The organism is Brevundimonas sp., assembly GCF_035627055.1.
Taxonomy (GTDB): domain Bacteria; phylum Pseudomonadota; class Alphaproteobacteria; order Caulobacterales; family Caulobacteraceae; genus Brevundimonas.
The window spans coordinates 223,549-280,741 of record NZ_DASPMM010000022.1 but is presented as its reverse complement, the minus strand read 5'-3'; the positions used below and the strand labels follow the sequence as shown (position 1 = coordinate 280,741).

54 protein-coding genes and 1 tRNA gene (2 of these 55 running past the window's edge) are annotated in these 57,193 nt (G+C 65.2%); 32 read left to right on the top strand and 23 right to left on the bottom strand.

Going from position 1 to position 57,193, the window contains the following annotated elements:
* The 6 genes from mmsB to VEA98_RS11955 all read right to left on the bottom strand — a co-directional run.
* Positions 1–164, bottom strand: partial view of a 3-hydroxyisobutyrate dehydrogenase gene (gene mmsB / locus VEA98_RS11980; RefSeq protein WP_324814646.1) — the 5' end (the start) only. The gene continues 1,030 nt to the left of window position 1, outside the view; 164 of the gene's 1,194 nt are visible here — the first part of the coding sequence; the start codon lies at positions 162–164; its stop codon lies beyond the left edge, outside the window.
* A gap of 267 nt (positions 165–431) precedes the next feature.
* Complete coding sequence (locus tag VEA98_RS11975; protein ID WP_324814643.1) at positions 432–1,190, bottom strand: methyltransferase; 759 nt, start codon at positions 1,188–1,190, stop codon at positions 432–434.
* A gap of 25 nt (positions 1,191–1,215) precedes the next feature.
* Positions 1,216–2,004 carry a hypothetical protein gene (locus tag VEA98_RS11970; RefSeq protein ID WP_324814639.1) on the bottom strand — a complete coding sequence of 263 codons (789 nt, stop codon included), beginning with the start codon at positions 2,002–2,004 and terminating at the stop codon, positions 1,216–1,218.
* A 232-nt stretch (positions 2,005–2,236) separates the two neighbouring features.
* The gene (locus VEA98_RS11965; protein ID WP_324814637.1) at positions 2,237–3,289 is read right to left on the bottom strand and encodes an enoyl-CoA hydratase/isomerase family protein; all 1,053 of its coding nucleotides are present in this window, start codon (positions 3,287–3,289) and stop codon (positions 2,237–2,239) included.
* A 58-nt stretch (positions 3,290–3,347) separates the two neighbouring features.
* The gene (locus VEA98_RS11960; protein WP_324814635.1) at positions 3,348–3,656 is read right to left on the bottom strand and encodes a DUF6968 family protein; all 309 of its coding nucleotides are present in this window, start codon (positions 3,654–3,656) and stop codon (positions 3,348–3,350) included.
* On the bottom strand, positions 3,653–4,792 hold the full coding sequence (locus VEA98_RS11955) for an isobutyryl-CoA dehydrogenase (RefSeq protein WP_324814632.1): 1,140 nt from the start codon (positions 4,790–4,792) through the stop codon (positions 3,653–3,655). The genes VEA98_RS11960 and VEA98_RS11955 overlap by 4 nt, the downstream gene beginning before the upstream one ends.
* A gap of 129 nt (positions 4,793–4,921) precedes the next feature.
* Here VEA98_RS11955 and VEA98_RS11950 point away from each other — a divergent pair, with 129 nt between their 5' ends.
* The 3 genes from VEA98_RS11950 to VEA98_RS11940 are packed head-to-tail and all read left to right on the top strand — an operon-like array spanning position 4,922 to position 7,423.
* On the top strand, positions 4,922–5,980 hold the full coding sequence (locus VEA98_RS11950; protein ID WP_324814631.1) for a M23 family metallopeptidase: 1,059 nt from the start codon (positions 4,922–4,924) through the stop codon (positions 5,978–5,980).
* A 55-nt stretch (positions 5,981–6,035) separates the two neighbouring features.
* Complete coding sequence (gene hemB, locus VEA98_RS11945) at positions 6,036–7,040, top strand: porphobilinogen synthase (RefSeq protein ID WP_324814628.1); 1,005 nt, start codon at positions 6,036–6,038, stop codon at positions 7,038–7,040.
* Positions 7,037–7,423 (top strand): hypothetical protein, encoded by a 387-nt coding sequence (locus VEA98_RS11940; RefSeq protein WP_324814625.1) that lies wholly within the window; start codon positions 7,037–7,039, stop codon positions 7,421–7,423. The genes hemB and VEA98_RS11940 overlap by 4 nt, the downstream gene beginning before the upstream one ends.
* On the opposite strand, the gene VEA98_RS11935 is transcribed toward VEA98_RS11940, so the two are convergent.
* Genes VEA98_RS11935 through VEA98_RS11915 form a run of 5 tightly spaced genes read right to left on the bottom strand, consistent with a single transcriptional unit; the run spans position 7,420 to position 11,516 of the window.
* Positions 7,420–8,232 (bottom strand): MBL fold metallo-hydrolase, encoded by an 813-nt coding sequence (locus VEA98_RS11935; protein WP_324814622.1) that lies wholly within the window; start codon positions 8,230–8,232, stop codon positions 7,420–7,422. The genes VEA98_RS11940 and VEA98_RS11935 overlap by 4 nt on opposite strands.
* Positions 8,229–9,011 carry a TatD family hydrolase gene (locus VEA98_RS11930; RefSeq protein ID WP_324814619.1) on the bottom strand — a complete coding sequence of 261 codons (783 nt, stop codon included), beginning with the start codon at positions 9,009–9,011 and terminating at the stop codon, positions 8,229–8,231. Before VEA98_RS11930 ends, VEA98_RS11935 begins: the two co-directional genes overlap by 4 nt.
* Positions 9,011–9,988 (bottom strand): DNA polymerase III subunit delta', encoded by a 978-nt coding sequence (locus VEA98_RS11925; protein ID WP_324814617.1) that lies wholly within the window; start codon positions 9,986–9,988, stop codon positions 9,011–9,013. The genes VEA98_RS11930 and VEA98_RS11925 overlap by 1 nt, the downstream gene beginning before the upstream one ends.
* Complete coding sequence (tmk, locus tag VEA98_RS11920; RefSeq protein ID WP_324814613.1) at positions 9,985–10,611, bottom strand: dTMP kinase; 627 nt, start codon at positions 10,609–10,611, stop codon at positions 9,985–9,987. Before tmk ends, VEA98_RS11925 begins: the two co-directional genes overlap by 4 nt.
* A gap of 38 nt (positions 10,612–10,649) precedes the next feature.
* Positions 10,650–11,516, bottom strand: coding sequence for a septal ring lytic transglycosylase RlpA family protein (locus VEA98_RS11915; protein WP_324814610.1), 867 nt, complete (start codon positions 11,514–11,516; stop codon positions 10,650–10,652).
* 96 nt (positions 11,517–11,612) lie between these two features.
* On the opposite strand from VEA98_RS11915, the gene VEA98_RS11910 reads away from it, so the two are divergent.
* Positions 11,613–11,702: transfer RNA gene (locus tag VEA98_RS11910), tRNA-Ser, on the top strand.
* A gap of 95 nt (positions 11,703–11,797) precedes the next feature.
* Here VEA98_RS11910 and VEA98_RS11905 read toward each other — a convergent pair.
* Genes VEA98_RS11905 through VEA98_RS11895 form a run of 3 tightly spaced genes read right to left on the bottom strand, consistent with a single transcriptional unit; the run spans position 11,798 to position 13,625 of the window.
* Complete coding sequence (locus tag VEA98_RS11905; protein WP_324814606.1) at positions 11,798–12,835, bottom strand: tyrosine-type recombinase/integrase; 1,038 nt, start codon at positions 12,833–12,835, stop codon at positions 11,798–11,800.
* Positions 12,832–13,098, bottom strand: coding sequence for an XRE family transcriptional regulator (locus VEA98_RS11900; protein ID WP_324814604.1), 267 nt, complete (start codon positions 13,096–13,098; stop codon positions 12,832–12,834). The genes VEA98_RS11905 and VEA98_RS11900 overlap by 4 nt, the downstream gene beginning before the upstream one ends.
* On the bottom strand, positions 13,095–13,625 hold the full coding sequence (locus VEA98_RS11895) for a hypothetical protein (protein WP_324814602.1): 531 nt from the start codon (positions 13,623–13,625) through the stop codon (positions 13,095–13,097). Before VEA98_RS11895 ends, VEA98_RS11900 begins: the two co-directional genes overlap by 4 nt.
* A 230-nt stretch (positions 13,626–13,855) precedes the next feature.
* On the opposite strand from VEA98_RS11895, the gene VEA98_RS11890 reads away from it, so the two are divergent.
* From VEA98_RS11890 to VEA98_RS11875, 4 genes are read left to right on the top strand one after another with little or no spacing between them, the layout of a single operon-like run.
* Positions 13,856–14,434, top strand: a complete 579-nt coding sequence (locus tag VEA98_RS11890) for a site-specific integrase (RefSeq protein WP_324814599.1) — start codon at positions 13,856–13,858, stop codon at positions 14,432–14,434.
* A 14-nt stretch (positions 14,435–14,448) separates the two neighbouring features.
* Complete coding sequence (locus tag VEA98_RS11885) at positions 14,449–14,667, top strand: hypothetical protein (protein ID WP_324814596.1); 219 nt, start codon at positions 14,449–14,451, stop codon at positions 14,665–14,667.
* 46 nt (positions 14,668–14,713) lie between these two features.
* A complete protein-coding gene (locus VEA98_RS11880; RefSeq protein ID WP_324814592.1) occupies positions 14,714–15,046 on the top strand; it encodes a DUF3768 domain-containing protein in 333 nt (110 codons plus the stop codon).
* Between the two features lie 4 nt (positions 15,047–15,050).
* Positions 15,051–15,620, top strand: a complete 570-nt coding sequence (locus VEA98_RS11875) for a hypothetical protein (protein ID WP_324814590.1) — start codon at positions 15,051–15,053, stop codon at positions 15,618–15,620.
* On the opposite strand, the gene VEA98_RS11870 is transcribed toward VEA98_RS11875, so the two are convergent.
* Entirely contained in the window at positions 15,585–15,842 is a 258-nt protein-coding gene (locus VEA98_RS11870; protein WP_324814588.1) for a helix-turn-helix transcriptional regulator, read from the bottom strand. The two genes, VEA98_RS11875 and VEA98_RS11870, sit on opposite strands and share 36 nt — an antisense overlap.
* 131 nt (positions 15,843–15,973) lie before the next feature.
* On the opposite strand from VEA98_RS11870, the gene VEA98_RS11865 reads away from it, so the two are divergent.
* Positions 15,974–16,765, top strand: coding sequence for a hypothetical protein (locus VEA98_RS11865; protein WP_324814586.1), 792 nt, complete (start codon positions 15,974–15,976; stop codon positions 16,763–16,765).
* A gap of 111 nt (positions 16,766–16,876) precedes the next feature.
* Here the strand turns inward: VEA98_RS11865 and VEA98_RS11860 are convergent, their stop codons facing one another.
* The gene (locus tag VEA98_RS11860) at positions 16,877–17,662 is read right to left on the bottom strand and encodes a hypothetical protein (protein WP_324814583.1); all 786 of its coding nucleotides are present in this window, start codon (positions 17,660–17,662) and stop codon (positions 16,877–16,879) included.
* A gap of 357 nt (positions 17,663–18,019) precedes the next feature.
* Here VEA98_RS11860 and VEA98_RS11855 point away from each other — a divergent pair, with 357 nt between their 5' ends.
* A complete protein-coding gene (locus VEA98_RS11855; protein ID WP_324814580.1) occupies positions 18,020–18,415 on the top strand; it encodes a hypothetical protein in 396 nt (131 codons plus the stop codon).
* Between the two features lie 570 nt (positions 18,416–18,985).
* On the opposite strand, the gene VEA98_RS11850 is transcribed toward VEA98_RS11855, so the two are convergent.
* The 6 genes from VEA98_RS11850 to VEA98_RS11825 form a co-directional block, all read right to left on the bottom strand.
* Positions 18,986–20,146, bottom strand: coding sequence for a hypothetical protein (locus VEA98_RS11850; RefSeq protein WP_324814577.1), 1,161 nt, complete (start codon positions 20,144–20,146; stop codon positions 18,986–18,988).
* Positions 20,147–20,158: 12 nt separating this feature from the next.
* Positions 20,159–21,031 (bottom strand): hypothetical protein, encoded by an 873-nt coding sequence (locus VEA98_RS11845; RefSeq protein WP_324814574.1) that lies wholly within the window; start codon positions 21,029–21,031, stop codon positions 20,159–20,161.
* Positions 21,032–21,034: 3 nt separating this feature from the next.
* The gene (locus VEA98_RS11840; protein ID WP_324814571.1) at positions 21,035–22,204 is read right to left on the bottom strand and encodes a hypothetical protein; all 1,170 of its coding nucleotides are present in this window, start codon (positions 22,202–22,204) and stop codon (positions 21,035–21,037) included.
* A complete protein-coding gene (locus tag VEA98_RS11835; RefSeq protein ID WP_324814568.1) occupies positions 22,182–23,579 on the bottom strand; it encodes a hypothetical protein in 1,398 nt (465 codons plus the stop codon). Before VEA98_RS11835 ends, VEA98_RS11840 begins: the two co-directional genes overlap by 23 nt.
* Positions 23,569–25,425, bottom strand: coding sequence for an ATP-binding cassette domain-containing protein (locus VEA98_RS11830; protein ID WP_324814565.1), 1,857 nt, complete (start codon positions 25,423–25,425; stop codon positions 23,569–23,571). The genes VEA98_RS11835 and VEA98_RS11830 overlap by 11 nt, the downstream gene beginning before the upstream one ends.
* Positions 25,426–26,053: 628 nt before the next feature.
* The gene (locus VEA98_RS11825; RefSeq protein ID WP_324814562.1) at positions 26,054–26,560 is read right to left on the bottom strand and encodes a DUF6650 family protein; all 507 of its coding nucleotides are present in this window, start codon (positions 26,558–26,560) and stop codon (positions 26,054–26,056) included.
* 179 nt (positions 26,561–26,739) lie between these two features.
* On the opposite strand from VEA98_RS11825, the gene VEA98_RS11820 reads away from it, so the two are divergent.
* A complete protein-coding gene (locus VEA98_RS11820; RefSeq protein WP_324814559.1) occupies positions 26,740–27,309 on the top strand; it encodes a hypothetical protein in 570 nt (189 codons plus the stop codon).
* Positions 27,310–27,636: 327 nt separating this feature from the next.
* The gene (locus VEA98_RS11815) at positions 27,637–28,125 is read left to right on the top strand and encodes a hypothetical protein (RefSeq protein WP_324814557.1); all 489 of its coding nucleotides are present in this window, start codon (positions 27,637–27,639) and stop codon (positions 28,123–28,125) included.
* Positions 28,126–28,459: 334 nt separating this feature from the next.
* Here the strand turns inward: VEA98_RS11815 and VEA98_RS11810 are convergent, their stop codons facing one another.
* Positions 28,460–29,587 carry a tetratricopeptide repeat protein gene (locus tag VEA98_RS11810; RefSeq protein WP_324814555.1) on the bottom strand — a complete coding sequence of 376 codons (1,128 nt, stop codon included), beginning with the start codon at positions 29,585–29,587 and terminating at the stop codon, positions 28,460–28,462.
* Positions 29,588–29,807: 220 nt separating this feature from the next.
* Here VEA98_RS11810 and VEA98_RS11805 point away from each other — a divergent pair, with 220 nt between their 5' ends.
* From VEA98_RS11805 to VEA98_RS11710, 20 genes are all read left to right on the top strand, one after another.
* Positions 29,808–42,746, top strand: a complete 12,939-nt coding sequence (locus tag VEA98_RS11805; protein ID WP_324814552.1) for a pesticin C-terminus-like muramidase — start codon at positions 29,808–29,810, stop codon at positions 42,744–42,746.
* A gap of 180 nt (positions 42,747–42,926) precedes the next feature.
* Positions 42,927–43,442: a hypothetical protein gene (locus tag VEA98_RS11800; protein ID WP_324814549.1), complete on the top strand. Its 516-nt coding sequence runs from the start codon at positions 42,927–42,929 to the stop codon at positions 43,440–43,442.
* A gap of 486 nt (positions 43,443–43,928) precedes the next feature.
* Positions 43,929–44,195 (top strand): flagellar biosynthetic protein FliQ, encoded by a 267-nt coding sequence (locus tag VEA98_RS11795; RefSeq protein ID WP_324814547.1) that lies wholly within the window; start codon positions 43,929–43,931, stop codon positions 44,193–44,195.
* Entirely contained in the window at positions 44,192–44,959 is a 768-nt protein-coding gene (locus VEA98_RS11790; protein ID WP_324814545.1) for a flagellar biosynthetic protein FliR, read from the top strand. The genes VEA98_RS11795 and VEA98_RS11790 overlap by 4 nt, the downstream gene beginning before the upstream one ends.
* Positions 44,956–46,035 (top strand): EscU/YscU/HrcU family type III secretion system export apparatus switch protein, encoded by a 1,080-nt coding sequence (locus tag VEA98_RS11785; RefSeq protein WP_324814543.1) that lies wholly within the window; start codon positions 44,956–44,958, stop codon positions 46,033–46,035. Before VEA98_RS11790 ends, VEA98_RS11785 begins: the two co-directional genes overlap by 4 nt.
* 4 nt (positions 46,036–46,039) lie before the next feature.
* Positions 46,040–48,052, top strand: a complete 2,013-nt coding sequence (locus tag VEA98_RS11780; RefSeq protein WP_324814540.1) for a flagellar biosynthesis protein FlhA — start codon at positions 46,040–46,042, stop codon at positions 48,050–48,052.
* 56 nt (positions 48,053–48,108) lie between these two features.
* Positions 48,109–48,804 (top strand): flagellar hook basal-body protein, encoded by a 696-nt coding sequence (locus VEA98_RS11775; protein ID WP_324814537.1) that lies wholly within the window; start codon positions 48,109–48,111, stop codon positions 48,802–48,804.
* The gene (locus VEA98_RS11770) at positions 48,801–49,565 is read left to right on the top strand and encodes a flagellar hook-basal body protein (protein WP_324814535.1); all 765 of its coding nucleotides are present in this window, start codon (positions 48,801–48,803) and stop codon (positions 49,563–49,565) included. The genes VEA98_RS11775 and VEA98_RS11770 overlap by 4 nt, the downstream gene beginning before the upstream one ends.
* On the top strand, positions 49,566–50,075 hold the full coding sequence (locus tag VEA98_RS11765) for a hypothetical protein (protein ID WP_324814532.1): 510 nt from the start codon (positions 49,566–49,568) through the stop codon (positions 50,073–50,075).
* A gap of 89 nt (positions 50,076–50,164) precedes the next feature.
* Positions 50,165–50,647, top strand: coding sequence for a flagellar basal body L-ring protein FlgH (locus VEA98_RS11760; protein WP_324814529.1), 483 nt, complete (start codon positions 50,165–50,167; stop codon positions 50,645–50,647).
* A 5-nt stretch (positions 50,648–50,652) separates the two neighbouring features.
* Complete coding sequence (gene flgI / locus VEA98_RS11755; protein WP_324814527.1) at positions 50,653–51,756, top strand: flagellar basal body P-ring protein FlgI; 1,104 nt, start codon at positions 50,653–50,655, stop codon at positions 51,754–51,756.
* Between the two features lie 9 nt (positions 51,757–51,765).
* Positions 51,766–52,110: a hypothetical protein gene (locus VEA98_RS11750; RefSeq protein ID WP_324814525.1), complete on the top strand. Its 345-nt coding sequence runs from the start codon at positions 51,766–51,768 to the stop codon at positions 52,108–52,110.
* On the top strand, positions 52,110–52,526 hold the full coding sequence (gene flgC / locus VEA98_RS11745) for a flagellar basal body rod protein FlgC (RefSeq protein WP_324814523.1): 417 nt from the start codon (positions 52,110–52,112) through the stop codon (positions 52,524–52,526). Before VEA98_RS11750 ends, flgC begins: the two co-directional genes overlap by 1 nt.
* An 11-nt stretch (positions 52,527–52,537) precedes the next feature.
* A complete protein-coding gene (gene fliE / locus VEA98_RS11740; RefSeq protein WP_324814522.1) occupies positions 52,538–52,828 on the top strand; it encodes a flagellar hook-basal body complex protein FliE in 291 nt (96 codons plus the stop codon).
* Between the two features lie 14 nt (positions 52,829–52,842).
* Complete coding sequence (gene fliF, locus VEA98_RS11735; protein WP_324814519.1) at positions 52,843–54,096, top strand: flagellar basal-body MS-ring/collar protein FliF; 1,254 nt, start codon at positions 52,843–52,845, stop codon at positions 54,094–54,096.
* Positions 54,086–54,442, top strand: a complete 357-nt coding sequence (locus tag VEA98_RS11730; protein WP_324814517.1) for a hypothetical protein — start codon at positions 54,086–54,088, stop codon at positions 54,440–54,442. The genes fliF and VEA98_RS11730 overlap by 11 nt, the downstream gene beginning before the upstream one ends.
* Complete coding sequence (locus VEA98_RS11725; RefSeq protein WP_324814514.1) at positions 54,439–55,107, top strand: hypothetical protein; 669 nt, start codon at positions 54,439–54,441, stop codon at positions 55,105–55,107. Before VEA98_RS11730 ends, VEA98_RS11725 begins: the two co-directional genes overlap by 4 nt.
* A complete protein-coding gene (locus VEA98_RS11720; RefSeq protein ID WP_324814511.1) occupies positions 55,104–56,402 on the top strand; it encodes a FliI/YscN family ATPase in 1,299 nt (432 codons plus the stop codon). Before VEA98_RS11725 ends, VEA98_RS11720 begins: the two co-directional genes overlap by 4 nt.
* Before the next feature lies 1 nt (position 56,403).
* Entirely contained in the window at positions 56,404–56,847 is a 444-nt protein-coding gene (locus VEA98_RS11715) for a hypothetical protein (RefSeq protein ID WP_324814509.1), read from the top strand.
* Positions 56,844–57,193, top strand: partial view of a hypothetical protein gene (locus VEA98_RS11710; RefSeq protein ID WP_324814506.1) — the 5' portion only. 343 nt of this gene lie beyond the right edge of the window; only the first 350 of its 693 coding nucleotides appear in the window; it begins with the start codon at positions 56,844–56,846; the stop codon falls past the right edge of the window. Before VEA98_RS11715 ends, VEA98_RS11710 begins: the two co-directional genes overlap by 4 nt.

Here is a 57,193-nt window from a genome sequence, read left to right as displayed (position 1 = left end):
AGTCCGTAGAGTCCGTAGAGTCCGTAGAGTGCAAAGCGTCCGTAGAGTCCGTTAAGTGCGTAGAGTCCGCAGAGGCCGGATATTCGGCGGGCGCCTCCGGCGGCGCAGGCGGCGAGTTCGATTGTCAAAGATCCGGTGGCGGCGCGATGAACCGCGAGAGGCATTATGCGCCCACCGGTTCCTCAGGCGGGAAGATCGGCCCGAGAAATGCGGATGTGGCTGTAAAGGCTGGAGATAATCCGTCGAACCCGACTATAGATTCGCGCATTGCCAGCACAGCGTCACGCCCTTTCTTTCGTCATCCCGGCGGCGCGAAGCGAACCCCGGGACAGGGCGGCGCCGAAGGCCTGTTCAGGCAGGCTGTGTCCGACAGTGTGACGAAGGGAAGGGAAGCGGCGGCCCGGCGAATCTGAACCTCTGCCCCGCTCCTGTCAGGCGGGCTTCCTGAACCGCAGCATGAATTGGCTGGTCTTGCCCCGGATGGAGGGGTCGAAGACGCTGGCCGTACGCGGGTCGGCGCCGTCGGCGAGGAGGTCGCTCTCGGCCTCGAGCACGAAGCCGGCGGCGGTCACCTCGCGCTTGACCGCCTCGATGTCGATGCGGTGCAGGGTGTCGGCGGCGGACACGCCGGAACCGGCAGCGGCGTGGTGGTCGATGATGACGTAGAGGCCGCCCGGCTTCAGGGCCCGGAACACCGCGGCGTTCACCCTGGAGGCCGTGTCGGCGGAGGCCATGGCGAGGTGCAGGTCGTGGTAATTCTGGGCGGTGAAGACCAGATCCTGACCGCCGGGCAGGTCGGGGGCGGCGAGGGAGACACGGACGGCGTCGACGTTCGGCAGGGCGTCGACGGCGGTCAGGCTCTCGCCATAGCTGGCCTGGAAGCCGATGAACTCGGCCGGTTGCCAGGCGGTGACGCGGCCCTCGGGGCCTACGGCGGCGGAGAAGATGCGCGTGAAATAGCCGCCGCCAATGATCATGTCGGTGACGTTCTGACCCGGTCCGACGCGAGCGAAGGCGAGGGTTTCGGCGGTGTGGCGGGACTCATCGCGGGCACGGTCCTCGGCGGAGCGCACCGGATCGGCCAGGGCGGCCGCGTAGCCAGCGGGATCGGGCGCGACCTCCCCGCCCATGCAGGCGGCGGACGACAGGACCAGCAGGGCCGAGGCGGCCAGAATCAGCGAACGACGCATCACTCTTCTCCTGACGGGAACGGGCTCAGCCCGGCTTGCGGAAACGATAGACGAACTGGTCGGTGCGGCCGCGGATCGCTTCGTCGAAGACGTTGGTCGTGCGGTCGTCGGCCGGGTTGGCCAGGGCGGTGGATTCGCCGTCGAAGATGAAGCCCGCCGCCTCGACCTCGGCGCGGAGCGAGGCGCCCTCGATGCGGTGCAGGGTCTGGACCTCGTCATGGCCCGTGCCGGCCCGGCCGGAGTGGTCGACGACGACGAAATAGCCGCCCGGCTTCAGGGCCGCGAAGATGGCGCGGTTCATCCGGGTCACGTCTGTGTTGAAGGCCGGGATGTGGAAGTCGTGGTATTCCTGGCTCATCCAGATGACGTCGAGCGGCTCGGGGAAGCTCATGCTGTCGAGGTCGCCGTTGACGCGCAGCACGTTCGGATAGGCGGTCACCAGGGCGTCGGCGCGGGCGTTCTCGCGTTCGGCGGTGCGGTTGGGCACGAAGGCGTAGACCTTGCCGGTCTCGCCGACGGTGCGGGCGAACAGGCGGGTGAAATAGCCGGCCCCGGGGCGGATGTCGGCGACCTTGTCGCCGGGCTCTAGCAGGGCGAAGGCCAGCATCCGGTCGGGATGGCGGAACTGGTCACGGGCGACTTCGTCGGCGGGGCGCAGCGGGTCGGCGATGGCGGCGTGGTGGATGTCGGCCAGCCGCATCCCCTCATAGGTGCGCTCGGCCATGCGGTCCTCGCGGCCGGCCCAGGGGTCGGAGCCGCAGGCGGCGAGCGTTGTGACGGCGGCGAGGATGGCGAGAACGGACGGCTTGAGCATGATCGTCTCCTGAACCAGCGGCGACAGCCAAGCTCCGGTTTGGGGCCCATGGCAAGTCCCTGCCGTTGCTGATCCCCTCCCCGTCATCCTCGGGCTTGACCCGAGGATCAGAGGTTGGGCCGGGCTGTGCGCCTGCGAAGGCCCGGGAAGCGGCGCCGCATCGGCTTCGACGGAGCACCGGAGGGTCTGATCCTCGGGTCAAGCCCGAGGATGACGACGGTAGTGGGACCGTTCAGGGAAGCGGCGTCCACTCCTCGCCCGCCGGCAGCGGGGCGAACAGGCGGTCGAGGTCGGCTTCGGTGACGCCGGAAAGGTCGGCGGGCGACCACTGCGGGGCGTTGTCCTTGTCGACGATGACGGCGCGGACGCCTTCCTGGAAGTCGTGGGTGCGGACGACGCGGCCGCCGAGGCGGTACTCCATGGCCATGTTGTCCGCGAAGGACTCCATCGCCGCGCCGGTGCGCAGCTGGCGCAGGGTGACCTTGAGGGACTGTGGCGACTTGGTCTTCAGGACAGCCAGCTGGGCCAGCGCCCACTCCGAACCGTCGGCCTCGAGGGCGGCGAAGATGGCCTCGACCGTGTCGAAGGCGAACAGGCGGTCGATGGCGGGCAGGTGCGGTTCGATCGGCGGCTCGCCGGCGCCGGTCTCGAGCCCATCGGCGACGTCGATCGGATGGGCCGGATCGGCGGCGAGGATGGCGCGGAAGGCCTCCAGCGCATCGGATGGGAGATAGTGGGTGTGGATGCCGAGGAAGACGGTGTCGGCGGCCTTGAGCCGGGCCCCGGTGAGGGCCAGCCAGACGCCGGTCTGGCCCGGCAGGCGCGGCAGGAACCAGCCGCCGCCGACGTCGGGGAACAGGCCGATGCCGGTCTCGGGCATGGCGTAGGTGGTGCGTTCGGTGGCGACGCGGACGTCGGCCGGCTCGGAAATGCCGACGCCGCCGCCCATGACGACGCCGTCGACGAGGGCCGTGACGGGCTTGGGATAGTCGAACAGCAGGTGGTTGAGCCTGTATTCCGCAGCGAAGAAGGCCTTGGCCTCGGACGCGTCCCCTGCCCCGCTCCCGGCGATCATGCGGATGTCGCCGCCGGCGCAGAAGCCGCGCTCGCCGGCGTGGTCGATCAGTATGGATTTGACGGCGTCGTCGTCGCGCCAGGCCAGCAGCGCCTCGATCATCGCGTCGCACATGGCGCGGTTCAGGGCGTGCAGCGCCTTGGGGCGGTTGAGGGTCAGGCGGCCGAGGCCGGACTGGACGCGGGCGAGGACTTCGGGTTCGGGAGTCATGCGGGCGCTGATACGGCCACGCGGAGCAGCGGTCCAGCCTCGGACACGGTGGCGGAAGTCAGGAGGCGGGCGACGGGGCGACGGGAAGGGGCGGCAGACCGAGGCCGCTGTCGCCGTCCAGCCAGCGCGCCGACGGGGCGTCGTGCTCGATCCGCCCGCGAATCATCCCGAATGCCAGCAGAAGCGCCTGCGTCGAATCCACGCCCATGGAGAAGCCCCGCGCCTCCGGGCGGTCGAGCCAGTGAATGATCCAGTCGCAGCGCCAGTCGCCGCGGTCGCGGACAGGCTTCATCCATTCGACGACGATCCGTCCTTCGACGCCCTCGATCTCGACGGTGAATTCGCGGTCGCAGACGAGGTCGGTCATTGGCGCATCATCTCACGCGCCGTGATCACGCGCATGATCTCGTTGGTGCCCTCGAGGATGCGGTGGACGCGGAGGTCGCGGACGATGCGCTCCAGCGGGTAATCCTTGAGGTAGCCGTAGCCGCCGTGCAGCTGCAGGGCCTCGTCGGCGATCTGGAAGCAGGCGTCGGTGGCCATGCGCTTGGCCATGGCGCACCATTTGGTCTTCTCGGGATGGTTCGTGTCCATCGCCCAGGCGCCGCGCAGGACCATCAGGCGGCAGGCGTCGAGCTGGGTCGCCATGTCGGCGAGCTTGAACTGGGTGTTCTGGAAATCGGCGATCGGCTTGCCGAACTGTTTGCGGCTGTTGACGTAGTCCAGCGTGGTTTCCAGCGCGAGGCGGGCGCCGCCCAGCGAACAGGCGGCGATGTTCAGACGGCCGCCGTCGAGGCCCATCATGGCGTAGCGGAAACCGTCGCCCTCCTTGCCGAGCAGGTTGGCGGCGGGGATGCGGCAGTCGTCGAAGCTGACGATGGCCGTGGGCTGGGAGTTCCAGCCCATCTTCTTCTCCTGGGCGCCGAAGCTGAGGCCGGACGCGTCCTTGTCGACCACGAAGGTGGAGATGCCCTTGGGGCCGTCGGCGCCGGTGCGGGCCATGACGACATAGACGTCGGAGGTTCCGGCGCCGGAGATGAAGGCCTTGGAGCCGTTCAGAACGTAGTGGTCGCCGTCGAGGCGGGCCGTGGTGCGCAGGGCGGCGGCGTCGGAGCCGGAGCCGGGCTCGGTCAGGCAGTAGGAGGCGATCCGCTCCATCGACACCAGCGACGGGACGTAGCGGGCGCGGAGGTCGTCGGAGCCGAATTTGTCGATCATCCACGTGGCCATGTTGTGGATGCTGATGAAGGCGGCGGTGGAGACGTCGCCGCGCGACAGCTCCTCGAAGATCACCGCGGCCTCGACCCGGCCGAGCGCCATCCCGCCGTGCTCCTCGCCGGTGTAGATGCCGCAGAAGCCCATCTCGGCGGCGTGTTTCATGACGTCGACGGGGAAATGCTTGGTCTCGTCCCATTCGGCGCTGTGCGGGGCCAGTTCGGCGTCGGCGAAGGCGCGGGCGGCGTCCTGGATGGCGCGCTGGTCGTCGGTGAGGGCGAAGTCCATGGTGTCGTTCCGGAAGCGTGTCGGTTGGGGCGGCTTCTAGCCGAGGCGGGCCGGGCCCGTCGAGGCGGTTGCGTGCATCCAAACAGGGCGGCGGCGGCCTCATGACGGGACAGCGGGGGAGCACGACGAATGATGCGGATCGGCATACTGGCCCTGGCGGCGGTTCTGGCGGGGCCGGCGGCGGCGCAGACGGTGGAGGGGCGCATCCTGCCGGAGCGGCCGTGGGTGGAGCAGACGCGTTACGGCCAGGCGCTGAATTTCGACCTGGCGCTGACGAACCGCGCCGATCATGCGGTCGAGGTGACGGAGCTGGAGGTGACCTTCGTCGGAACGGACGGACGCGACATGCTGATCCGGCGGCTGGACGGCAACGGCTCGGCGCCGTCGATCCTGACCCTTCCCGACCGGACGCTGGAGCCGGGCGAGGAGCAACTGATCTTCAACCCCTTCGAATATGCGCCGCCGGGACGGCCGGTGGGGTCGGTACGGGTCAAGGCGGTGCTGTCGGCCGAGGGGCAGGCGGACGAGACGGTGGAAGCCTCGGCCACGGTGCGGGACGAGGTCGCCGAACGCGGCCTGTCGCCGGTGACCGGGCGGGTGCTGGTCTGGGACGGGCACGACGCCCTCTCGCACCATCGGCGCTGGGACTATCTGCTGCCGCCGCTGAAGGCGTTCGGCTTCGTCAGCAATGCGATGCGCTACAGCTACGACTTCGTTCCGGTCGACTACGAGGGGCGGATGCACACGGGAGACGGCGCGCGCAACGAGGACTGGTACGGCTTCGGCCAGCCGGTGCGGTCGCCGGTGGGGGGACTGGTGGTGCAGGTGCGGGACGATCGGCCGGACGACCGCAGTTTCGATCCGTCCGAGCTGGCGGAAGACATCAATCTGGTGTTCGGAAACCTGGTGGTGATCGACCATCGCGACGGCACCTTCAGCATGCTGGGGCATATCAAACAGGGCAGCGCCACCGTGCGTGTCGGCCAGTGGGTCGAGGCGGGCCAGGACGTGGCGGCGATCGGAGCCTCGGGCAGTTCGCTGTTCCCCCACCTGCACTACCAGCGGGTCGACTCGGCGGACATGCGGGGCGAAGGCGTGCCGTCGGCCTTCCGCGAGCTGAAGCTGGCAGACGGCTCGACGCCGATCAACGGCCATGTCGACAGCGGCGAGACCTTCGACGCCCGGTGAGCGGTCGCAGCCGCGCGGCTTTGCGGGGCCGGAGGTTGGTCCTATACCGCCGCGCATGACCCAGCCGTTCGCGCCCGCCGCCTTTCCCTACGCCCGTCCCCGCCGGCTGCGCAGCCAGCCCTGGGTGCGGAGGCTGACAGCCGAGACGACGCTGACGCCGGCGGATCTGGTCTGGCCGCTGATCGTGCATGACGGGGCCGACGATCGGGTGGCTGTGGCGTCCATGCCGGGGGTGTTCCGGCTGAGCCCGAAGGCGGCGGCGTCGGCGGCGGTCGAGGCGCGCGATCTGGGTATTCCGGCGGTGGCGCTGTTCCCGAACGTGGACGGCGCGATCAAGGACGGGGTGGGCACGGGCGCGACCGATCCGGACGGGCTGATTCCGGAGTGCATCAAGGCGATCAAGGACGCGGCGCCGGAGATCGGGGTCATGACCGACGTGGCGCTGGACTGCTATACCGACCACGGCCACGACGGGGTGCTGGAGGACGGCCGGATCGTCAACGACGCGACGCTGGAGCGGCTGGCGGAGCAGGCCTTCATCCACGCCCACGCCGGGGCGGACATCGTGGCGCCGTCGGACATGATGGACGGGCGGGTGCAGGCCATCCGCGAGGCGCTGGAGGCCAATGGCCTGTCGGACGTGATGATCCTCTCCTACGCGGCCAAATACGCCTCGGCCTTCTACGGGCCCTATCGCGACGCGGTGGGCTCGGCCAAGGCGCTGACGGGCGACAAGAAGACCTATCAGATGGACTACGCCAACTCCGACGAGGCGCTGCGCGAGGTGGCGATGGACATCTCCGAGGGCGCGGACGCGGTGATGGTCAAGCCGGGGATGCTCTACCTGGATATCGTCCGGCGGGTGTCGGAGACCTTCCGGGTGCCGACCTTCGCCTATCAGGTGTCGGGCGAGTATTCGATGATGCGGGCGGCGATGGCCAACGGCTGGCTGGACGAGGAGCGGGCCATTCTGGAGAGCCTGCACGCGTTCAAGCGGGCGGGTTGCGCGGGAGTGCTGAGCTATTTTGCGGCTGACGCCGCACGGCTGCTGAACAGGTGAAGTTCGGCGTCCTCCAGAGCGCGCTCCACAACGCCGCCGACTCTCTCGGTAGCGGGATCGGGCTGATGGTCGGCGTCTATGAGATGGACATCTACGGCGAGGCCGGTCGGTCGCCGGACGGCGTGATCTCCGTCGACTTCCTTACCGGCAAGGTGATTGAAGGCGAGGCGTCTCCCAGCCTTCGAAAGGCGGTCGAGCTCTACAGGACTGCATTCGATGAGCTTTGCATTCGGCACGGCGTCGAGCCGTGGTCCTTCAGGGTCGCAACAGCGCGGTTCGGAACAGACGCAGCCTTGGGGCCGCCCTTCACGGTTCACGTCGAGGATCGTGAAGGGCGGATCGCGACGGACCGCTTCATCGGCAGCCCGGGCCGACGCCTCTAGAGCGGCAGTCGAGCCGTCCAGCCGTCGAACGCCACCTCCACATTCGCTGGAACGGCCGCCGACAAGGCGTTGTAATCGAGATCGATGTGCAGGTTGGTGAGCACCGCCTTCTTCACGCCGGCGCGGGCGATCCAGTCGAGGGTGCGTTCGACGTGGGCGTGGGTGGGGTGGGGCGTCCAGCGCAGGGCGTCGACGATCCACAGGTCGCAGCCGCGCACCGCCCCGAGGGCGGCGTCGTCGAGGTCCGAGACGTCGCTGGAGTAGGCGACGGGGCCGATCCTGTAGCCGACCGAGCGGATCGGGCCGTGGGCCTGGTCGAAAGTGACGACGGGGATGGGGCCCCCAGGGCCGTCGACGGACCAGCTCTGGCCGTGGGGCGGCAGCGGCTGGGCCTCGAGGATGGCCGGATAGCCCTCGACGCTTTCGAAGATGTAGCGGAACCGTTCGCGCATCGCCGCATGGGTCGGCAGGTCCATGAACGCGGGGATGCGGCGGCGGGCGCGCATGGCGAAGACGCGCAGGTCGTCGACGCCATGGGTCTGGTCGGCGTGATCGTGGGTGTAGAGAACGGCGTCGATGTGTTTCACGCCCGCCGCCAGCATCTGCTGGCACAGGTCGGGCGAGGTGTCGATCAGGACGCTGGTGACGCCCTCGGGGCCGTGGCGACGGACCAGCAGCGAGCAGCGGGTGCGGCGGTTCTTCGGCTCGGCCGGATCGCAGTCGCCCCAGTCGCCGTCCCCGCGCGGCACGCCGCCGGACGAGCCGCAGCCGAGAATGACGACTTCCAGTTCGCCCGCCGCGGTGCTCATGCCGGTCTCGGGATGCGGTCGAACAGGGCGAAGAAGGCGTCCGTCGTTTGGGCCTCGGCCTCGTCGCGGGACCAGCCGCGGATTTCGGCCAGCTTGTCGAGGACGTGGCCGACATAGGCCGGCTCGTTGCGGCGGCCGCGGTGCGGCACGGGCGCAAGATAGGGGCAGTCGGTCTCGACGATGATGCGGTCGGCGGGCATGGCGGCGATGATCTCACGGACGTCGGCGGCCGCCTTGAAGGTAGCGATGCCGGAAACCGAGAACCATGCCCCCAGTTCCGCCGCCTTTTCCGCCAGTTCGGGGCCGCTGGTGTAGCAGTGCATCAGGAACCGGAACGGTCCCCTCGCCTGCTCTTCCGTCAGGATGTCGGCCATGACGTCGTCCGCCTCGCGGGTGTGGACGACCAGCGGCAGGCCGGTGCGGCGGCCGGCCTCGATATGCTGGCGGAAGACCGCCGCCTGCGCATCACGCGGGCTGAGGTCGTAGTGGAAATCCAGCCCGCATTCGCCGATGCCGATTATGCGGGGCCGGGCGGCGAGCTCGACCAGCCGGTCGGCGGTGAGGTCGGCGTAGTCCTTCGCCTCGTGCGGATGGACGCCGACGGTGGCCCAGATGTCGTCGTGGGCCATGGCCAGGGCGTGGGTGGCCTCGAAGGTCGACAGCTTGTCGGAAATCTCGACCATCAGGCCGACGCCGGCCGCGCGGGCGCGGGCGATGACGGCGTCGCGATCCTCGTCGAACTGGGGGGCGTGCAGGTTGACGTGGCTGTCGATCAGCATCAGGCGCGGGCCTTGGTCCGCTGCAGGTCGGCGAGCGCGCCGGCGAGGACGTCGGCCCGGTCGAGATTGATGGCGGCGGCGCGGTCGGGCAGTTCCGACAGTCGTTCCCACAGTTCGGCCCAGCGGGCGCCGGACCTGCCTTCCTCGAGCGCGCGCAGCTTCACCGCGGCGATGAGGCGGTCCATCAGGGTCTCGAACCGCTCCTGCCCCTCGGCGCCGCGGAATTTGTCGGCGATGGCCATGACTTCGGCGCGGTCGAGGTCGGGGGCGGCGACCCATGACTGGGCCAACTGGTCGGCCTCCAGCGTGGCGCCGGAGGCCAGGGCGAGGGCCTGGCCGGGCGAACCCGCCGCCATGCCGGCGATGCGGGCGGCCTCCGCGGAGGGCACGCCGGTGCGGTTCCGGACCAGTTCCTCCAGCGCGTGCTGCGGCCAGACCGGGAAGGCCAGCCGGCGGCAGCGCGAGCGGATGGTGGCCAGCAGCCGGCCCGGCGCATGGGTGACGAGGAACAGCACGCCGCGCTCGGGCGGTTCCTCAAGAACCTTCAGCAAGGCATTGGCGGCGTTGAGGTTCAGGTCGTCGGCGGCATCGATGATGGCGACGCGGTATTTCGCCTGCGACGGGCTCTTTGAGAAGAATTCGGGCAGGTCGCGGGCCTGGTCGACCGAGATGGATTTCTTCGTCTTGCCGCCCTCGACGGCGCGTTCGAGAATCAGCAGGTCGGGGTGCGACTGGGCCGTGATCAGGCGGGTCACGGAATCGTCGGGGCGGGTTCCGAGCAGGCCGCGCGACGGATCGGGCGCGGCCCCCAGCAGGCGGCGGGCGGCGCGGTAGGCGAAGGTCGCCTTGCCCGACCCCTCCACCCCGCAGAGCAACCAGGCGTGGTGCAGCCGGCCCTTGTCGAAGGCGTCGAGGAAGGCGGCCTCGGCGGCGGCGTCGGGGATCAGGTCGAAGCGGTCGCGCGGGTGTTCGCTCACAGCAGTCGGCCCTCGACGGCGGCCCAGACGCGGGCCTCGACCGTTTCGAGGTCCCCCTCGGCGTCGATGATGACGCAGCGTTCGGGATGGGCGGCGGCGATGTCGCGGAAGCCGCGGCGCAGCCGCTCGTGGAACTCCAGCCCCTTGGATTCGAAGCGAGTCTCGAACAGGCCGCGGCCGAAGGCGCGCTCCAGCCCGACCTCGACGGGCAGGTCGAACACCAGGGTCAGGTCCGGCTGGGTGATTCCGACGATGGCGGCGTCCAGCCTCTCGATGAATTCCGCCGGCGTGCCGCCGCCGGCGCCCTGATAGGCGCGGCTCGAATCGGCGAAGCGGTCGCAGACCACCCAGCGGCCGGCGTCCAGGGCCGGACGGATGGTGCGCTCCAGATGATCCGAGCGGGCGGCGAACATGAGCAGGGTCTCAGTCATGGCCGACCAGCGGCCGGCGTCGCCGTTGAGGGCGAGGTTGCGGATCTCCTCGGCGCCATCGGAGCCGCCTGGCTCCCGCGTCTGCAGCACCTCCAGATCCCGCGCGCGCAGGCGGTCGACGAGCCGGGCGACCTGGGTCGACTTGCCGGTCCCCTCCCCGCCTTCAAAGGTGATGAATCTGCCGTGGGTCACGGGGGCACAATGGCGGCCCGGGACGGGTTCGCAAGAGTCTAGACGCCGGAAATCGTCGTGGCTTCGGGATAACCCCGCGACATCACGGCGCGGCGGGAACGCTCGGCCGCGCCGGCGTCCGGCCACGGCCCGACCAGCACCCGGTAACGGCCGGGACCGGCCACATCGACAGTGGCGCCGCCGCCCAGATGGTCGGCGGCGCGGCGGGCCTGGCGGGCGTCGGACCAGGTCCCGGCCTGGACCCAGACGCCGGCGGGCGTGGGCGCGGCGGGCGGCGACCACGCGACGGGCTCCGGGACGGGCTGCGGCGGCGTCGGCGGGGCGGCGGCCGGGACATAGGGGACCGGCCCGCGATCCGGCTCCGGACGGGCTTCGGCGTACTGGAGAACCTGACCGCCGCCCAGACGCGGCGCGCGGCCGAGATAGCGCACCCGCACCTCGCCCACGCCGGCGCGACGCAGGTCGAGAGCGTCGGCGGCGCCGCGGGACAGGTCGATGATGCGGCCGTCGACGAAGGGCCCGCGGTCGTTGACGCGGACGACGATGCGGCGACCGTTGGCGAGATTGGTGACCTCGACCAGCCCCGGCAGCGGCAGGGTCTTGTGGGCCGCGGTCAGGGCGTTCATGTCGAAGCGCTCGCCGGTGGCGGTGGGGCGGCCGTGGAATTGGTCGCCGTACCAGGAGGCCATGCCGGTTTCGTCGTAGTTCGGCTGCTCTTCAGGGCGGTACCAGCGGCCGCGGATCTGGTAGGGCCGCATGGTTCCGGAGACGATCGGGGCCGGATCGGTGACCACGGGGACGGCGCCCGGAACCGGTCGGCCCCCGGAGCTCGCCCCGCTCGCGCAGGCGGCCAGAAGCGACAACAGGCCGGCGACCAGAACACCCTTGAGAAGTTTCGCAGCCATGGCCCCGCCCTCGATGGCGGCGAGTATGGCGCACAAGATTTCCGCTTTGGTTAACGGGACGTTTGGCGGTATGCGGCGGGTCCGCTCGCGGGACACGGACAGGTGGCCGAGTGGTTTAAGGCAGCGGTCTTGAAAACCGCCGTAGGTGTGAGCCTACCGTGGGTTCGAATCCCACCCTGTCCGCCATGCGGGCGACTTTATCGTTACGATACAAGTCGTTGCAATCACATTTGTCTAACTTTTCGAGAGCGTTCGACAGAGTTAGACAACAGATGTGCTGGTTACGTTCTCGCGATGCGCTGCATCGCTGAGGTCGCGAGCAACCGTTGGCCGGCGGCTCGGGTGTAGCGCTCGACCTCTTTGAGACTGCGGTGACCAGTCACCGACATGATCATGTGCGCCGAACATCCCGCCTCCGCGAGACGGCGCGCCGCCGCCTTCCGCAACCCATGGGCAGAAGCGCCTCTCGGCAGACCCGCGAGGTTCGCGGCCTCGCTCACCCACTGACTGAACCCCTTCGCGGTGTACGGCTGCCCATGCTTGGTGACCACGAACGTCAGATGAGCGGTGGGCGCGGCGTCTAGTGAAGCCTGGAGTCGGGCGTGAACCGGCAGTTCGAGCACCTCACCGGTCTTCTCCTGCACGACGCGAATATACCTATCCCTCACATGCTGCGGGCCCATCCGCCTCACGTCGCCTGAACGCTGCGCCGTATACAGCAGCAGATCGAAGGCCAGCCGCTCCTTGGTTCCGAGCGGCCACCGCGCTTCGAACTTGGCGATGTCATCTTCAGTCCATGTGAGGAAGCCGTCGGTCCGACGTTTGAGCGGTTTGATGTGGATCGCGGGGTTGTCGTCGCGCCAACCCCGATCCGCCCCGAACGCCAACACCACGCGAATGACCTTCAGCAGATTGTTCGCCGCGGCCGACCGATCCGCCATTCCGTCGATGATTCGTCGAATATGCTTCGGCTGAAGCTGGGCCACCGGCAGCGATCCGCAGCGCATTGCGCCGAGCTTGAGATCGCGAAACCGGTCCAAAATCCCCTTGTAGGTACGGCGCGTCGTCGGCCGCAGGGACTGCCATTCTGCGGAGGCGTAGAACTCGACCGCGAGCGCGTCGATCGAACCAGGTTTGGTGCGCGAGGATCCAATCGGGGGGAGCAGGTTCTTCTGTGCGCTCTCATACCAGGCCCACCACGCTTGGCTGTCGAAGAGCGCCGTGGTTTGGCTCTCCCGGCACCCCTTCTTGCGGAAGCGCCAGCGCACCACACCATGACGGTCGCGGTAGTAGCTCGCATACGGGGGCCGGCGGTTCACAAGATCGCATCCCAAGGGTTCTCTGGGGCCTCTGACGGCAAGGCGGAGAAGGCCTCATCAAGCTCATGCCGGTCCCAGATCTTTCGCCGATCAACCCCCTTCGCCGGCGGCATGCGCCCATCGGCCACCAGTTCATCGAATTTGCTGACGCTCAGGCCGATGTATTCGGCCGCAGCGGATCGGCTCAGACCACGGGGCGGGCAGCTCTGCGGTAAGACCGAAACGCGCCTGCGGCGCGCAGTTTCAAGACCGGTTGCGGTCATAGCGCCCTCACTCTTTGGGCGAGCTCCGTGAGCCGCTCATCGACGAGACCGAGAGCGACAGCGCGCTCGTAGAGGCGCTTCATGATCTCGGTCGCATTGACGACTGTCAGTGCGAGCACGACGTCGTCAGCCGCGACCAGCTGCTTCACACGCGCGAGCTCATCGAAGAGCGACGTATGCGGCGCGATGAGCGGCAATATGAGGGTCACGGAATCTTCGCCTGGTTCGGTTTGGGTGATGAAACCGCCGTACATGAGGTCCCCAGGCTGTGAAGCTTCAAGCTCGACCAGGTCGTTGAATTCCGCCCGAACCGCTCGACCAGCGTCCTCATAGCTCCTCCCAAGCCTGATGAAGGCGTGCGCGAGCGCGACGCGGTAGGCATCCTCGGTCGAGAACTCGCCCCAGCTCCGCCCAGCTTCTCGCTGAGGCCAAGGCGCGTGACCGCGCATCAACATCGCGTCAAAACGACGAGCCGTCATGTCGGTCAGGCGGATCATATCCGCGCGGCGGAGCTTCAGATTACTCATGAATGGAAATCTAGCAGGGGTCGCTGGATTGCGCAAGCCGTGAAATCTAAGTTCCGGCCATCCGTAAGTCTTTCAAACTACGTATCTTTCTGCTTGACCAACTGAGCAGTTCCTGCTAACATATTGATACTGCGCGCATTCTCACCGCAGCTTTCCCCCAACAATCTAACGCGATCGAGCGACGCAATCCTGCGATCGTTTGCGCGCGCCTGCGTGAAAGGAGACCGCCTATGCCAGGTCGGCAAGCCAAACTGCTGTCTGACTCCGTCATCCGTAAAGCTCTCAACCGCATCGAGCGACGGCCCACCGCCGCTCGAGATCGCGTCATCTTCTTGCTCTCGGTCAGAGCAGGTCTGCGGGCGTGCGAGATCGCGGGCCTTGATTGGTCGATGGTTACGGATCCGAGCGGCCGGATCGCCAACCTGATGACGGTGCAAGACAGCATCGCCAAGAAGGGTGGCGGTCGGCGGATACCGATGCATGACGAGCTGAAGCGCGCGCTGCAGGCGTACGGAAGAAGCGTACACCGAACAGGCCCGCTGCTCCCCTCCGCGCGTGGCGGGGATCACCTGCGCGCCAACAGCGTCGTGAACTGGTTCGTGGAACTCTTCTCAGAGATCGGGGCGACCGGCTGTTCGTCGCACTCAGGTAGGCGGACCTTCATCACGATGTCGGCGCGCCGAGCTCACCGAGCGGGAGCGTCGCTGCGCGACGTTCAACTGCTCGCGGGGCACCGGTCGATCGAGGTGACGCAGGGGTATATTGATGGCGATAGCGACGCACAGCGCCGCCTCGTCGCTTCGCTGTAGCGGAGTGCGAAGCCATGACCTCAACCACTCCCCTGCCCTTCAAGCCGATCGCAGTCGCGCTAGAGACGATCAAGCTCGAGAAGCGGTCTGACGACGTCAAATTATCGGGGATTGATCTCGAGAGCGGCCGCCGCGTGAAGATCAAGGTTCACTTCGTCGATGACGTCAGAACCTCGACGGATCCCATCTCCGACCTGGTGATCCTGCTTAGCCTCGAACGCCTGCTTCCCTGACGCCAAGCGTCAGCACCTCAGACTTCAAACTCATCAGGAGACTTCAATGACCGTCGAAAGACGCGAGCGCATTCGTGCGCTCAACGACCAGCTGCGCCGAACTCACACCGGCGGGCGCATCTTCATCACACAGGGTATCGTCGGCCTAGGCGCCGATATGGTGCGGGCCGCCCTGCGGGCGACGCAGGAGTTCGACCAGTTCGACGAACGAAACGACCCCTACGGCGAGCACGACTTCGGAGCGGTGACGCTCGGCCAGCACCGGGTGTTCTGGAAGATCGACTACTACGACCAATCCCTGACCTCCGCCGCCGTCGATCCAAGCAAGGAAGACGGCTGCGTTCGCGTGCTGACGCTCATGCTGGCTGAGGAGTACTGACGGCATGAGGGCGGTGAAACAGGGAGAGCTGGATGCTCTTTGCGGGATCTATGCTCTGATCAACGCGCTTGAGGTCGCTGGCGTCACCGGGCCGCGCTCTCCGATGCACAAGCAGCTGTTTCGGCGACTGACGCTCGGGCTGCCGGCAGAGCGCTTACAAGCGGCGATGTTTGACGGATTGGACAGCGAAGACCTTCTTGAGACGGGCAAGAGGGCCTTTCGATGGTTGGGCCGCAGACACAGAATCCGCGTCTCCCTCGAGCGGCCTTGGCATGACGTGGACTTCCCGACCCTCGACGCATTTCTCGCGAGCTTGCGTGAGACTGCTCGCTCACCGACAGCCGCGGTGATCGTGAACGTCCACTTGCCTGGTTTCTCACACTGGTCAGTCGTCCGGCGCTTCGACAGTCGGCGCGCCTTGCTGAGGGATTCCGGGAACCTGCGTCAGCTTGAACTCGATCGGTTCTCGCTCGATCGCGGGCGTTATCGGTTCAGCGCGATCGACACCCTGCTCGTGACCCGATCCAGTCGCACCAGATCAACGCTTCGGCCAAACCCTCGCCAGCAAATCTGATGGATTGGCTTCCAAGGCCGCGATGATGCGCATGAACTCGACCACGTCGAGCCGTCGCCGCCCCGTCTCGTATTTGGAGACATAGGTCTGATCGACCCCGAGCCGCTTGCCCAGCTCTTCTTGGGTGAGCTTGGCCTCGACCCGCACAGCCGCCAACGCCGCCATGAGCGCGCGGTGCTCATCGGTGTGCAGCCCAGAAAGCCCTCTGCGATCGCCAGCCATGAAGCGGGGCTAGGCGGCGCGGTTGGCCATGCTAAACAAGCATAATAGGAGATTGAGAGATGAATTCCGGAGAGCCCGTCGCCGCGGTCGGGGCGTCACGCATTTGGAAGTTAGGAGCCTTGGCGATCGCAATGACCGCCGCGACGGCATGTGACGGCGAGCCGAATGGTTCACAAGCCGCCGCCGCCGACACAGCCCTGCGAATGCTGGAGACTGGCGACGGTCGAGCGTGTGCGGCTCCAGCGACCACGCAAACCGTCCTGCAGCTCGCGCGCCAAGCCTTTCGACCCTATCGGTGGAGCGAGGGCGAAACGCGGGCCTATCTCGACGCGGTCGGACTGGAAGCGGTCGAAATAACCGTCGCTGAGACAGACACATCGGCGCCGTGGATGGAGTGCGAGGCGACGTTGCGCGCTTCGGAGGGGCCGCAGTCTTGGGAGCAGCGGATTGGCTATAGGCTCGCCAAGCAGGTCGACGACGCGTCGCTGAGAGTCGAGCTACACGACGCACGCTCGACTTCAGCCCTGTTGAACCGGGCGTCCGAAAGCTACGTCAGGGACGTCATCACCCCTGCCCGCCAACAGAACGCCGACGCCGCTGCAGCCCCCCTCTGCGCCACGTTCCGACAGTATCGCCAAACCTTGAGCTTCCAAGAGATCTCGGACCTGAAGCACGAACTCCACCAGGCCGCAGAGCGTCAGAACCTCGTCGGACTCGGGCCGCTCGGCTCCACCTGCCTGAGCGAGATGGAGACCGAGCTTCGCGCGCCTCGACACCGAGGCGAAGCATCGAAGGACAACCGTGTGGCGCCCGCGGGGCCCCAAGCCATTACAGCCCCGCAGCAAGGCCCGTCTGCACCGGCCAAGGCCAATCGGATTGCGTCGACGATGCCGCCTGGGACCACGGGTCAGGACCACGACTGAGCGAACCGCGACTTTGAGAGCTCTGAACACGGCCATCTGAGAGGGCCTCGCAGAGTCCGCTATATCCCGCGGGCGTTGACGGTCATCCAACCCCCGCAAGATGGCCGGAGCTCAGCCGTTGGCTTGGATCTCCCCAAACTTTCGACGGAGCCCCGACAATATCCAAAAACGCTTCGGCCCCAGCCTGTGAACAACGGCGGCCAGCTCCACGGCCTGCGTGACCGTCAGCTTGGTATCGCGAGTTTGGGCGACGCCGTTCCTGTCCCGGTAGCTGCGTCTGCGCTGATGGTGCTCTAGGAGGAGGGCTCTGGAGTTGTAACGACCGACACGGAAGACATCGAGGTCGGTGCTCAGGGTTTTGGCGACGATGGGTTTCAGCACCCGATCTCCATCGCCGTCGCAGCTGAAGGCGGAGCGGCAGAGCTGACGAGCGCCTTCCCGCACCCCCTCGACCACAAGCAGGACGTGGGCGTGCACCGACCAATGACTGACCTCGCCGACAGCGGATCGGTCATTCCAGGCGACATCCACAAACCCCATCATGCGCTGCTGACCGTACCGAGCGAGGTTGCGCGCACGCCGAGACATCCAGCCTCGAACATCGCAAATAAGCCTCGTGCTCAGCTCCCCCTCCGCGCATGTCCATTCCGGCCGGCACACGGTGAGAAAGATGACCTCATCCCCTCGCTCCAGCGCGTCGATGAATCGGTAGACTTGAGCGACCGCAAGACGGCGCTCCGCCGCGACGAGACGTTGGCAGAGATTGGGCGGAAGCTCTTCCGTTCCAAAGCGTCTGGCTGGTTTCGGAGATAGGCCGAGGCGCCAAGCGATACGCTGAGCTTCGCGATTTCGGCGGGTGAGCTCGTGCGGCAGTTCGTCGTGCAGGAGGTGAAACATCGGATTATCCCTTCGCCGCGTGATTGCGGTGAAAGGAATTGCGATCGCCGAAACTCAGCGGGCCGACCGGAGACGCACACGTGAATCGGAAGTTATTCCGCCTTAGAGCGGAACAGATTCCGTCGTCGGCGATGCGCGGAATGTCGCGACGCGCACCTGTCGGGCGTGGACTGCGGGGCTGGTGATTTATCGGGGCTAGGACGCCGTTGAAGCCGGCTAAAGGGCTAGTTTAGCGGATTAGCGGATCGGGAGCCTGAAGGCATGCTGTGTAGCTATTACTCAGTACAGCTATACCCCACATACCTAGTATAGCCCGCCTAGAGCCCTCCCCGCGGACCAGCGAGTGAGCCCCGGAAAATGGCAAACAACGATGTCTACGCACCGCAGTTGACGGCGCTCATGCGCGGCACGCCTGGTCGCGCCAAGTCTGCGGCCGAGCGCGCTGCGTTCATCGTCAACCTCGTCGACGGGTGGGACAGAGACGGGTTGGGGGACTGGCGGGACGCGGTTGCGGTCGCCGCTCGGCGGCAGAAGGTGCACTCGCGAAGCTCTACGGTGCTTCTCGCCAAAATCTTATGGGGTGTGGACTCGAAGCGGGCGGCTGAAATCGGCCGGATCGCGGAAAAGTTCCGGACCCGTGACGGTTCTCAGCTGATCAAGGACGTAGAATCTTATGGGGGCGTCAAGAAGGTTTCCAGGTCCGACTTCAAACCGCCGAAGCGGCCTCGGATCAGACGAGCGCCTAGCACCTGAGGTGACTCGCGCGGCAAACTGGCGAGCGCGAAAATGAGGGGCTAATTTAGCCTGCCAAACCCCTTAGCGCCGCGAACTAAGCCTCCAAACCGCTTTATTTTCGGACGAGGATTCAAAGCGCGCAGATTCAGTCTGCGAGCTCGAAAATCCAGGCCAACGCACCTTCCCCCACCCTCCGACTGCGCCCGCCCTGCCCTACAGTCTGTCTGCCCCACCAACGCCTGCCCAAACCGTCGCTTAGTGCGAAACCCGAGCTTCAGTGCAGAATGTGTCTAACGCACTGAGCAGAGAGTGCCGGCGCTCGCCGATGCGGGCCGCCGCCTTGGTCTGGGCCGCTTTGCGCCAGAAGCGGACGTTATCTCTCTGCCCGAGAGTGGACCTTCGGCTCGCTGACTTCGCTAGGTCCGCCTAGACCCTTAGTTGGAGCTCGGGGGGCAGGGCTCGCAGGCCAATCCAGCACATATATGTTCGTATGCCGTCCGCGCCTTGATCCGACTGGCGTCCGACCTCAGGGGCCAGTCCTCCAGGACAAGGCTATCGGGCCGTTTTTTCGAGCGCCCGATAGTCTTGTCAGCGGTTGTCGCCGAAGATGCTGTCGACGATGCCGTTGTCGTCCAAATCCTGGATGGTGATCGGGTTCACGCTCGGGTCCAGATCGACGAGCCGCGCTTCCTCGATGGCCTGCTGCATCGAGTTCACGACCTTCCGAGGCGTGCGGAAGGAGATCTGCCCCACCAGTCCGTCGATCGCTTCGGGCGTGAAAGGGAAGGCGCCGGTCTGATCCTCAAGAGTGGCGTCGACGCGCCATTCATCCATGATCTTGATGGCAAAACTGGCGGCGGCCGCCTTGTCGAGCACCGCGAACTCGATCTGACGATTGACCCGGCCAAGGACGTACTCGGTCAGGATCATCGGCACGACCTCTTGAACCACGGACATGGCGACCACTAGGCCGAAGCAGTTCGGGCAGCCATCATAAATGTGGCGCAGGAGATCGTTGACGTCCAAGACCTCCTTGGAGGGTGCCGCTCGCAGGACATCAACTTCGTCGATCAGCAGATGGACCGATTGCCGGAACCGCATCGTCTCATTTTTGAAGCGCATCTCGTGAACGAACAGATTTACGATGCGCGTAAACGCCGTCATGGCTTGGTAGTCCGAAAGATCCTTGGGCGCGAGGAGCGCCAGGATTTCGGGCTTTCCTTTGCACGCGTAGAGCTTCTTGGCGAAATTATAGAGCTCTACCGACGGCAGTAGCTTCTCGATGACCTCTTCATTGTTGGCGTCAGCGCCAAGGGCGTGCTCGTGAATGTATTGAATGATGCATCGCATCAGAAACTGCTGATAGGCGATGACGTCGTCGGCGAGCGTCGTCTTAGCTAAGAGATCGTCTTTGAACGCGCCCGCGAAGGTCAGCCGCCCGCGATCCTTTTTCAGCGTGGGAATGAGGTAGGCGGCCGACTTCAGGTCCGGGCTATAGTTCCGTAGCCAGTGCGCGGCCCACAGCAGCGCATGAGATTTCCCCGTGCCGAAGTCGCCGTACAAAAGCAGGAAGTTGGTATTGCCGACCTGCTCGGCCCGAGACCGCGCGAGAAACCGTTCGAGCAGGCCGCGCTCTTTCTCATAGCCGGCCCAAATGGACAGGCGAGGATCGTCATCGAAGGTGGCGTTCGACCGGAACGGATTGTCCACCAGATTGCATTTCGCATAGAAGGTCGCGTGGTCGATCATCGAAGGCTCCATCTAGGAATGCAAACGGCGGTAGGTGACGATATCGGTGGCCTCGTCCACGAGCCGTAGACAATATTCAAAGGCGTCATCGTAGTCCGGACTTGGCACCTCGTAGCACAGTTCGTCTGTGGTCCCGTGACTGCCCAGCGCGAACGCGGGTTCCAGGAGTTCCGCCGACCCTATGATCGCGATGTTGGCGGCGGAGCTTCCCCCCTCGAGCGCGAGCTCGGGATTGACCTCCATCAGACTGAGGCGCGCATTGATCGACCTATGGAACAGGACATCGATCTTCCGCCTAGCCAGTTCTTCGAACTCCCAGAGCTTGTTGTTCTCTGGCGGCCGCGTCACGAGGGTGACCGACCCGTTCCGCCACAACACTCGGTCGATCAACTCACCCACAAGGCCGGTCGGACCCAACAGGGCGCTCGATATGGAGGGCGAGATGAGGATCAAACTGCGGTGTGGGACAAGAGCCCTTTCAGCATAGACCTGAGCCAGCTTTCTCGGATGAACCGAGCCCAAGAAGCGGGTGTCGCCGAGGCGTGAATCGCCGAGATCGATCTCATTATCCGGCGCCTCAACGACCTGGGCGGTCTCGGCCAGTTTTTTTGGCGCCTTGAGGTGATCGGAAATCTTATGCTCGCCCGCGCGGTAGGCGTAGACGTCGTCGTCCTTGCGCAAGAAGATCAGCCGATAGGCGCTATTGCCTGTGCTGATGTATCGGATCCAGGCGTCATCCACGCCGTCGTGCCGATGGTCGTCGTCCATGATGGATAGAAAGTCGCCCTTCCGATCCACCAACTTCTTCAGAGCGCGCTTGGCGAACGCCGGCTCAGGATGAGCGATCAGATCAGCCAAGAATTCGCGGCAGATGAACAGAGCCATGGATTAGCGAAGCGCGATCGCGAGTTCAGCCTCTCTGGACCGCCGCGCGGTCAGCCGAGGGCTGTCGGCCTCCATCTCCCGGTCAAACACCGCCGGCAGAGGCAGCGGCGCTCGGCCCAGGCTTTTGGCGATCTCCAATCGGTACAACACCCGCCCCAGCATCTGATTGCGAACCATCCGTTTGGACTGATTGATCGACCAATACAGGGAGAACCAGCGCTCGACGTCGCGGATCGCCTGCTCATGGACGCCCGGCCCCCAGGGCACGGGCTCGCCGATCAAGCCTAGCCCCCTCGCAATCACTACCATGAACGACCAGGAATCCAACCTGGGATAGTAATTTCCTGATCCGATCCCGGTCGCATCGACCTCATGGTCCAGAGGCCACATCGCGATGCACGAGGGTCCGCCGAAGCCGGCGTCGCTGACAGCGTCCAACAGCTGGCGTCCCTGGTTCGTCGGGTTGCCCGCCACATCCGCGAGTCCCAGCGCGAGCGCCCAGGCGCGACGAGTGACAAGTGTCTTCCTGAGGTAGTCGGCGCTGAGCTGAATGGCCGGACGAGAGACTGGCCCAGACAGCGGCCCCTGACCGAGCGGCGCGCCCACGGGCGGCAGCCCAAGACCGCGGCCCTGACCGCCGCGGCTGCCGCTGTTGTTGGACTGAAGCTCGATGTTCACGGCCTTGTAGAACCTCTTGCGTAAGTCCGCCGTGGCGAAGCGGTCCTCGAGGATGCTCCACTTGTGCTCGATCATCCGTTCGATGCTTTCCCGAAACCCCTCTTCGTCAAAGCCGGACGCCAAGGCGTTCAAAAAGATGTCGCCATCGGCCGAAACGATCGCGTGGGTGAGGTAGAAGGCCGAAGCGCCCTCGTAATCGATAGCGTCCCTATCGCGCCAAGCCACCCCGAGCGCATCGCCGACTTCAAGGACCGCGACCTCTCCGTTCTTCACCGAGACGACGCCTAGGCTTCGCAGAACGTCGAGCACATTGAGAGTCCTGAGGTGCCAGTCCTTTTGGACGAGGCGAACGACGTCGCCGTAACCGAAGACCTCGGCCTCGCCATAGGCTACGCCGAAGGCTCTGACGCGATCGAGCAAGAACTCCAGCCCGACCGAATAGCCGATCTTGCGTATAAAGGGCGTAAAGTCGCTAGAGGGGGCTGTAGCCAGCATGGGCTGTGATCCTGGGACGCATTTGGAGCAACACCACGCGGCTCGTGCCTTGATCGCCGATGAAGCACTGACCGGCATCAAGCAACCGCACCATGTCCCCGAAATCTGTGAGCTTGGTGGCGCTGACCCGCATGCCGGAAAGCGTCTTGGTCGGGATGCGACTAATGGAGGCCGCGATGTCGCTGGAGAAACTGAGTCTGTGGGCCAGCGAGATGTTGACTTGGCTGAGGACACGATCGTCCACGGCCGAGGGCTGTTGGGTCGCCAGAACCAGCGACAAACCGGCGTCTCGCCCGCGCTTCACATATTCAACCAGCGCCGCCCGCCCCGGCGACGAGCCCTGGCTCGGGCAGACCACATGGGCCTCATCGATGAGAAGCCACACGCGGCTCGGGAAGTTCTCAGCCTGCTCTCCGGTCGAGAAGAACTCATCCACCCGCCGCTTTTGATGATAGCGCCCCATGGTCGTGAACAGCTGGCGCGCGAGGATGGCGGTCACCAGCGCCTTGTCCTCATCCCTTAGCTCTCTGAGCATGAAGACATTGCAACGCCCTCCGACTAGAAGCGCTGAGATGTCGAGCCCATCCTTCGAAAACAGGCCGGTCCGCTGATAGTCTTCGAGCCGATACTGAAGGACTTTCCTTGACCCCTCCGCGACGCCCGGCCAGTTGGCGGCCGAAGCGATGTAGGTGATCATCTCCTCGACCGAATAGTCCGAGCCGGCGAACCGCTCGAGCGTCTTGGCGAGAATATGGCCCTGCGGGCCATAGATCTCCTGGCCCAGGAGGCTGCACCACTCCTCATGAAGAACATCCTTCGGGCGGATCTGCAGCGGCTCTTCATCACCGAGGAACCGGGTCGCTCCGGGCGGAACGAAGAACTTCACGTCAGCGAGCTCAGACGGGGAGAGATTCCATTCATCCAAGGTCGCCTTTTGAGCGGCATGGATGGGCAGGTCGTCTTTCGGCGAAAAGCGCAGGGTCCAGAATTGGCTCTGGGTATCGATCAGAAATGAGGCGATCGGCGTGACGTCTCGCTGCACGGGCGAGGCGGTCTTCAGCCTGGATAGGCCCTCGATCAGGATGCCGAGGTCCACGCTCTTTCCGCTGCCCCGCGTACCGGTGATGTAGACCACATGCGGAAAACTGGTGTCGAGCCAGGCGTCGGATCCGAGATAGCTGGTCCCTGTCCCGGACTCGAGCACCTTGCCGAGGTAGAGGAGATCGCTGGCCTCGGCGTTGATGGTCTGGCGTCCGAAGATGATGTTACGCCCCTTGGACACATAGGTCTGCTTCACCAGGGGATCGAGCGTGACGTAGGGGCTCGTGTCGATCGTCCGCCCGAACGTCTCTGAAATCTTAGTGCTAAACGGCATCCAGCTGCTCCCGCCATGTCCTGCGGGTTCCACTGCCGCTGGTCGACAGATAGATCACTTGGGACGGTTTCAACGCCTGGAGAAAATGACCGTGGTTTGCGGCCGCCACAATGGCGATCCGGCCTTCCTTCTTGACCGTTTCATGCAGGCGCTGGGCCACAATCCGCGCCGAGATGGGGTCAAGGTCAGAGCAGAACTCGTCGATTAGCCAGACCGGATCGTCCTGCAGCATAAGGTTCGCCAGCATGGCGCGGTAGCGCTGTCCCCGGCTCAGCATCCAATAGGGTTTCAAGAACAACAGGGCCTCGCTCAGTCCTACTCTCGCCAGGGCGTGGAAAGTGCGCTCCGGCCCGAAGCGCTCGGCCAAGACTTCGAAGATCGGCAGATCTTCCGGGAGGGGACGCAACCATCCCGCGCGGTAATCCGTCGGCGATACCTCTCCCGTCATCTTGGCGGTGTCCTGCCGCCAGGATGGGTCGAGCGCGCTCAGCAGCATGCTCTTGCCGCAGCCGCTGGCGCCGGCGACGAAGGTGACGGAGCCTGGCGCGGCGCTGAAATCGATCGGGCCGATGAGCTTGAGGGACACAGTGTCATCGACGATGCCGAAGCCGTCCATGATCATTCGGGTCTGGGGGGTGATGGGAACCTGATAGTTCGACCAGACCTCAAGCGCCCGCACCTGCAGATCGACGCGAGCCACATCGCGTTTGGATCGAGCCCGGTTCGGGAGGTCGACGCGGGCCTTCTTCACATAGGCGTTGGAATAGTCATCGAGGCCGATCATGTAATAGGGGATCGGCGAACGCACGATCGGCCTGAGCGCCAGCCATTCCGACACGTCCATGCTGGCCCAGGAATCATCGGACTTCACCACATCACCGATCTTGGCGATGAGGGAAACCGGATCCTCGCCCGACGCCGCCCGATATTTGTTGAAAATACCGTGGTACTTCCGCTGCAGGCTCATAATGCCAGAGACACCGGACGCGCCGTTTTCCATGCTGGTGAGATCTTTGGCCAGCCGCGCCCGATTGCCTTCGGTCTCGCCAAGGTAGGTGAACCCTGAAGACGATACGAAATCGATGTGCTTCAGCATCTCCGCAGAGATCTCGAGGAACAGACATTTCTGACCGGCGATGTGCCAGCGGTCCCGCGCGAAGCGGATCGCGTTGCGAACGAGCGGACCGGCCAGGGCGGCGCCCCTATACTCGGGATGCACCACGACTCGCGCGATCCGCGCGATGCGGTTGACGAGCGACTGCCCGCCTTTTCTCCAGGTCTCCCAGGAGACGTCCAAGGTAGGGTGGTCAAACTGGCTGGAGAAGGCGCGGTGCCGCGGCTTAGCCATCATCAACGGCATCTGCAGCTCGATATAGCCGATGGTTCGCCAGTCGGATCCGAGCCTCAACTGCAGCACCAGAACCGCGCGCCGGCCGCCGAGCCGCTTCTTCTCCTTCGGCGCTCCAGGACCGCCGGAGAGGTTCGTGCCGCGGTAATGGAAGCCCTCTAGGTAGGCGAAATCGGCCATCTCCGCGGTGGTCGTGATCTCAGAGACGCGCGCCTCAACCTTGTCGCCGGCGAAATCGATCGTTTCAACGGTCTCGAAAGCGGGCGTCAGCACAATGCTTTTCGCGCCGCTCTCGACCCGGCAGGCGATCAGTCGCTCAACGCCCTGTCTCATCTCAATGACGTCGCCCGGGCCGACCATGGCAAACCGATGCAGGTCGATCTGAACTGTCGAGCCATCCCGCGCTGTTAGCGACACGCGCTTGATTGCGCCGCGTGGGGTCGTCGACCGAACCACGAAGCCTAGCGTCTTGTCTTCCGAGACCACTGGTTTGGTCAACTGACCGTCCGCCACGTCTTACACACCGTCGTTAGATCAAGGCGCCGCCAAGAGAGACAGGCGTTCAACCGAAAAGCCAACTCGTCGATCTCCTCGGTCCCCAGACCGCGCCCCCTGCATTGGACTGTAGGAGAAGGCCAAGCAAGTCGCCCACAACCTGTGAACGTCGCGGCCGCAATCGTTCGGTCGAGCCTCGCGCCGTAGTCGCGATCCTCGATGGCGACAAGAGCCAAACTTGTGAAGGGAGCGTCGGTGTCGTCCATAAGGGACCTTCACGACGGTCGCTATGAGCCAGATGTGGACGACCTTCCCTACCCTCACGGACGTCCGGCCTTGGCCGCGAAGCGGAACTCCCGTGAGTCTGCAAAGAGTCAGAATCGGACCTCGCGAATTGAGCACCGCGCGCCCTCGGTGTCTTTCTCCACATCTGCACTGACGCTGTTGCCGGGCCATACGCCCACGAAAGCTTTCAGCCATCGGGCTCAGCCTTACGGAAGAGAGACCCGCGTGACACTGCGCGCTATCGCTACCTCGCAGGAAGCTCGGTTCTCCTCCGCGTCGAAAGAATGTGCTCGCGCGCGGTCTCCATCACAAGGCTCTCGACGTCGCGTTGCAAGTTGCCTGGCTGTCACTCGTCCGGTCTAGGCAGAATGCTAGCAAGCTCCCCCTCAACGTCGAGATCATATTGCGCCGCCAGTCGCGCCACCTCTTGCCCTACCGTGGCGCGGAAGGCTCCCAGCGCAAGAAATGCCCCGGCTGACAAACCATTTGGTTCCGTATCCCATTGAGCGAAGCGAAACTCGATCTGGGTGTCATCCAGGTACCGACGACACGCCGCTCGAATGACGCGAAGGGCTTGAGTTGCGTAGTCTCGAGGCGAGAACCGTTTGAGCGCCTCTGTGCAAATCCCCCGAATCTCGTTGATCGACTCGTCGACCTGCGATCGAACTTCGAGCCAATCAGGGTTGTACAGAACCCGCCTGTCCTCCAACTCGATGAGAAGCTCTCGCACCCGGTCACGATCTGATGGGCCCGGATCCGCCCATTGAACTCCCCCCAATGGGGTGGAGATGCCGGTGATGCGTCTCGCGGTCTCCGCCGAAACACGGGCGACGGGTCTGAACGGATTTCTCATCACTCTCCTCAACGAGCAAGCACGCACGGAAGGCGGCTGCAGCCCCCCCGCATAGCAGACATCCTCCGATCGAGCTTACACAGACCCACTTGCGCGCCCTTCCGATGCAGGCCTCCCACGGCTACGCTTCGAGTGCTTAAGGAGATAGTTCGAACATGTGCGGATTGGATTGGAACGCGGTGAGCGCCATCGCCACACTGTTCGCCGGCTTTGTGGCCCTCGCGGTGCCGTTCGTTCTTGAGATGGTGCAAGCTCATGGACGACGAAGGGCTGCGGAGGAGGCCCTGACGGGCTCGGTCGCGGAAATTGTGAGAGCCGTCAAGGAAGCCCTGACCTCATATTCGAGCGTCCATGTTGAGCTGTCCAAAAGCCATCTCGTCGGCGACTACAGCCTGCGCTTTCAGGATTTTGGAGAGCGTGGCCAGCGCGCAGCGGAAGTGATCAGTCTTCTGGTCGCTCGGCCCGGGCTGACAGATGGCGCCATTCGCTGTGGAGTGGAAGGAGCGGAACTCGGTCGTCAAGTCAATCAAGCAGCTCTCGAGGCCGCTGCAGATCTGAAGGCCAACAAGCAGGTCGCGCTCTCCAGACTTCTCCGGAATGCAGTTCGCGCGAGGCGACTAACGCGACAGATCGATCGGCTCATTTCCTATCATAGAGTGCCAAACGAGGTCTCGGAGACATGGCCGGAGATCGAAAGGGCCTACCTCGCCGCGATGAACACAGGCGCTTTTCCGGATGACGCCCCCTGAGCTTATCCGCAGAACCCCAGAGGCGGCGGGCGTCGGTCTCAATTCGCGGCAGACCCGAATGCCAGCACTCCGCAGTGCGCCGCTTCGTCGTTCCGATTCCGGCCTTAGCAGGCTTCTCGCTCCTCCGATTACACGCGGCGAGTTATTGACTTGCATACATGAGTGGGATAGTTTGGCATTCTGGTGATGCGGCGCTGCGGCGCTGACGTCCGCCTACGCGGTCTGGCTTTAAGGCGTCAGATCCGTCGGCTGATCGTATCTGCGGATACGACGATCAGATCTCCCTGAATTTCAACATCGACCCTTCCTGCGTCAGGAGATCGAACCATGCCGACCTCTCACTCAAGAACTCTTCAGCAACAAGGCCGTCGCCCGGTTTTCCGAAAGGCGACAGCACCAGCGGCGACCGAGGCCCCACGAAAGACCGAGGGATCGCAGCGGCGCCGATCAACACCCGCTTCAGCCAGCGCAAAGCATCGCTTTCGGCCCGAAACGCCGCTGCCAACCGATCGAACCTACCCTGAGATCGACGAACACATTCGAGGCACGATGGAGGGTTCGTTGGATTATGGGGAAAACGAAGGCCAGTTCACAGAAACGCACCAACAAACCCTTTGGAGAGTGATCGACGATCTGCGGGATGAGGGGGTCGCGACGAGCTACATCGTGATGGCGCTGCTCGACAATGCAGTGGATCTGACGGCGACGCAGCTGGTTGCGGAGGGCGACGCATACCTCCCCTTCGTGGAAGCGACCGCTGCGATCTTCAACCACTACGCCACTCTCGGCGTCGCCGATTGCAATCAGACTTGGTGAAGCCCCAGGGGGGCCATCTGAAGAGTGCGTTTGTCTGGATGTGCACTGAGCACAGGAAAGTCGGCTACGCGGCCACAGCTGCCCGCTCGTCGATGGAGGATGCGTTGGCCGTAGGGCCGAGCGCAGGCCAAGCGGAGGCGGCCGTGTTTCGCCCATCCTCGACTCCGTTTGTCGTCGGCTCGTCTCAAAGCGTCGCTTAGCTGTCGAACGCGTTGTGGGGTGAGAATGTGCAGGTCCGGCGCAAGGCGGCGCCCACCTTGTATTCGCACCACGTCTGCAAAATGCGCAAAGCGCGGTTCTGGGAAGATCCGCTCAGTACACGGAAGTCCAACGCTTACGGTGCGATTCGGCCCATCGCCGCTCTGGTCGCCAGCACCTCGGCGATGGATTGCCCGCCGGGACCGATAGGGGCTGTCAAAGCTCGCTGGACGATGGCCGCCGCCGCCTCAGCTTTGCCGGCCTGTTCAAGGAGCAGGCTGCTCACCAGCGTACCGCCCAGGCTGTGGCGGTCCAGCCGCAGCGCAATCTCCGCTCGCCGTCGGGCGTCATCCGGACGACCTTCCTGGAAATCGAGCAACGCGAGCCCGCCGTGCGCCTCGCTAAAGGTGTCATCGAGAGCGATGACCCGTTCGAAGCGCTCTCGCGCCATTTCAGCGTCGCCCGCAATCAGCCATGCCCAACCAGCGGCTATCCAGGAGCCGAGGTGATCGCCGAAGGTTTCGGCGGCCTGATCGAACCGTCTGGCGGCGTCAGTCGGCATGTCTCCCGAGAGGAGCACCGCTCCCATGCCCAAGTGACCGCGGGCGAGGTCGGACCGTAAGGCCAATGCCTGCTCGAAGTGTTCGCGCGCCTGCGCCGACCGACCCTCAGCCATGGCCAGCATGCCGATGGCGGCTTGGCCCTCCGCCGTCGTGTCGGCCCGCCCAGCCCAGCGAGCCGCCCGTTCCAAATCCTCGTGATCCAGCGCGGCGGTCGCCAGAGCTGACCACAAATCTGGGTCGTCGCTGCGCCCCTCCCAGGCGTCGCCGACCACCAGCGCTTCCTCGAGGCGACCGAGATGATGCAGGGACCGCACCTGTAGGGCGGCGGCCTGCGAATTTTCGGTCGCCTGCGCGAGCGCCTCCAGCACGCCGGCGTGGTCATTCAGGCGGCTGCGGGCCCAGGCGAGGTTGAAGCGCAAACCCGGATCAGCCGGGCGGTCGGCCAGCAGGCTGGAGAAGATGCTGGCGGCATCGGCGAAGCGATCGTCGGCGAGGGCGCACAGGCCGAGCAGATTGATCAGGGACGGCGGCGGCGGCGCTACCGCAGCGTGGCGCTCGATCAAAGCCGTCGCCTCCGCTGGCTCGCCTGCGAGCCAGGCGGCGTCGGCGGCTTCGGCGATCAGGCGCAGGTTGTCGCTGTCCGCCGACAAATAGTCCTTTAGCCGCTCGTATCTCGCCGACGCCCCAGCCGCATCGTCCATGGTGCGTTCCGTCCCCTGCTTCCGTCGCAGACTAGGGCGTCCGGCTCCGGGGGCGCAATCGGCGGAGGCCGGAAATATGTTTCTCTTGCAAATCCGAAGCTTGCGGGAATTCGGACCCCGATACTGAAAATATCCGTAAACTCTCGCCGCATCCTCCCGATGAAGAACTGTCGGGGAAGTGTGCGGCCGCACGCGTCCTCTAGTCGGGGAGTACGGACGCATGGTGGCGACGGTCATCGGATCCCGTTTGGGACTGGAGCAGACTTCGGGGTGGGTTCTTGGCTCGCGAGGGCAGCTCGGCTCCTCCGCCCTCGGCCGCGCCGGCGAAGGCGTCACCGTCAACGCCATGACCGGCAATCTGGTGGTGACCAATCAGGACGAGTTTCTGGTCGGCCTGGGTCCGGACAACGCGATCTCGCGCGCCTACAACAGCCAAGGGGCGTTTGACGGCGACAACAACGACGGCTGGCGGATCGGCTCGCGCCGCGTGACGGTCTCCGGCGGCGTCCCGAGCCGCACTGACTGGGACGGGTCGGTCGTCACCTATGTCTCGACCGGGACCAACCCCTGGCGGACCACCGAAGGCGGAGGGGCCTACGACACGCTGGCGCTGGACACGGTGTCTGGAAAATGGACCTGGACCGACGGCGACAGCCGCATCACCGAGACCTACGAGACGTATGACGGCGGGACCAATTTCCGCATCACCAAACAGTCCGACACCGACGGCAACAGCCTGACGTTCACCTATACCGGCGCGGGCCTGATCTCGCGGATCACCACCCAGGACGGGGCTTACACTGATTTCACCTGGTCCGGAAACAACCTAACCCAACTGGTCTCGACCTATCGCGATCCCCAGACTCCGGTGAACTGGCTGACGCAGACGCGGACGCGCTACGCCTACGACGCCCTCAACCGCCTGACGTCGGTGACGGTGGACCTCAGCCCGACGGACAATGCCGTCACCGACGGCAAGACTTACATCACCACCTACACCTACGACGGAACCTCGAACCGGGTGGCCTCGATCAGCCAGACCGACGGGTCGCGGGTGGACATCGGCTATGAGGCGAGCGGCGCCTATCGCGTCACCTCGATCACCCAGAGCGTGGCGGCCGGCGTCAGCCGCACGACGAGCTATACCTACGTCAGCGCGACCCGGACCGACGTCACCGATCCGGCCGGCCTGATCACGTCGCTGGAGTATGAGACCGCCACGGGGCGGCTGACGAAGATCACCGAACCTGCCGCGACTCAGGGCGGCACGGCGCAGGTGCGCGAGTTCACCTACGACACGCACGGCAATTTGCTGCGGGTCAAGACCTCGCCGACCAGCTGGACCGACTATGTCTATGACGACGCCAACGGCGACGGAACCGGCGGCGATCACAACGGCCTGTGGACCCACCAGTACCAGCGCACCGCCGCCAACAGCTATCTGGCCGCCCGCCGTACCTATAACGCCGCCAACGCGGTTCTCACCGACACCCGCTACCAGTCGCCGGACGCCAACAACACCGACGCCGTCATGCCGGGGGATCCGCTGACCACCCGCTACGCCTATGACAGCGAGAACCATCTCCGCTTCATGGTGGCGGCCAACGGCGATGTCACCCGTTACGACTACCGGCCCGACGGGATGCTGATCCGCACAACGGCGTTCACCGGCGATGGCTACAATCTGACCGGTCTGGCGTGGACCCAGTCGATCACCGAGGTGGCGCTCCAGAACTGGGCGGCCAACCTTACGGACAAGACGCAGGCCCAAATCACCGAGGTGATCTACGACAGCGTCCGGCCCACGATCGTCCAGACCGTGGCCTACTCCACCGTGCTTTCCAGCGGCGGCGCGGACGGCGGCTCGGCCGCCACCCGCACCAACTACGTCTACGACCAATCCGGCCGGCTTCTCTCCCGCATCGTCACGGGCGTGAGCGGCGCCGAGACATTCGTCTACGACGGTCTGGGCCGGATGGTCAGCTCGGTGGACTTCACCGGCTCGACCACTTCGAGCATCTTCCTGGACGCACTCGGCACGACCGTGATCCGGCGCGCCGACGGCCTGAACGAGATCTCGGTCTACAACCGCGCGGGGGAGCGGGTTAGCCGCACCGAAACCGACCGAGGCGAGAACCTCGTCAACCTGACCGGCTGGCCGCAAGGCGCGGCGCCAAGCGGCACGGCGACCGTGCCGGGCTGGCCCAACCCGGCCGCCTACGCCAACGAGACGCAGTGGGCGGTGATCGCCGGCCCGGCTGGTCGGGAGGTCGTGGCCATTCAATCCGGGCAGACCGTCAATAACGCCAATGGCGGCGGCAACTTCACCAATCCAGTTCCAGTCGACCCGACCAGGGCGATGGAGTTCGTCTTCTATTTCCGCAAGTCTGACCTGACCCGCCACTCGATCTATTTCGGCCTCGAAGGGGTGAGCGGCACCGTCGAAAACGGCACGACGGGCGTCGACAACAACAATCCGTACTTCTTCAGCGCTTCGGCGGCGGCCCAAGCCAACCTCTTCCAGAGCGATCGATGGTACAAGGTCGTCGGCTACGTGCTTCCTCAGGGAGCGGGCCTCGTCGCCGCCGGGTCGTTGGGTGGGGTTTACGACACCACGACGGGCGCGAAGGTGGCGTCGACCACGACCTACCGCTGGAATGACACCCTGCCAGGAAACCCGCAGGTCCAGGCGCGCTTCTTCGACTACTACGACGAGACCAACCTCGGGTTCTCGACCTATTTCTATCAGCCTGAGATTCGCGAGTTCTCAGCCGAACTGATCAATGAGCTACTGCCGGCCACGGGGACGCAATACCGCTACGACAACCAGGGACGGCTGCGCGTCCAGGTCGATCCGACGGGCCTCGCCACCCATCACCTCTACGACCGCGTCGGGCGTAAGGTCGCCGAGATCGACGGCGATGGCTCGCTGATCGAGTACAAATACGACGCCGCCGACCGGCTGGTCGCCACGGTGCGGTACGCGACGCGCCTGACTCCGGCGCAGATCGCCAGCCTGACCGACGCTGCCGGAAATCCGACGGGCGTGGAGCTGGCCGCCGTTCGTCCGGCGGGCGGGGCCGACGATAGCTGGACCTGGACGGTCTACGACGACGCTGGCCGCGTACTGCAGACCATCGACGGCACAGGCGCGACCACGTCCTACGCCTATGACGGCGCCTCACGGCTGCTGTCGGAGATCCGCTACGCCGCCCGCCTGACCGCAGGTCAACTCACCGGATTCAAATCGACCTTGCCGACCGCCCTCGTCCTTCCGGGAGCGACCGCAGGCCAGGACCGCATTACGCGCTACTTCTACGACGCCGCAGGCCGACGGATCGGAGCGCTGGACGCAGAGGGATTCTTCAGCCGCGTCGTCTACGACCGGGCCGGCAGGGTGATCGGCACCGACGCCTTCGCCGAGAAGGTGACCAACGCGACCCTGCTGCAGACCGGAACCTACGCCGCCCTGCTCGCCGAGGTGCAGTCGCCGGCCAATCCGGGGAACATCTCGACTTGGTCAGTCTATGACGGCCGTGGCTTCCTGCGCGGAACGGTCAACGGCGAAGGCGAGGTCACACTTTACGACTACAGCCCGCTCGGCCACCTCACCCAGGTGGTCACCGGCCGCAAGCTCGCCGCTGTCCCGACCAGTCAGCCGACCTTGGCCCAACTGGCGGCCGCGCCCCCCTCGCCGGTGATCGAGACGGTCAACTACACCCGCAACGGCTACGGCCAAGTGCTCACCGAGAGTCGCGCAGTGACCGGCGGGACCGAAACCATCACCTATGGTTATGACGCGCTGCGCCGGCTCGTCAGCGTCACGACGGACGTGGTATCCGGCGACGACCGAACGACCCTGCAACGCTACGACCGGCGCGGCCGCCTGATCGGGCAGTTGACCGCCCAGGGCGCCGTCGCGCTGGCGGCCTTGGGTGGCAGCCCGACCAAGGCTGACGTCGACCAGATTTACCGGCGTTGGGGAACCACCTACACCTACGACGATGCAGACCGGTTGATCGCGCAGACCGACCGCGACGGCACCTACGCCGCCGCCGGCGCCAAGACGCTATTCTTCTACGACGCCGACGGTCGCCTGACCCATGAGGTCAACGCGCTCGGCGAGGTCGTCCAACACAGCTATGACGCGCTCGGCCGGCTGATCGAAACCCGCGAGCATATCGGCCGCATTTCGACCGCCGGGCTGACCGGCGGGCCAGCGGTCGCGGCCCTGACCAGCCTGATCGTCAACAGCGGCTCTGATCGTCGCACAGCTTACGCCTACAATGTCGACGATACGGTGAAACAGACGACGGTATGGGTTTCGAGCGCCGCCAGCGCCGCCGGAACCACGAACTCGGTTACGACCGCCTTTGGCTACAACGCCTTTGGTGAGATGGCCTCGCGTACGGATCAGTTGGGCGAGTTCAACGGCGCGGTGGTCAATCGGCTCAGCACCTATGCCCGCGACCGTCGGGGCGCGGTGACCCAAACCGTTGAGGACAGCGGCGGGATCGACCGTGTGACCTCGGCAACCTACGACGCGTTTGGGCGCGCTATCACCACGACCGACGCCCGCAACAAGATGCGCAGCAACTCTTACGACCGTGCCGGCCGGATCGTGGAGCGGTTCGACGCCCTCGGATACAAAACTACCTACGAATATGACGCGCGCGGGCATACGATCAGGGTCACCGACCGCCAGAACAACACGACGCATTTCACGCACAGCGCCTTCAACCGGCAGGTGATCATGCTCACGCCCGAGGGCGTCGAGACCACCACCACCTATGACGATCGCGGCCTGACCGTCGCCTTCAGAGACGGCTCCGAGCGGGAAGTGAGCTATGTCTACGATCGCAACGGCAACCTAGTCAGTTCGACCAACGACCTCGGCGAGACGACGGACTACGACTACGATTACGCCGACCGCCTTTTGGAAACCACGGACGCGAGCGACCGAAAGGTCAGCTACACCTACGACGCCGCGAACCGCCAGCTGACAAGGACCGTCGACCCTGCAGGACTGAACCTGGTCACCACCTACGTCTACAACGGGCTGGGCGAGCAAATCCGCGTCACCGACGCGTCGGGTGTGCGCACCGACTACAAGTTCGATGGCCTAGGCCGGACGACCGAGATCATCGTCGATCCGTTAAATCTGGCGCTCACGACCCAGTACCGTTTCGATCGCCAAGGCAATCTGACCCGCCTCCTCGAAGCCGCCGCCTCGAGCGCCGAGCGCTCTACCTTCTTTACATATGACGCACTCAACAGGCTCTTGAGCAAGCGGGTCGGCGAAGCGGTTCTGAACGTCAAGAGCGAGTACGTCTATGACGGCGAGGGGAACGCCACGCTTCGTCGCGACTATCTGACGAGCGGACAGTATGTCGAGACCCGCTTCGTCTACGATGCCGAAGGGCAGCTGACCCTGACCGTCGACGCCGCCGGCGGCGTCACCCGCAACGTTTATGACGCCGAAGGCCGCGTTGTTCGGACCATAACCTACGCCGACGCGCTGACGGCCGGCGAGCGGACCGGACTAGGCGAGGCGCCGACCGCCTCGCAGGTCGAAGCCAAGGTGACCCTCAACGCCGCCCTCGACCGCTCCAACGCCTACATCCATGACGAAGACGGCCGGCTGGTGTTCAGCGTCGACGCCGTCGGGGCAGTGACCGAGAACCTTTACGACGGTGCGGGAAATGTGGTTCGCCAGATCCGCTACGCGAGCCTCTACACGGCTTCGCAGACGCCGACGGAGGCGCAGCTGCGCGCCTGGACGCCGGGGAACGGAACGGGCGCCCGGATCACGCGGGCGATCTTCGACGCCGCTAACCGTCAATCCTATGCCATCGATCCCGAAGGGTTCGTCACCGCCTTCGTCAACGACCCCGCCGGCCGGACGATCCGCACCTTGCGGTACGCCGCCGATTCCGACATGACCGGCCTGGCTTCCAACCCGACGGAAGCCCAGATGGCGGCTTGGGTCGCTGCCAACGCCGCCGCGGGCGTGCGCAAGACCCAAATCATCTACGACGGCGCAGGGCGCGCAAACTATGTGGTCGACGCCGCCGGCTATGTCAGCCGGACCACCTATACCGGCGAGCTGGTGACGGAGGAGGCCCGGTTCGCGACCGCGCTGTCGGTTCCGGACAACTCGACCACGGCGGCCGTGGCGGCCTTGCTCGTCGTCCATGAAACCGCGGCGGCCAAGACCAGCTACGGATATGACTCCGCCGGGCGCCAGATCACCGTCACCGACCCGATGCTCGGCGTGACGACGACCGAACTGAACGGCCTGGGCAAGGCGGTCAAGGTCACCGATCCGAGGGGCTCGATCGGCTTTTTCTATTACGACACCGCGGGTCGGCTCACCCTTCAGGTGGATCCCGAAAGGTGCTGGACCCGGACCACCTATTGGGCCGGCGACGAGGTCGCCACCGTCACGCGCGGCGCGCTGAAGGCAACCGGAACGCTTGTGGTCGGAACACCACCGACCACGCCCGCCCATGCCGATGACGCCGTCACCAGCTTCGAGCGCGATAATCTCGGCCGGATCACCAAGACGACCGACGCCGAGGGGCATTTCGAAACCTACACGCTGAACGCCTTTGGCGACCGGACCAGCGTCACCAACAAGATCGGCGGAACCACCACCTACACCTACGACCTGCGTGGCTTGATGGTCTCGGAGCTCCTGCCGATCACCTCGATGCAGGGCTCTACCCCTGGCAATGTGGTCAACCAGTTCCAGTATGACGCATTCGGCAATATGACCCGCTCGATCGAGGCGGCGACGTTGTCCGAGCAGCGGATCACCGACTTCGAATACGACAAGCTGGACCGGCTGACGAAGAAAATCGGCGAGCCGGTGACCGTAACGTCATCGACGAACTTCTCGACCTCGAGCGTTACCCCGACAGAGACGATCAAATACGACGCATTCGGCAATGTCATCGAGACGGTCGATGCCGGCGGCGCCCGGACGCTGTTCTATTACGACGCCCTCAATCGCAAGACCGGCGAGATTGACGCATTGGGAACGCGCCGCACGTGGATGTACGACGCGCGCGATAACGCCATCTGGGCCAGAGTCTACGACACCCAATCGGCGCTTCCGGCAACGGCGGGCGGGACAATGCCCGCTCCTACGGGGACCTACCGGGAAACGACCTTCACCTACGACAAGAACAACCGACTCACGTCCACCTCCGTGGCCAGCCTCCGCACTGGGCAGTACGTCTCGGGCACGGGCTATGCGACGACGCTTGGAACGGTCACGAGCCAGCAGGTCTGGGACCCGGCCGGAAACCTTGTCGAGGTCACAGACGGCCGGGGTGTGACGTCCTACCGCTTCTATGACGGGCTCGGCCGCCAAGTCGCAGCTGTCGACGGCGAGGGCTATCTGACGACATGGGCGCGCGATGCCGAGGGCAACGTGCTCAAGGAGGTCCGTTACGGGATCAAGGTTGTCGGCGCCGTCACGTCGGGTCGCCTGATCTCGTCGCTGCCGCCGCGGACAGCGAGCGCTTCACTTGGCGACCGCATCACCGATTTCACTTACGATCGCAACGGGCGGCGCGAGACTGAGATTCGCCGAGGTGTTGAAGTCTACGCCGGTCCCCCCGATGCCGACCGGATGATCGTCGCGGACGCCACGATCACCTACACCTATGACGGCCTCGGCAATGTCCTGAAGAAGACCGAGGCCAACGGCGACTATGTCGACTACGGCTACGATTTGATGGGCCGGCAGGAGACTGCGCTTGCCTCCGCCTTCACCGACCATCTGGGCGCAAGTGTCCGTCGTCTGACCACGACCGCCTACAACGGCTGGTCCGGCGTGACACGCGTCGACGACGGCAAACAGGGCGGCCTGCTGGCCGACGCCCGGGTCACCACCTACGCCTACGCAGCGGGGCGCCTGAGCTCGTCCACCGACGCCACCGGGTTCACAGTCAACTTCGGCTATGACGCCGCGGGACGGGTTGTGAAGGAAAGCTATGACCGGGTCCGCGGCGATGGCGTCACCGTCACCGAAGGCCGCCGGTATACCTATGACGCGCTGGGCCGCGTCACTCTGGAAAGTTCCGCTTCCACCAACGGAACCTGGTCGTTCGGCGACGGACGGGGCCTCGTCTACAACGCCCACGGCGAGGTCACCTCGAAGACCCTGAACGGCGTGGTCCAGGAGACCTTCTCCTACGACACGGCCGGACGGCTGTGGCGATCGACGGCCGGAGACGGCGTCGCCCGCTACATGCTCTACGACGCGGCGGGGCGGGTCACTCTGACCGTGTCCCCCGTCGGCGGCATGGCGAATTACGCCAACGTCGAGACCCTGACGACCTGGCTGACCAACAGCGGGGCTTACACCATCGGTGCTCAGGATCCAGGCAGCGCGGTCCTGACGTTCAGCCTCTACGACAACCGCGGCATGGCCACCGGCACGCTCCAGCCTTTCGCCCAGCTCAGCCGCGACGTGACCACCGGCGTCTACACGACCGCCACGATCGGCCGCAGCCGCGCCTACAACGCCTTTGGCGAGGTGATCTCCGAGACCGATGGCCGAGGGTTCACGACCGATTTCATCTACAACACCATGGGCCGCATCATCGAGCAGCGTAGCCCGGAGGTGGCCTTCACCAACGAACAGGGGGTGGTCGCCAACGCCCGCCCCACTGAGCAGCGCCGCTACGACATCTCCGGCCGTCTGGTCGCCACTCGGACCGCCAACGGCTACTGGACGAGCCGCACCCTGCTGGCCGGCTCCGGCCACAACGGCGAGGAGGCCGTCGTCACCGGCGAGCTCTTCGCCGACCAAGGGACGAAGGCCTATGGCGTCGATGTCTTCGGCGATGTGCGCAAGGTCACCGACCAACTCGGCTTCGTCACCCTGCAGAATTATGACAAGGCTGGCCGGCTGATCTCAGTCCAGCATCCGGGACGAGCGGCGTACACGCCCGGCAACAACACCGGCTCGCTGGTTCAGCTGACCGACTATTACGGGTACGACGGCCTGGGCCAGCGCATCCAGCACTGGAACAGCCAGTTCGGGACCAGCTTCAAGGAGAAGACAGTCTACGACCGTGAGGGCCGCGTCGTTTCACAAACTGATTTCGAAAGCCGCGCCACGACCTACGCCTGGATCTGGGACGCCACCCTGACGACCACGGGCGTCGGGACCTTCGGGGGCTGGATCAAGACCACGACCCACGCCTCGGGCAAGGTCGGCGTGGAGAAGCTGGACGGGTTCGGACGCCTGACCGCCAAGACCGACCTCGGCGGCCGCACCTACGCCATGGGTTACGACCAAGGTGGCCGCCAGATCACTCAGACCTCTTCGGCCGGCCAGAACTTGACCTGGAACTGGTACAACACCGGGCTGATGTCGCGGCAGACCGATGCCGTGGCGGGCGGCACGCGCGTCGATTACGCCTATGACGCCAACGGGTCGCGGACGCGCGAGCGCTACGCTACCGGATCGACCGTGCGTCAGGATGGCTACGCAGAGTATGACGCCTTGGGCCGCTTGACCCGGTTCGAAGATCGCTCCGCCAATGCTTCCGACCCCACCCGAACGGTGTGGACCTACGACCTGAACGGCAACATCCGCTCCAGCCAGAGCAATTTCCGCAACGTCACGGCCACACCATCCACCCCGACCGTCGCCGGCGCCACCCTGTGGAACCGCTACGACGGCCTGGACCGGATGGTCCAGGTCGAGGCGGCCATGACGGACGGCGTGATCTGGGGCGGGCGCTACCTGGAGTATGACGCCGCCGGCAACCGGCGGCGGATGCTGACCAGCACCTCCGTCCAGACGGACATCGTCACCGGCACGGAGGCCGTCTGGGTCCCGGACCCAGGCGGCGGCGGTGGTGAAATGGAAGAGCTGCCCGGCGAGGAGTCCGGTCACTGGGAATACTACACCACCTACGAAAACCGTCCCGGCTTCGTGGTTGAGAACTATGACTACACGGCCGACGGCTACCTCTCGCGGGTCGGCAAGTCGCAAGACGAGTGGAACACCACGACCGACACCGTCGTGCGTTCCGCCATCACGTGGAAGTCGGAGGACGTCCGCGACGCCATGGGGCGGCTGACCTACCGGTGGGAGAACTCCGGCATCCGCACCGGGGTCAGCACGACCTACACCCGCACCGCGACCTACGACAAAGCCGGCCTGGTTCTGACCGAACAGACCTTCACCTACGTCAACGACAACATCTTCACCGGCGTCACCGCCCGCTTCAACACCCAGAACACCACCTACAGCTATTTCGAAGGCTCGACCTGGCGCGGTGTTGTGACCTCGGTCACGACCACAGGCACCACCGACGTCTGGCCGCTGGGCGGCTCTACAACACCCTCGGCACCGACCAGCACGACCTATGGCTACAGCTGGTGGGACGACGCCCGGCAAGCGACCATCACCTACGATTCCGACACCGGATCGGGCTCCAACGCCCTGCACACCTCGACCTTCAACCTGGATGTCAACGGACGCGTCTCGACGGTGGTCATCAACGACGACCGCGACCGCACCGTCACCTTCGTCACCGACGCCAACGGCCAGGTGCTAACTCGCACCGAACTGGACAACAACGCCAGCCTTGCCGATCCGAAGGACCAGTATTTCTACTTCAGCGGCCGACGCATCGGCGAGGTCACCAACAACGGCTCCTATGTCTCGACCTACCAAGGGGCGATGTACGACCGCGCCAACACCGGGCCGGCGACTCCGGCCCCGTTCCAGAACGGCAACTACGCAACCCACGCCATTGACTTCGACCTCGCCTATGAGGCCCTGACCCCGCACAGCATCCGCTCGGGCGGGACCAGCTGGACCATCCGCGACGGCGACACCCTGCAGGGCATCGCCGCCGCCGTCTGGGGCGACGCCTCGCTCTGGTACATGATCGCCGAGGCCAACGGCCTGACCTCGGCCTCGCTGCTCACCGCGGGCCAGACGATCACCGTCCCGGCCCGGGTCGGCAACGTCCACAACACCTCCCAGACCTTCCGCCCCTACGACCCCAACCAGACCCTCGGCGACGTCAGCCCCACCCAGCTCAAGCCGCCCAGGAGCGGCGGCGGCTGCGGGCCCATCGGGCAGATGCTGATGGTGGTGATCGCGGTGGCGGTGGCGGCGATCGTGGCGCCGTATGCCACGGCGGCCCTCGCCAATACGGTTGCCGGCGCGGGCACATTCACGGGCGCCGGCATTGCGGCGGGGACGACATCCGTCGCCGTAGGCACCTCAACGATAAGCGTCGGTATTGGCTCGTTTATCGGTGGCGGCGCTATCGCCGGGGCGGCGGGATCGATCGCCAGTCAGGCGTTCGGGGTCGCAACCGGCATTCAGGACAAGTTCGACTGGAAGGCGGTCGGCATGGCTGCGATCGCCGGCGGCGTCGGCGCGGGCATGGGACAGCTGATTCCGGGCCTCTCCGGAGCCGGAAATGTCGGCAACAACTTCGCGCGAGGTCTAGCCCGGGGCGCCATCGGCAACGCCGTGACGCAAGGCATCTCTGTTGCGACCGGCCTGCAGGAGAAGTTCGACTGGACGGGCGTCGTTGTGGGGGCCGTGGTCGGGGGTGTGACGTCAGCCGTCGATAGCCACCTCAATCCCAAGGGAGTTCGTCATGAGGCATGGAGCACCGAGGGTGCGCGTCTGGCGATAACGTCGGGCGCGACCGGAGCCTTTGCAGGAGCTGCAACCCGGTCGGTGCTGACGGGGACGAATTTTGGCGACAATCTCATTGCCGCGCTGCCGGACGTCTTGGCGACGACAATCGGGAACGCGATCGGAGAACGCGTGCACGCCCAAGGCGCGAAAACCCAACCTAGCATGACTGCGGAAGACCTATGGAATAACGCCCGCACCCGAGTGGGCGGAGAAATTTTGGATAACAGCCAGATCGCAAGACTGGAGAGCGCGACTGCACCAGAATTGATTTTAGAAAGCGGTTTGTCGACCGAATCTGGGGCGATTGCGAACGCAAGATATAGCGCTGCAGAGAACACCATCTCCGTTAACGCCGAACTTGTAAAATCTGCAGCGAACTCAACAGAAGCGTCTGCAGCCCTATACCTCGCACTTACAGAAGAATACGACCAAGCAGCGGCCGACATTGCAGGAGTGTCTTTTGACCAACCGACTTACCGTATAGACGAGGGCGCTCTCTTTGCTATGGATCAGGCGTCCAGTGACCTCAGCTCAATGCGGTTCTCAGGACATGGCCAGTTCGACTTTCAGTTGAATATCGCCGGCAATCAGCAAGTGTTCACAGTGCGGCAGCATGAACTGGCGGTGGTCACAGAACGAACATTCACTGCCGAGCGGCTTCTTGCAGACGTCCAAGACGTAGGTGGCAGTTACCAGGTTGCGGGTCGGTCATCCGGACCAGCCTCAAACTATACGCCATACGAACTGTCGCTCATAGCGCGGCGAGATCGAGCTAACGCAACTCTATCCCTGTATTTGGATCAGAATGCGGTTGCCACCATTGCTCGTTACGAAAGTGCTCGCGAGCTTCACGGATATGTCCCCACAGCAAGCAGTGGTGTTACAATCGCTAGTGGCTTCGACATTGGGCAGCATACTGAACCCCAAATCAATAGCTTTGGCTTTCCTCAAACCTTGACGGATAAGCTGAGGCCACATGCCGCTTTTGGACATGGGAGAACGCGAACAGGAGCCGCTGCCCGCGCATCCCTACGAGCTAGTCCTCTTACAGTGACGGCCTTGGAGGCAGAAACCATTGATGCGGTCATCTTCGCCTCAAAGGTCGTAACCATCGCAAATCGCTATGATAGAGATCATGCCAGAATCCACCCCAATGATCCGCTAATGTTCCGCGATCTAGATATGGGTTTCAGGACTGTAATAGTCGACGTTGGTTTCAACCATGGTGAATATTACGGCTCATCCTCTAGGAATACCACAATGCGAACGCTCTGGACGCAGTTTGTGGGACGTGACTGGCCCGGATCCATGGCTACACTGCAGGGAATGGCAACGGGTAGCTACTACCCCGCCGATCAACGCGGCAACCGGACACGCCGCCTTGCCAACCGCACCATGATCGCCCAAACTTTGGCAACAATTGCGCAAGCTCGTGCAGCGCCCAATGGTACACCTAGAACGAGGTAAGCTCTTATGCGCGTGGTCGTAGCGGCTTTCCTCCTTATGCTGTGCTCGGCTTGCAGCACACCAAATGGGGCCCCCAGTTGGAAGAACCCCTATTTTGATACAGACCAGCCGGCTTCAAACGGGTGCCGGGACCGAAGTGTAAGGGTAGGGCCTACCGACCTCTCAGAGGTCGCATCAAAAATGGTCCAGGCTGAATCCGATCTTGGTGTTGCGCTACTTTCCGACGCTGCCAGAAGCAATCTCGAATGGGCCAGAGGAAGTGAGTTCGCCGAAATCGCGAATGACTCGCCGTTGGCCGCATTTCGCACCCGAACAGGTGGTAGAGATATTTGTTTTGCTCTCGACTGCTCTTCTGTTGACGAACTTCCAGCCCTAGTCTTCTCGTGTCAGCGAAATTATTGCGTTAGCAAGACGGCGGCTTACATTGATCGAGATGGCGAACTAACGGCCATCGGGATTTTTGATTTGAATCAATATTCCTCTCAATCGAGAGGCGAGCCTCAAAGAATGATAATCTTTACCGAATCAGACAATGCTCAAAGAGAAACTGTTACTAGGCTTTTTGCTGCATGGAACGTTCTGTTGAATGATTTTTCAGTATTGAACTCGACAGCATTTATACCAAACATGGCGAAACTTGAAGAAATAGACGATAGTTATAGTCGAGATGTATTCATTAGAGGGTGCGAGATTTGACTTCGACCGGAGCGTGCCGTCAGCCCGAGCCGGTTCAGCACCATTTAGTGCGCGCATCTGCGCAGACAATCCTCGTCCGTCGAGAGCCACGCGAATCGTCCCCGCCACAGATGCGCGGTCCACAAGCTCCCGACAACTGCCCTTTGTATTCCCCCCGCGAGTTGACGTTGATCCAGCACTCGTGATCTCGGGGTGAGCGTATGGGTGTGGCAACGTCATCCACGTCGTCGACTTTGACCGGGCCTTTGAGGCCCTGACCCCGCACAGCATCCGCTCGGGCGGAACCAGGTGGACCATCCGCGACGGCGACACCCTGCAGGGCATCGCCGCCGCCGTCTGGGGCGACGCCTCGCTCTGGTGCATGATCGCCGAGGCCGACAGCCTGACCTCGGCCTCGAACAACATCCACAAACCTCCCGACAGTCGCGCTTGCAATCCCGCGCCAGTTCACGTTGATCTGCCAGCTGTGATCTCGGGGGAGAGCGTATGGGCGCGGACCAGTCGTTGGGCTTGCTCAACCAGATGCTGTGGGCGGTGCTGACCATCGCAGCTCCGGTGGTGGCCGTGGTCATGATCGTGGGACTGATCATCAGCGTGCTGCAGGTGGCGACCCAGCTGCAGGAGATGACCCTGAGCTACATCCCCAAGCTGCTGGCCGCCGTTCTGGTGCTGATCGCCGTCGGGCCGTGGATGATCGAGCGGATGACCTATTTCGCCGTCCAGGCCATCCGCACTATTCCCTCGATCGGATGATCGCCCCGACGGATTCCCTGACCGGCTGGCTGATCGCCAGCCTGCTGATCAGCCTGCGCATCTCGCCGGTTCTGGCCTTCGCGCCGCCGTTCACCCTGATGCGGGTCCCGGCGCTTTTCCGGGTGCTGCTGTCGCTGGGGCTGAGCGGGCTGATGGCGGCCGGCCTGCCCGGCCTGACCCCGCCGCCGGCCGAGGCCGGAGCGCTGGCGGCGGCGGCGGCGCGGGAGCTGCTGCTGGGCGCGACCATCGTGCTGGCCTTCCAGGCGGCGTTCGGGGCGCTTTACGTCGCCGGGCGGACGGTCGACATACAGGCCGGCTTCGGCCTCGCCGCGCTGGTGGATCCGACGAGCCGGGCGCAGACGCCGCTGGTGGGATCGATCTACGCCTACGCCGCCGGGGTCGTGTTCTTCGCCATGGGCGGGCACCTCGACCTGCTGCGCATCGTCGCCGCCTCGCTGGAGGCCGTGCCGCTGGGCCGGGCGACGTTGCCGTCCGACCTCGGCCCACTGGCGGCCTATCTGGGGACGGTGTTCACCCTGGCGTTCGGCGTGGTCGGGGGGTTGATCCTGGTGCTGTTCCTGACCGACATCGCCATCGCCCTGCTGTCGCGCACGGCGCCGCAGCTGAACGTTCTGGTGCTCGGCTTTCAGGTCAAGACCGCGCTGCTGATGATCGCCATGCCGCTGACGCTGGGGGTGTCGGGCGCGCTGCTGGCGCGGATGTCGTCGACGGTGCTGCAGGCCCTGCCGGCGCTGATGACATGAGCGAGGGCGCCGAACAGGACCGGTCGGAACTGCCGACGCAGCACAAGCTGCAGCGGGCCCGGCGCGAGGGCACGGTGGCGCGCGGCACGGATCTGGGGTTCCTGTCCGTTCTCGTTGGCCTGACCGGCCTCACCTGGTTCGCGGGGGAGCGGGTCGTCGCAGCCCTGATGCGCTCCACAGCCGTCGGCATCGCGGCGACGGACGCCGAGCTGGTCGGGGCGCAGGGCTTTATGGCGCTGACCGGGCGAATGGCCGCGCCGCTGATGAGCCTCCTGCTGCCGATGGCGGGCGGGCTGTTCGCCCTCGTCCTCGTACTGGAGTTCGTCCAGACGGGGCCGGTGTTCTCAAGCAAGGCGCTGCGCTTCGACTTCAACCGCCTGAACCCGGCCACGGGGCTGAAGCGACTGTTCACCGTGCGGATCCTGATCGAGACCGCCAAGGGGGTGCTCAAGCTGGCGCTGTATTCGGCGGTCGCCGCCGTGGTGATCATGGCCGCCCTGAAGGCGGCGCCGGCGGTCACCGACGCCGGCCGGCTGGCGACCTTCATGGGCGCTTCGATGTTGAAGCTGTTCGCCGCCGGCGCCGGCGTCGCGGCCGCCATCGCCCTGCTGGACCAGCTGATGGCGCGGCGCGAATTCCTCAAGAAGATGCGGATGAGCCGGCGTGACGTGAAGCGCGAGCACAAGGACCGCGAGGGCGATCCGCGGCTGAAGCAGAAGCGCAAGGCGCTGCACGGCGAGTTCGCACGCACCAGCCAGAGCCTGCGGGGCATCCGCAATGCCGATCTGGTAGTGGTAAATCCGGTGCATTTCGCGGTCGCCCTCCGCTATCAGCCCGGGATCGTGGACGCCCCCCTGGTCGTTTCCCGCGGATCCCACGCCATGGCCCTGCGCCTGCGCAGGCTGGCCTTCGCCTACGGCGTGCCGGTGATCGTCGACCCCCCGCTCGCGCGCCGGCTGTTCCAGCGCTCCGTGCTAAGCCGTCCGATCCCGGAAGAGCTGTTCCGCCCGGTCGCCGATCTGTATCTGAGCCTGCGCCGCAAGCCGCCGGCGCAAGGGACCCCCACCGATGTTTAAGGGCTTGCTGAGCCGCAATCAGGATCTGTTCCTGGTCTTCGCCGTGCTGTCGATTCTGCTCGTCCTGTTCGCGCCGATCCCGCCGGTCATGCTGGACCTGCTGATCATCCTCAACTTCTCGTTCGCGCTGACCATTCTGCTGCTGACCCTCTACGTCGAAAAGCCGGTCGCCTTCTCCACCTTCCCGTCCCTGCTGCTGGTGGCGACGCTCTACCGGCTGGCGCTGAATGTCGCCGCCACCCGACTGATCCTGACGGAGGCCCACGCCGGCGAGGTGATCGACGCGATCGGCTCCTTCGCGGTGCAGGGCAGCTTCGTCGTCGGGCTGGTGGTGTTCTTCATCCTGGTGGTCGTCCAGTACGTCGTGGTGACGTCGGGGGCGCAGCGCGTGTCCGAGGTCGCGGCCCGCTTCGTGCTCGATTCGGTGCCCGGCCAGCAGATGAGCATCGACGCCGATCTGAACATGGGGCTGATCGATCAGAACGAGGCCAAGCAGCGGCGCAAGACGCTGGAAAAGGAGGCCGCCTTCTACGGATCGATGGACGGGGCCAGCAAGTTCGTGAAGGGCGACGCCGTCGCCGGCGTGATCATCCTGCTGATCAACATCGTCGCCGGCTGGATCATCGGCGTCGCCCAGATGGGGATGGACTGGCTGACGGCCTTGCAGACGTTCAGCCTGCTGACCATTGGCGACGGCATCGTCACCCAGATCCCGGCCCTGATCGTCGCCGTCGCGACTGGCCTGATCGTGACGCGGTCATCCGCCGACCGTCACCTGAGCACCGAGATTCTCGCCCAGCTCACTTCCGTTCCCAAGATTCCCCTGCTGGTGATGGCGGCGCTCTGCCTCCTCCTGCTCATGCCCGGCATGCCGAAATGGCCGATCGCCCTCCTCGCACTCGGCTCCCTAGGAGCCTGGCTGGCGATGCGGCGGCGCAAGCTGGAGGATCTTACCGACGGCGCGCTGGAACTGCCCCGTTCTGAAGTCACGCCGGGCGAGTCCGGGGCGATCATCGAAGTCCAGCTGGGACGCGGCCTGTCCGAGGCCTGGCGGGCCATGAAGCCGGTTCTGACAGAACGTATCTCCGCTCTGCGCGCGCAGGAGGAAAAGTCCACGGGCCTGGTGCTTCCGTCGGTCTCCTTCCATGACAGCGCCGAAGCCGGCGATCTGGAGTACGCAGTCGTTGTGCACGGCGCGCGTCATGGCAAGGGAACGATTCATCCGGATCGCACCTTGGCGATCCGGTCCGCCGGCTCGAGCGCCCCTCTCGAGGGCATAGAGGCGCGGGATCCGGCCTATGGATTGCCGGGCGTCTGGATCGCCGATGGTGAGCGGGAAACCGCGCGGGACGCGGGCTGCACCCTGGTCGACCCGGTAACGGTGCTGATGACCCACTTGGGGGAGGTGGTGCGAAGCGCCCTGCCCCAGCTTTTGTCCCGCACCGACGTCGTGCACCTGCTCGAGGGGGTGCGAACCCGCCAGCCCGGACTGGTCGAGGATCTCATCCCAGCGATCCTCTCGGTTTCCGACGTCCAACGCGTCCTGCAGCAACTGCTCAGCGAAAACGTCTCCATCCGTCAGGTCGATCTGATCATCGACGCCCTCGTCGATGTCGGCCGGCACACCAAGGATCCAGCTGAGCTGACCGAACGGGTGCGCCAGAAGCTTGGATTCAGCATCTTCAGCGCTTTGCGCGGTCCGCACGAGGCCTTGGCGGTCATGAGCCTCAGTCCGAAGCTCGAAACCCAGTTACTCGAAAGCGTGAGGCGCTCAGAGAATCCGGAGTCCCTGATCCTCGACCCCCGACTGGCAGAACAGTTGCTCAAGAAGCTGATCCCGATGGTTGACGACATGGTCGGCCAGCGGTTGTCGCCCGTCCTCCTCTGCGGCGCGGAATTGCGACGCCAGCTCAAGGCCTTCACGCGCAGGTCCGCGCCAAGGCTGGCGGTGGTGTCCGTCGCCGAGGTGCCTCAAACGATCGACCTCCGGTCGTTCGGAGTGCTGCAAACAGAGTGACGAGCGGCTTGCCGCGTCGAGTGTTCGATGTTAGGCCAATTGACGTGGGGGACTTAGTGCAATCGGCGACATCAATACTTTCGGCCGCGCAGAGGCGCGCCGAAGAGGCCGCGCACAATATTGCCAACGTCACCACGCCTGGATACAGAGCGAAGCATAGCTTCGCCGAAGCCCTCGCGAGTATAGACAGCTCAGAGATCGGCGCACCAACGCTGACGACTCTTGTTTCGCTTACGTCGGGGCAACTTTCCGAGACTGGCAATCCGACCGACCTGGCGCTGACCGGCGATGGCTTCTTTGAACTCAGAGACGAAACGGGACCGTTATACACGCGCAACGGCCAATTCACGCGCGCTGACGATGGCCGCTTGCTGGACCTCGGCGGCCGGGTTCTCCAGGGCGTTGGCGGCGGCGACATCGTCCTTCCGGCGGGGGCGTTCTCGGTCGAAGCGGATGGCGCCGTGCGGTCGGGCGACCGCGTTATAGCGCAAATCTCCGTCGTAAGCCTCGACCCGAGCTCAATCGTGCCCGGACCAGACGGTCTGCTGACGGCCCCGGGCGACCGCGTCTCGGCGCTCGACGCGCCGGTTGTTCGCCAAGGCTTCCTGGAAAGCGCCAACGTCTCGATGGGCGACGAAATGGTTGCGCTGATGGAGGCGGTCCGCCGGGCCGAGACCGGCCAAAGGCTGATGAACGTATACGATGACCTGATGGGACGGGCCATCACCACCCTGGGACAGACAAACGGATGAACGGCGCCTTCTACATCGGGGCCACGGGCCTCAGAGCCCAGGAGCGGGCTCTGGCTGTGACGGCCAACAACATCGCCAACCTCAACACGCCGTCATTCAAGCGCACGCAGGTCCGTTTCGGCGAACTCACCTCGGCCGCGTCCGAACCTGATGGGCTGGCGCGCCCCTCCCTCTCCAGCGGAGCCGGCGTCGCCGCCATGGCGACCATGGCGGTCTTCGACCAAGGAGAGTTGCGCGCGACCGGAAGCGCGACAGACCTCGCCATCCAGGGGCCCGGATTCATCGAGGTGATGGGCGCCGCGGGCCAGCGGCTGTTGTGGCGGGGCGGAACCTTGACGATCAGCCCGGACGGTCTCTTGTCGACGACCGAAGGCCTGCCGCTGCAGGCGCTGATCACGATCCCGGAGGGCGTCACGGACCTCCGCGTCGCGCTCGACGGGACGGTCGCCGCCGCGCTCGGCGAGGACGGGGGCCTGACCGAGCTCGGCCGCATCGACCTGATCAGCATCAGGGATCCGGGAAGCCTGGAGGCGCTGGGCGGAGGACTCTACCGCCCAAGCGCAGACGATTCTGGAGCCGTCATGGTTCCCGGGGAAGAGGGCGCCGGCACGATCGTCCAAGGTGCCTTGGAGGCCTCCAATGTCGCGCTGGCCAACGAAATGGTCACTCTGATGCTGCTGCAACGCGCCTATTCCGCCAGCGCCCAGGCGCTCCAGGCCGGCGACCAGCTCATGGGCATAGCGAACGGCCTGAGACGCTAGATGTCGCCGGCGCTCGCTCTTGTCTTGGGCCTGATGCTGGAACCGGACCCGGTGACCTTCCGCCCGCAGGTCTCGGTGCGCGGCGATGTGGTTCGGCTCGGCGACGTCGCCGACCTTTCGGCAGTGCCGGAGCCCCTCCGCGCCCGCGCTGTCGACACGCCCGTGGCGCGAGTCATTGGCGGATCGCAGTCCCTTTCGATACGGGTGATGGCGGCGCGCGCCCGCGCCGCGTTGCCGGGCCTGTCCCCGTGGCTCGCAATTGAGGGCGATGGCGTGGTGCGCATCACCTCCGCCCCGATCGAGTCGCCGACGGCGCCCGCGAACAGCCCCACCTCCGCGCCCGCGCCGTCCGTATCGGCCGGCGACGTTCTGACCCTGCGGGTGACGGTTGGGCCGGTCACCGTCGAGCGGGAAGTCCGTGCGCTGCAGGCGGGCGTCCCTGGCGGTGCCCTGTTCGTCCGGACGGCGGACGGCGCGGTCCTCCGGGCCCTTTTGGCGGAAGACCTATGAAACCGATCGCGACTGGCCTCGCCCTTTGTCTCGCCGTCGCCCTCCCCGGCCCCGCGGCGGCTCAAAGCCTTCAGTCGGGCTGGACGGGATTGGCGGCCGACCGCACGGCGGCGCACCCGGGGGACAGCCTGACCATCGTCATCGTTGAAATGAGCAGCGCCGCTGCCTCGGCGCAGTCGGGATCGCAGCGGGACACCCGGCTCGCCGGCTCGATCGGGGCGGGCGGACGGGTCGAGGAGTCCGGCAATCTCGGCTTGCAAGGAGAGTACGAAGGGCGAGGCCAGCTGAACCGGTCTGGACGCCTCGTCGGCCAGATCGGCGCCACCGTCCAGGCAGTCCTGCCCAATGGCGACCTTCGGATCGCTGGGAGCCAGACGCTGCAAATCGACGGAGAGCGCACATCAATCCGCTTGACCGCTCGGGTGCGCCGAGCCGACATCAGCGGCGACAATACGGTGCTGTCCTCCCGTCTGGCGGATGCAGAGATCGTCTATGACGGCGACGGCTCTCTATCGCGAAGCGGTTCGCCGGCCCTGTTGAATCGCATTATGTCCTTCTTGGGTCTCTCATGAGTCGCGTGGCCATCCTCATCCTCGCCGGCCTGGTCACGGCGTTTGCCGGTCCGGTGGACGCCCAATCCGTGCAGTTGCGCGATCTTGGACGCATCCAGGGCTGGCGCGAAAGTCCGCTGGTTGGATACGGCATTGTCGCTGGCCTGACCGGCACCGGGGATTCGCCACGCAACCCGATCACTCAACGCGCCTTGGCCAACGCCTTGGGCCGGCTTGGATCCAACCTGTCCCCGGAGCAGGTTCGCAGCCGCAATGTGGCGGTCGTTATGGTGACCGGCGTCTTGCCTCCGTCTGCCAACGCTGGCGACCGGATCGACGTCAACGTCACCTCGATCGGCGACGCGCGCAGCCTGTCCGGCGGGGTGCTGCTGATGACGCCGCTGGCGGGTCCCGACCAGCGCCCCTACGCCGTCGCGCAGGGACCGTTAGTGGTTGGCGGATACCAGTTTTCGAGCCAGGACAACGCCGAACAGCGCAACGTCCCCACGGCGGGGGTGATCAGCGGCGGTGCAACGATCGAGGTCGCCACCGAAGCCCGCACCCTCGACGACAATGGACAGTTGGTGTTTGTCCTGCGCGAACCCAGCTTCATCAACGCCGTCCGGATCGCGGACGCGATCAACGCCTCCGGCGCCGGGGCGCCGGCCTGGGTGGCCGACGCGGACATGGTGCGGGTCGACACTCGTGCCGCGCCGGACGTGTTCCGGCTGGTCGCCCTGATCGAGGCGCTGCCCGTCGAGCCGGCCGGCCTCGCGCGAGTGGTGGTCAACGAGCGGACGGGAACGGTCGTCGCGGGCGGAGACGTGCGGATATCGAGCGTCGCCGTTTCCCAGGGCGACATCCACGTGTCGGTTCGGCAGCGCGAGGAAGGCTCCCAGCCGACCGTCTACGGCGGCCTCAATCCAGATCTCGCGGGCCTGGTGATCCGCAACACCTCGATCACGGTCGAGGAGGATCCGGGCGATGCGGTGATCACCTTCCCCAATACGACCATCAGCGATCTGATGGAGGGGCTTTCCCGCGCGGGCATCGATACGCGCGGAAAGATAGCCGTGCTGCAGGCCATCCGCGCCGCGGGCGCGCTGCACGCTGAAATCGTCGTCCAGTAGGAGCCCGACATGGACCCGATCACCGCCACCCTATTGATGAAAAGCCTGGACGGACTCTCCTTGCGGGCCGAGGCGAACGCCCAGAACATCGCCAACGCCGGCACCCCCGGCTACCGGCCGGTGCGCGTCTCCTTCGAGGACGCGCTGACCGCTGCGGCGCGAGAAGGGCCGGCCGCTCTCGCCGCAGTTCAGCCCTCCCTGGTCCCGGACGCGACCTTTGGAGCGGGCGACGCCCTGAGACTCGATCTCGAGATGGCGGACGCCGCCGCGACCGCAGGCCGATACGCCGCCCTCGTGGAGTTGCTGAACCGGCATGCGCAGATTTCGGCGCTCGCCGTTGGGGGGAGCCGTTGATGGATCCGATGCAGATCAGCCGCACCGGTCTCGACGTCGAATGGCGGCGCATGGAGGTGATCGCCGCCAACCTGGCCAATCTCAATACGACGCGCACGGCCCTCGGCGAGCCTTACCAGCCGCTCCGCCTGGTTTCCGGGCCCCGAATGGACTTCAACGCCCATCTGGCCGCAGGCGCAGGCCTGACAGGCGTTCAGGTGTACGGCGTGGAGCCAACGACCGAGCCCGCCCGCCGTGTCTATGAGCCGTCTCATCCGCACGCGGACGCCGACGGCTACGTGCGCTACCCCGCCCTCGATCACGCGACGGAAATGACCCTGCTGCTCCAGACGGCCCGGGCCTACGAGGCGAATTTGATGGCGCTCTCGGCAGGGCGTCAGATGTACGCCAAGGCCCTCGAGATCGGGCGCCGCTGATGACCGCGCCCGTGGACCCGGTCGCCTTGGGCGTCCTGCCGAGCCTCTCGCCGGACGGCGCCTCGGCCGCGCCGGCGACCGGACTGTCCTTTACCCGGCTGATGTCCGAGGGGGTCGAACAGACCAACGCCAAATTGCTTGAGGCGGATCGTTTGACCCGGGCCTTTGCGCTCGGTGAGGACATCCCCGTTCATCAGGTGACCTTCGCGCTCGAGCAGGCGCGGCTGTCCTTTGAACTGATGAACCAGGTCCGGACCCGTCTCATCGAAAGTTATCAGGAAATCCTGCGGATGCAGGTCTAGGTCCAGTTCGCGTCATGAGTCTGATTGATCGTATCCGGGCTCAACCCGCTGGCGTGCAGATCGCCGCAGCCGGCGCCGCGGCCCTTCTAATCGCAATGCTTCTTGCGCTGGCCTGGTTCGCCATGCGTCCGAAATACGATGTCCTGTTCAGTGACCTGCGTCCGGCTGATGCCGCCACGATTGTCGCGGCGCTTGAGAAGGACAATATCCCGCACAGGATCGATGATGGAGGCGCCACCATCCTCGCGCCAGCCGCGCAGGTGGACGAAATCCGTCTCGGCATTATGGGCGCGGATCTGCCGCTGAAGGGCACGGTCGGCTTCGAACTGTTCAACAAGTCGGACATGGGCCTGACGGAGTTCGCCCAGCGCATCAATTATCAGCGCGCCCTTCAAGGCGAACTGGCCCGCACGATCATGACGATTGAGGCAGTGGATACGGCCCGCGTTCATCTGACCCTTCCCGAACCGTCCATTTTCCGCGCTGATCGCAGGCCCGCGGAGGCTTCGGTTACGCTCACCACCCGCCCTGGGCGAACTCTGACGCCTGAAACCGTTCTGGGAATCCAGCGACTCGTTGGGGCCGCCGCGCCTGATCTGGACCCCGCGAACGTAGTCGTCCTTGATGCTCGGGGCGCGCTTGTGGCTGGCGGCCCGGTGCCGATTGATTCCGCGCTGGCCGATACACCGGCCGACCTCCAGCAAATCGGGGCCATCGAGCAGTATTATACCGCCGCCGTCCGGCGAGCGCTCGAGCCTCTGTACCCAGGGGTGCGGGTAGCTGCGCTCGTCCCTGCGGACCAGTGGGCGGCCGTCGGGTCGGCCGCTCGTGACGAGGCCATCGACCGCTGGCGTCCCGACAGCCGTGACTTCCGATTGCAGATCTCCGTTTCAGCGCCCCGGGGCTTCAATGACACCCAGCGCGACGACATCGGCCGGATCGTCATCGCGGAGACAGGCTGGGCGGCTGAGCGTGGTGACGTCCTGGTGTTTCCCGAATGGGCGGCGGAGCCGCAGCTCAGCGAGCCCGCAGCGGCCACGCCCGAGGCAGTGTCCGCCCTTGAGCCAACGCCCGCCCCACTGGACCGCACTTCGGCTCGCCTGCCCTTCGCCTGGGCAGCCGCTGCGGTCGCGACGATCGTAACCCTGGCGCTGGTCCTGTTCAGACGACGCGCCCCGGCGCGCGGGACGCTCTCCGCGGACGAACGTGAGGCATATGTCCGACGCCTGAGACGCCTGCTGGCCGAGGAGGGTGGCCATGTCCGCTAGCGGCTCGAACCGAGCGCTCCGCGCACTGGTGGCGGAACTCGCCGAACTGGGCGACCGCGACCTGAAAGCCATTCTGGTTGACCTTGATGCCGGCGAGCGGGACTGTCTGCTCGAACTGATGGCCGAATACCGTGATGGCGGAGGAAATCCAGAGGGCGCCCAGGGCCCGGACCTGGCGCTGAGCGACTGGTTGACCGGCCGGTTGAGAGAGAAGGTTTCCTCAGGGATGACAACCTTCGCCGCAGAGGCGCTGCGACAGTCGGCGACCAGCATGGGCTGGCGCGCTGGCGCGCCGGCGGCCCTTACGAAGCGCGGCCTGCCTGCGTGGTTGGGTCGGCGGCCATGAGTGCGGTGATCAAGTCCGGATTGGCCGAAGCCGGATTTCATATCCGCGAACTTGCATCTGATCCCCCACCCCACAGACCTTCGGCTGAGGGGCGGCGTATCGTCGAGCTGGAGCAGCACCTCGAGGCGGCCACATCCGAACTAGCTGAGCTGCGCCGCCAGCAGGCTCAGACCGAAGCCGCCATCACCAAGGCCCGGAGCGAAGGGTATGAGGCGGGCCTCGCAGAAGGAGACCAGATCGCCCAAGATCGGCTCGGAGCTCTCGAAGAGACGTTATCCCAAGCTGCAGCCGCAGCGGTGGTGGCTTTCACCGCCAGTTTGACACGTCTCGAAGAGGCCAGCGGCGAACTGGCGGCCATCGCCCTGGAACGGATCGTCGGCGATGTCGGTTCGCGACAGGACCTCATTGTGGAAACCGTACGCCGGGCGGTCGGCACGCTCTCGGCCGACGCAGTCGTCCGAATTGAAGTCTCCAACCTAGACTTTCCCGACCTTGAGCGGCTGACGGCCATCGCTCCGGAAGGCTGTGCCGTGCGCGCCCCGGCGGAACTTCCCTCCGGCGCCTGCCGTGTTCGACTGAAAATGGGCGAAGTCGACCTAGATCTGGACGGGCAGGTCAGTCGCCTGCAGGCCCTGCTTGATCCCGCCAGGCCTGTCGCGCTGTGACCGCGGCCGCCCGGATCGCCAAACGCCTTCGGAGCTTCGAACCTGGGTTGCGCACGGGCCGGGTCACGCGGATTTCATCGACTTACATCGAAGCCGACGGACCGGACGCCTCCATTGGAGCTCTTTGTGCGATAGATCATCCTCACGGCGAGGCCCTGGCCACCCTAGTCTCTGTAGACGCGTGCCGGGCGGTGCTGGCTCCGCTTGATCCGATCGGCCCGGCTCGTCTTGGCGATCGCGTAAGACTGGTGGGTGCCTCAACTCGGCCGGGTGGCGGGGATGGCTTCGCGGGGCGCCTTGTCGACGGCTTGGGCCGTCCGCTCGATGGCGGTCATCCCATTATCGCGACGCCTTCGAACTTCGCCCGGATTGCGGCGCTGCAGCGCGTTACGCCCCAAGAAGCCGTGGTTACCGGGATTCGCGCTATTGATGGCCTCCTCCCCCTCGCCCGCGGACAGCGGATCGGGATCTTCGCCGCGCCCGGTGTGGGCAAGACAACGCTCTTGGGCCAGCTTGCAGCGCAGGTCATTGCGGACCGCTGCGTCATCTGCCTCGTCGGCGAGCGGGGTCGGGAGGTCGAATCCCTGTGGTCTTCAGGCCTGACCGCGGATGCCCGCAGTCGCACAGCCCTGGTCGCCTCCACATCGGACGAGACCGCCGCGATGCGGGTGCAGGCCGTCGAGCAGGGCCTGGAAATCGCCGCGGACTGGCGAGCGCACGGCCACCATGTCCTTCTGCTGCTGGACTCCGCCACCCGTTACGCGATGGCCTTGCGGGAGATCGGTCTGGCGGCAGGCGAGCCGCCCACGATCCGTGCCTACACGCCCGGCGTGTTCGCGGCGTTGCCCCGTCTGGTCGAGCGGTGCGGGGCCATTCGCGACGGTGGAGCCATTACGGCGGTCATGACCGTTCTGAGCGAGACTGACGATGTCGACGATCCGATCACGGAAGTGATGAAATCGCTTCTCGACGGCCACATCATCCTGTCCCGACGGATCGCCGAACAGGGTCGCTATCCGGCGGTCGACCTGCCGCGCAGCGTGAGCCGACTGGCCGAGAAGGTTATGACGGTCGAGCATCGCGATCTGGCGCGGCAGGCAATGGCTTCGATCGGGAATTACGAGAGCGCCCGAACCCTCATCGACGCTGGTGTCTATGCGACCGGCTCCAATATGGAGACCGACGCCGCCATCCGGCAGCGTCCGGCGCTTGAGGCCTTTCTCGATCAGGCTGACGGCCGGCCCGAGCATCCCGACGCGACTCTTGCCGCGCTGCGCGACGCGCTGAGGAGTTGACATGAGCCGCCGCACCCTCGCCGATGCCCGCCAGGCTCTTATGGTCCGAAGACTCCAGCAGGAAGCGGCGCTGCACAAGCTCCGAGCTCAACAGCAGCGCGTCCAGGCGGCGCACGGCAATCTGGACCAGTCTATCGACAAGCATCTTCTCAGCGAGGAAGCTTGGGGCGCCTCGCTGGACCATATCAAAGATGCCGGGATGATCGGTCTGTGGCGAACGCACACGATCACACTGCGGAACGAGGTTCGAGCCGCCGAACTCGGCTTGGCTGAAGAAACCGCCTCAATGTCTGACCTTCATCTCGTCTGGGGCCATCAAACAAGACTGGCTGAAGCGGTGCAGGGTGTTGTCCGAACGGCCTTTCGGAAGGTTCAGCGCATCGAGGATGAGCGTCGCCTGGGTGCAGCTGAGGATGCCCGGCTTGCCCGGAGGACCGAGGGATGAAGATCGAACCGCGGCTCGTCCACTTTCCCGTCCCGTCGATCGCGGCTGACAAATCCGTTGGGGGCGGGTTCGGCCTTCTCATGTCCCCCGCGTCGCCGATTGACAGTAATGCCTGTGCAGTGAGCTTTCAGGCCCGGGGCATGTTCGGTCGTCACGGCGCGACGGCGACAGACCGGGCCGGGGGGCAGAACCTGATCCTGACGATTCCCCCGCTTCCTCAAGCGGAGACGCCGCGTCCGCCACCTGAGTCCGCCCCAAATGAGCCGACGCCATCATCGGCCTCACGCTTCCAAAGCCTGCGATTGCCCGAGCCTCCTCCCCGCCCTGAGGCGACGGCCTTGGCCGA

Excerpts from the sequence above, each read along its gene's own strand:
- VEA98_RS11975 (WP_324814643.1), bottom strand. The coding sequence starts at position 1,190 with ATGCGTCGTTCGCTGATTCTGGCCGCCTCGGCCCTGCTGGTCCTGTCG.
- VEA98_RS11970 (WP_324814639.1), bottom strand. The coding sequence starts at position 2,004 with ATGCTCAAGCCGTCCGTTCTCGCCATCCTCGCCGCCGTCACAACGCTC.
- VEA98_RS11965 (WP_324814637.1), bottom strand. The coding sequence starts at position 3,289 with ATGACTCCCGAACCCGAAGTCCTCGCCCGCGTCCAGTCCGGCCTCGGC.
- VEA98_RS11960 (WP_324814635.1), bottom strand. The coding sequence starts at position 3,656 with ATGACCGACCTCGTCTGCGACCGCGAATTCACCGTCGAGATCGAGGGC.
- VEA98_RS11955 (WP_324814632.1), bottom strand. The coding sequence starts at position 4,792 with ATGGACTTCGCCCTCACCGACGACCAGCGCGCCATCCAGGACGCCGCC.
- VEA98_RS11950 (WP_324814631.1), top strand. The coding sequence starts at position 4,922 with ATGATGCGGATCGGCATACTGGCCCTGGCGGCGGTTCTGGCGGGGCCG.
- hemB (WP_324814628.1), top strand. The coding sequence starts at position 6,036 with ATGACCCAGCCGTTCGCGCCCGCCGCCTTTCCCTACGCCCGTCCCCGC.
- VEA98_RS11935 (WP_324814622.1), bottom strand. The coding sequence starts at position 8,232 with ATGAGCACCGCGGCGGGCGAACTGGAAGTCGTCATTCTCGGCTGCGGC.
- VEA98_RS11930 (WP_324814619.1), bottom strand. The coding sequence starts at position 9,011 with ATGCTGATCGACAGCCACGTCAACCTGCACGCCCCCCAGTTCGACGAG.
- VEA98_RS11915 (WP_324814610.1), bottom strand. The coding sequence starts at position 11,516 with ATGGCTGCGAAACTTCTCAAGGGTGTTCTGGTCGCCGGCCTGTTGTCG.
- VEA98_RS11900 (WP_324814604.1), bottom strand. The coding sequence starts at position 13,098 with ATGACCGCAACCGGTCTTGAAACTGCGCGCCGCAGGCGCGTTTCGGTC.
- VEA98_RS11895 (WP_324814602.1), bottom strand. The coding sequence starts at position 13,625 with ATGAGTAATCTGAAGCTCCGCCGCGCGGATATGATCCGCCTGACCGAC.
- VEA98_RS11890 (WP_324814599.1), top strand. The coding sequence starts at position 13,856 with ATGCCAGGTCGGCAAGCCAAACTGCTGTCTGACTCCGTCATCCGTAAA.
- VEA98_RS11885 (WP_324814596.1), top strand. The coding sequence starts at position 14,449 with ATGACCTCAACCACTCCCCTGCCCTTCAAGCCGATCGCAGTCGCGCTA.
- VEA98_RS11880 (WP_324814592.1), top strand. The coding sequence starts at position 14,714 with ATGACCGTCGAAAGACGCGAGCGCATTCGTGCGCTCAACGACCAGCTG.
- VEA98_RS11875 (WP_324814590.1), top strand. The coding sequence starts at position 15,051 with ATGAGGGCGGTGAAACAGGGAGAGCTGGATGCTCTTTGCGGGATCTAT.
- VEA98_RS11870 (WP_324814588.1), bottom strand. The coding sequence starts at position 15,842 with ATGGCTGGCGATCGCAGAGGGCTTTCTGGGCTGCACACCGATGAGCAC.
- VEA98_RS11865 (WP_324814586.1), top strand. The coding sequence starts at position 15,974 with ATGACCGCCGCGACGGCATGTGACGGCGAGCCGAATGGTTCACAAGCC.
- VEA98_RS11860 (WP_324814583.1), bottom strand. The coding sequence starts at position 17,662 with ATGTTTCACCTCCTGCACGACGAACTGCCGCACGAGCTCACCCGCCGA.
- VEA98_RS11855 (WP_324814580.1), top strand. The coding sequence starts at position 18,020 with ATGGCAAACAACGATGTCTACGCACCGCAGTTGACGGCGCTCATGCGC.
- VEA98_RS11850 (WP_324814577.1), bottom strand. The coding sequence starts at position 20,146 with ATGATCGACCACGCGACCTTCTATGCGAAATGCAATCTGGTGGACAAT.
- VEA98_RS11845 (WP_324814574.1), bottom strand. The coding sequence starts at position 21,031 with ATGGCTCTGTTCATCTGCCGCGAATTCTTGGCTGATCTGATCGCTCAT.
- VEA98_RS11840 (WP_324814571.1), bottom strand. The coding sequence starts at position 22,204 with ATGCTGGCTACAGCCCCCTCTAGCGACTTTACGCCCTTTATACGCAAG.
- VEA98_RS11835 (WP_324814568.1), bottom strand. The coding sequence starts at position 23,579 with ATGCCGTTTAGCACTAAGATTTCAGAGACGTTCGGGCGGACGATCGAC.
- VEA98_RS11825 (WP_324814562.1), bottom strand. The coding sequence starts at position 26,560 with ATGAGAAATCCGTTCAGACCCGTCGCCCGTGTTTCGGCGGAGACCGCG.
- VEA98_RS11815 (WP_324814557.1), top strand. The coding sequence starts at position 27,637 with ATGCCGACCTCTCACTCAAGAACTCTTCAGCAACAAGGCCGTCGCCCG.
- VEA98_RS11810 (WP_324814555.1), bottom strand. The coding sequence starts at position 29,587 with ATGGACGATGCGGCTGGGGCGTCGGCGAGATACGAGCGGCTAAAGGAC.
- VEA98_RS11805 (WP_324814552.1), top strand. The coding sequence starts at position 29,808 with ATGGTGGCGACGGTCATCGGATCCCGTTTGGGACTGGAGCAGACTTCG.
- VEA98_RS11800 (WP_324814549.1), top strand. The coding sequence starts at position 42,927 with ATGGTCCAGGCTGAATCCGATCTTGGTGTTGCGCTACTTTCCGACGCT.
- VEA98_RS11795 (WP_324814547.1), top strand. The coding sequence starts at position 43,929 with ATGGGCGCGGACCAGTCGTTGGGCTTGCTCAACCAGATGCTGTGGGCG.
- VEA98_RS11790 (WP_324814545.1), top strand. The coding sequence starts at position 44,192 with ATGATCGCCCCGACGGATTCCCTGACCGGCTGGCTGATCGCCAGCCTG.
- VEA98_RS11785 (WP_324814543.1), top strand. The coding sequence starts at position 44,956 with ATGAGCGAGGGCGCCGAACAGGACCGGTCGGAACTGCCGACGCAGCAC.
- VEA98_RS11770 (WP_324814535.1), top strand. The coding sequence starts at position 48,801 with ATGAACGGCGCCTTCTACATCGGGGCCACGGGCCTCAGAGCCCAGGAG.
- VEA98_RS11765 (WP_324814532.1), top strand. The coding sequence starts at position 49,566 with ATGTCGCCGGCGCTCGCTCTTGTCTTGGGCCTGATGCTGGAACCGGAC.
- VEA98_RS11750 (WP_324814525.1), top strand. The coding sequence starts at position 51,766 with ATGGACCCGATCACCGCCACCCTATTGATGAAAAGCCTGGACGGACTC.
- flgC (WP_324814523.1), top strand. The coding sequence starts at position 52,110 with ATGGATCCGATGCAGATCAGCCGCACCGGTCTCGACGTCGAATGGCGG.
- fliF (WP_324814519.1), top strand. The coding sequence starts at position 52,843 with ATGAGTCTGATTGATCGTATCCGGGCTCAACCCGCTGGCGTGCAGATC.
- VEA98_RS11730 (WP_324814517.1), top strand. The coding sequence starts at position 54,086 with ATGTCCGCTAGCGGCTCGAACCGAGCGCTCCGCGCACTGGTGGCGGAA.
- VEA98_RS11725 (WP_324814514.1), top strand. The coding sequence starts at position 54,439 with ATGAGTGCGGTGATCAAGTCCGGATTGGCCGAAGCCGGATTTCATATC.
- VEA98_RS11715 (WP_324814509.1), top strand. The coding sequence starts at position 56,404 with ATGAGCCGCCGCACCCTCGCCGATGCCCGCCAGGCTCTTATGGTCCGA.